This is a genomic window from Lujinxingia vulgaris (assembly GCF_007997005.1).
Lineage (GTDB): Bacteria > Myxococcota_A > Bradymonadia > Bradymonadales > Bradymonadaceae > Lujinxingia.
This window is the reverse complement of record NZ_VOSL01000140.1, coordinates 1-51,575: the sequence shown is the minus strand read 5'-3', so window position 1 is coordinate 51,575 and position 51,575 is coordinate 1. Positions and strand designations below refer to the sequence as shown.

At 62.5% G+C, this 51,575-nt stretch carries 40 protein-coding genes and 1 pseudogene; 24 read left to right on the top strand and 17 right to left on the bottom strand.

Annotated features, from left to right (window positions below):
• Positions 1–422 precede the first annotated feature (422 nt).
• The 5 genes from FRC96_RS19075 (at position 423) to FRC96_RS19055 (ending at position 9,357) form a co-directional block, all read left to right on the top strand.
• Positions 423–1,925, top strand: a complete 1,503-nt coding sequence (locus FRC96_RS19075) for a type I restriction-modification system subunit M (protein ID WP_146976891.1) — start codon at positions 423–425, stop codon at positions 1,923–1,925.
• Positions 1,915–3,222, top strand: coding sequence for a restriction endonuclease subunit S (locus tag FRC96_RS19070; protein ID WP_146976890.1), 1,308 nt, complete (start codon positions 1,915–1,917; stop codon positions 3,220–3,222). The genes FRC96_RS19075 and FRC96_RS19070 overlap by 11 nt, the downstream gene beginning before the upstream one ends.
• Positions 3,223–3,228: 6 nt before the next feature.
• Positions 3,229–6,363, top strand: a complete 3,135-nt coding sequence (locus tag FRC96_RS19065) for a type I restriction endonuclease subunit R (RefSeq protein ID WP_146976888.1) — start codon at positions 3,229–3,231, stop codon at positions 6,361–6,363.
• Positions 6,364–6,392: 29 nt separating this feature from the next.
• Positions 6,393–8,480 carry a lecithin retinol acyltransferase family protein gene (locus FRC96_RS19060; RefSeq protein WP_146976886.1) on the top strand — a complete coding sequence of 696 codons (2,088 nt, stop codon included), beginning with the start codon at positions 6,393–6,395 and terminating at the stop codon, positions 8,478–8,480.
• A gap of 76 nt (positions 8,481–8,556) precedes the next feature.
• Positions 8,557–9,357: a M48 family metallopeptidase gene (locus tag FRC96_RS19055; protein ID WP_146976885.1), complete on the top strand. Its 801-nt coding sequence runs from the start codon at positions 8,557–8,559 to the stop codon at positions 9,355–9,357.
• A gap of 153 nt (positions 9,358–9,510) precedes the next feature.
• Here FRC96_RS19055 and FRC96_RS19050 read toward each other — a convergent pair whose 3' ends face one another.
• Positions 9,511–10,791, bottom strand: a complete 1,281-nt coding sequence (locus tag FRC96_RS19050; protein WP_146976883.1) for a hypothetical protein — start codon at positions 10,789–10,791, stop codon at positions 9,511–9,513.
• Between the two features lie 207 nt (positions 10,792–10,998).
• Entirely contained in the window at positions 10,999–11,475 is a 477-nt protein-coding gene (locus FRC96_RS19045) for a helix-turn-helix domain-containing protein (RefSeq protein ID WP_146976881.1), read from the bottom strand.
• Between the two features lie 476 nt (positions 11,476–11,951).
• Between FRC96_RS19045 and FRC96_RS19040 the strand changes: the two genes are divergently transcribed.
• Both FRC96_RS19040 and FRC96_RS19035 read left to right on the top strand, forming a co-directional pair.
• The gene (locus FRC96_RS19040; protein WP_230470464.1) at positions 11,952–12,566 is read left to right on the top strand and encodes an HdeD family acid-resistance protein; all 615 of its coding nucleotides are present in this window, start codon (positions 11,952–11,954) and stop codon (positions 12,564–12,566) included.
• Between the two features lie 72 nt (positions 12,567–12,638).
• Positions 12,639–13,469 carry a hypothetical protein gene (locus tag FRC96_RS19035; protein WP_146976878.1) on the top strand — a complete coding sequence of 277 codons (831 nt, stop codon included), beginning with the start codon at positions 12,639–12,641 and terminating at the stop codon, positions 13,467–13,469.
• A 372-nt stretch (positions 13,470–13,841) separates the two neighbouring features.
• Here FRC96_RS19035 and FRC96_RS19030 read toward each other — a convergent pair whose 3' ends face one another.
• From FRC96_RS19030 to FRC96_RS22785, 4 genes and pseudogenes are all read right to left on the bottom strand, one after another.
• A complete protein-coding gene (locus FRC96_RS19030; RefSeq protein WP_146976876.1) occupies positions 13,842–14,156 on the bottom strand; it encodes a HigA family addiction module antitoxin in 315 nt (104 codons plus the stop codon).
• Between the two features lie 45 nt (positions 14,157–14,201).
• The gene (locus tag FRC96_RS19025) at positions 14,202–14,495 is read right to left on the bottom strand and encodes a type II toxin-antitoxin system RelE/ParE family toxin (RefSeq protein ID WP_146976874.1); all 294 of its coding nucleotides are present in this window, start codon (positions 14,493–14,495) and stop codon (positions 14,202–14,204) included.
• A gap of 628 nt (positions 14,496–15,123) precedes the next feature.
• The gene (locus tag FRC96_RS19020) at positions 15,124–15,447 is read right to left on the bottom strand and encodes a HigA family addiction module antitoxin (RefSeq protein ID WP_146976873.1); all 324 of its coding nucleotides are present in this window, start codon (positions 15,445–15,447) and stop codon (positions 15,124–15,126) included.
• Positions 15,448–15,494: 47 nt separating this feature from the next.
• Positions 15,495–15,641: pseudogene (locus tag FRC96_RS22785) on the bottom strand (type II toxin-antitoxin system RelE/ParE family toxin); the annotation flags it as partial.
• Positions 15,642–15,858: 217 nt separating this feature from the next.
• Between FRC96_RS22785 and FRC96_RS19010 the strand changes: the two are divergent.
• On the top strand, positions 15,859–16,107 hold the full coding sequence (locus FRC96_RS19010) for a hypothetical protein (protein WP_146976869.1): 249 nt from the start codon (positions 15,859–15,861) through the stop codon (positions 16,105–16,107).
• Positions 16,108–16,795: 688 nt separating this feature from the next.
• On the opposite strand, the gene FRC96_RS19005 is transcribed toward FRC96_RS19010, so the two are convergent.
• Positions 16,796–17,644 carry a CvfB family protein gene (locus FRC96_RS19005; RefSeq protein ID WP_230470463.1) on the bottom strand — a complete coding sequence of 283 codons (849 nt, stop codon included), beginning with the start codon at positions 17,642–17,644 and terminating at the stop codon, positions 16,796–16,798.
• A gap of 241 nt (positions 17,645–17,885) precedes the next feature.
• Here FRC96_RS19005 and FRC96_RS19000 point away from each other — a divergent pair, with 241 nt between their 5' ends.
• From FRC96_RS19000 to FRC96_RS18990, 3 genes are all read left to right on the top strand, one after another.
• Positions 17,886–18,359: a hypothetical protein gene (locus FRC96_RS19000; protein WP_146976866.1), complete on the top strand. Its 474-nt coding sequence runs from the start codon at positions 17,886–17,888 to the stop codon at positions 18,357–18,359.
• Positions 18,360–18,490: 131 nt separating this feature from the next.
• A complete protein-coding gene (locus tag FRC96_RS18995) occupies positions 18,491–18,745 on the top strand; it encodes a type II toxin-antitoxin system RelE family toxin (protein WP_146976864.1) in 255 nt (84 codons plus the stop codon).
• A 133-nt stretch (positions 18,746–18,878) separates the two neighbouring features.
• Positions 18,879–19,136, top strand: a complete 258-nt coding sequence (locus tag FRC96_RS18990; RefSeq protein ID WP_146976862.1) for a type II toxin-antitoxin system Phd/YefM family antitoxin — start codon at positions 18,879–18,881, stop codon at positions 19,134–19,136.
• Between the two features lie 15 nt (positions 19,137–19,151).
• On the opposite strand, the gene recD is transcribed toward FRC96_RS18990, so the two are convergent.
• From recD to FRC96_RS18970, 4 genes are all read right to left on the bottom strand, one after another.
• Positions 19,152–21,344: an exodeoxyribonuclease V subunit alpha gene (gene recD / locus FRC96_RS18985; RefSeq protein ID WP_230470462.1), complete on the bottom strand. Its 2,193-nt coding sequence runs from the start codon at positions 21,342–21,344 to the stop codon at positions 19,152–19,154.
• Between the two features lie 95 nt (positions 21,345–21,439).
• Entirely contained in the window at positions 21,440–25,180 is a 3,741-nt protein-coding gene (locus FRC96_RS18980) for a UvrD-helicase domain-containing protein (protein ID WP_146976858.1), read from the bottom strand.
• Entirely contained in the window at positions 25,180–28,770 is a 3,591-nt protein-coding gene (locus tag FRC96_RS18975) for an exodeoxyribonuclease V subunit gamma (protein WP_146976856.1), read from the bottom strand. Before FRC96_RS18975 ends, FRC96_RS18980 begins: the two co-directional genes overlap by 1 nt.
• 213 nt (positions 28,771–28,983) lie before the next feature.
• On the bottom strand, positions 28,984–30,255 hold the full coding sequence (locus FRC96_RS18970) for a ribonuclease H-like domain-containing protein (RefSeq protein WP_230470461.1): 1,272 nt from the start codon (positions 30,253–30,255) through the stop codon (positions 28,984–28,986).
• A 939-nt stretch (positions 30,256–31,194) separates the two neighbouring features.
• On the opposite strand from FRC96_RS18970, the gene FRC96_RS22460 reads away from it, so the two are divergent.
• From FRC96_RS22460 to FRC96_RS18950, 4 genes are all read left to right on the top strand, one after another.
• Positions 31,195–31,806 (top strand): hypothetical protein, encoded by a 612-nt coding sequence (locus tag FRC96_RS22460; RefSeq protein WP_230470460.1) that lies wholly within the window; start codon positions 31,195–31,197, stop codon positions 31,804–31,806.
• 9 nt (positions 31,807–31,815) lie between these two features.
• Positions 31,816–32,982 carry a hypothetical protein gene (locus FRC96_RS18960; RefSeq protein ID WP_146976853.1) on the top strand — a complete coding sequence of 389 codons (1,167 nt, stop codon included), beginning with the start codon at positions 31,816–31,818 and terminating at the stop codon, positions 32,980–32,982.
• Positions 32,975–33,610, top strand: a complete 636-nt coding sequence (locus tag FRC96_RS18955; RefSeq protein WP_146976851.1) for a hypothetical protein — start codon at positions 32,975–32,977, stop codon at positions 33,608–33,610. The genes FRC96_RS18960 and FRC96_RS18955 overlap by 8 nt, the downstream gene beginning before the upstream one ends.
• A gap of 63 nt (positions 33,611–33,673) precedes the next feature.
• Entirely contained in the window at positions 33,674–34,081 is a 408-nt protein-coding gene (locus tag FRC96_RS18950; protein ID WP_146976850.1) for a hypothetical protein, read from the top strand.
• A 421-nt stretch (positions 34,082–34,502) separates the two neighbouring features.
• Here the strand turns inward: FRC96_RS18950 and FRC96_RS18945 are convergent, their stop codons facing one another.
• Positions 34,503–35,498 (bottom strand): tetratricopeptide repeat protein, encoded by a 996-nt coding sequence (locus FRC96_RS18945; RefSeq protein WP_230470459.1) that lies wholly within the window; start codon positions 35,496–35,498, stop codon positions 34,503–34,505.
• Between the two features lie 175 nt (positions 35,499–35,673).
• On the opposite strand from FRC96_RS18945, the gene FRC96_RS18940 reads away from it, so the two are divergent.
• From FRC96_RS18940 to ubiE, 8 genes are all read left to right on the top strand, one after another.
• Positions 35,674–36,834, top strand: coding sequence for a phosphopentomutase (locus FRC96_RS18940; protein WP_146976896.1), 1,161 nt, complete (start codon positions 35,674–35,676; stop codon positions 36,832–36,834).
• A 231-nt stretch (positions 36,835–37,065) separates the two neighbouring features.
• Positions 37,066–37,236, top strand: a complete 171-nt coding sequence (locus FRC96_RS22455; RefSeq protein WP_230470457.1) for a hypothetical protein — start codon at positions 37,066–37,068, stop codon at positions 37,234–37,236.
• Between the two features lie 40 nt (positions 37,237–37,276).
• Positions 37,277–37,819 carry an RNA polymerase sigma factor gene (locus FRC96_RS18935; RefSeq protein WP_230470456.1) on the top strand — a complete coding sequence of 181 codons (543 nt, stop codon included), beginning with the start codon at positions 37,277–37,279 and terminating at the stop codon, positions 37,817–37,819.
• 49 nt (positions 37,820–37,868) lie between these two features.
• Positions 37,869–38,234 (top strand): hypothetical protein, encoded by a 366-nt coding sequence (locus FRC96_RS18930; RefSeq protein WP_146976845.1) that lies wholly within the window; start codon positions 37,869–37,871, stop codon positions 38,232–38,234.
• A complete protein-coding gene (locus FRC96_RS18925) occupies positions 38,231–38,482 on the top strand; it encodes a hypothetical protein (protein ID WP_146976843.1) in 252 nt (83 codons plus the stop codon). Before FRC96_RS18930 ends, FRC96_RS18925 begins: the two co-directional genes overlap by 4 nt.
• Before the next feature lie 735 nt (positions 38,483–39,217).
• Positions 39,218–40,543, top strand: coding sequence for a sensor histidine kinase (locus FRC96_RS18920; RefSeq protein WP_146976841.1), 1,326 nt, complete (start codon positions 39,218–39,220; stop codon positions 40,541–40,543).
• Positions 40,544–40,577: 34 nt separating this feature from the next.
• On the top strand, positions 40,578–41,369 hold the full coding sequence (locus FRC96_RS18915; protein WP_230470455.1) for a LytR/AlgR family response regulator transcription factor: 792 nt from the start codon (positions 40,578–40,580) through the stop codon (positions 41,367–41,369).
• 2 nt (positions 41,370–41,371) lie between these two features.
• Positions 41,372–42,112 carry a bifunctional demethylmenaquinone methyltransferase/2-methoxy-6-polyprenyl-1,4-benzoquinol methylase UbiE gene (gene ubiE, locus FRC96_RS18910; RefSeq protein WP_230470454.1) on the top strand — a complete coding sequence of 247 codons (741 nt, stop codon included), beginning with the start codon at positions 41,372–41,374 and terminating at the stop codon, positions 42,110–42,112.
• A gap of 214 nt (positions 42,113–42,326) precedes the next feature.
• On the opposite strand, the gene FRC96_RS18905 is transcribed toward ubiE, so the two are convergent.
• Positions 42,327–44,663, bottom strand: coding sequence for a DUF1156 domain-containing protein (locus FRC96_RS18905; protein ID WP_230470453.1), 2,337 nt, complete (start codon positions 44,661–44,663; stop codon positions 42,327–42,329).
• Between the two features lie 416 nt (positions 44,664–45,079).
• Between FRC96_RS18905 and FRC96_RS18900 the strand changes: the two genes are divergently transcribed.
• Complete coding sequence (locus tag FRC96_RS18900) at positions 45,080–45,970, top strand: pseudouridine synthase (RefSeq protein WP_146976836.1); 891 nt, start codon at positions 45,080–45,082, stop codon at positions 45,968–45,970.
• 840 nt (positions 45,971–46,810) lie between these two features.
• On the opposite strand, the gene FRC96_RS18895 is transcribed toward FRC96_RS18900, so the two are convergent.
• From FRC96_RS18895 to FRC96_RS22780, 4 genes are all read right to left on the bottom strand, one after another.
• Positions 46,811–47,812, bottom strand: a complete 1,002-nt coding sequence (locus FRC96_RS18895; protein ID WP_146976834.1) for a hypothetical protein — start codon at positions 47,810–47,812, stop codon at positions 46,811–46,813.
• Positions 47,813–47,936: 124 nt separating this feature from the next.
• Complete coding sequence (locus tag FRC96_RS18890; RefSeq protein WP_230470452.1) at positions 47,937–48,806, bottom strand: hypothetical protein; 870 nt, start codon at positions 48,804–48,806, stop codon at positions 47,937–47,939.
• A gap of 290 nt (positions 48,807–49,096) precedes the next feature.
• Positions 49,097–51,013, bottom strand: a complete 1,917-nt coding sequence (locus FRC96_RS18885) for a hypothetical protein (RefSeq protein WP_146976832.1) — start codon at positions 51,011–51,013, stop codon at positions 49,097–49,099.
• A gap of 439 nt (positions 51,014–51,452) precedes the next feature.
• A partial coding sequence (locus tag FRC96_RS22780) for an MYXO-CTERM sorting domain-containing protein (RefSeq protein ID WP_349632755.1) occupies positions 51,453–51,575 on the bottom strand: 123 nt, incomplete at its 5' end.

Sequence of the window (51,575 nt, the reverse complement as noted above, 5' to 3'; positions counted from 1 at the left end):
CGATGCCCGCCACCCGCCCGTAGGGGGACCCCTTGTGGGTCCCCGCCGTCCATCCCTATGCCGATGCCCGCCACCCGCCCGTAGGGGGACCCCTTGTGGGTCCCCGCCGTCCATCCCTATGCCGATGCCCGCCACCCGTCCGTAGGGGGACCCCTTGTGGGTCCCCGCCGTCCATCCCTATGCCGATGCCCGCCACCCGCCCGTAGGGGGACCCCTTGTGGGTCCCCGCCACTCCCAACCGTCGGCGTCCGGGGGAGGCACAAGACCTCCCCCTACGGCTCGGGTGTGTTTTCCCCCCCATTCCGATCAACCTCCCCCCTTCTTTTTACCCATATTCTACGTTACAACCTGTACTCCCAGCTCCACCCCACCTCGCCGCTCCCTGGCGAGCCCGCACAACCCAAGTCGTTCCGGACGTACCCATGACCGACACCAAACTCCCCGACATCACCCTCCCCACCCTCGAACGCCACCTCTGGAAATCCGCCGACATCCTCCGCGGCTCCATCGATGCGGCCGACTACAAGCACTACATCTTCGGGCTGCTCTTCTATAAGCGTCTCTGCGACGTCTGGAAGGAGGAGTACGACCAGCGCATCGCCGAGTTCGGCGACGAGACCCTGGCCAGCATGCCCGAGGAGCACCGCTTTCATGTGCCGCCGGGCAGCCACTGGAAAGACATTCGCGAGAGCTCGGTGGATATTGGCGAGCGCCTCAACGTGGCGTTTCGCGCCATCGAGGACGCCAGCCCCCGGGTCAAAGGCGTGTTTGCCGACGTCGACTTTGCCAACAAAGAGCGCTTCCCCGACGCGCTGATCGAAGCGCTGATGGCGCATTTTGAGGAGCTCGGGCCGCTCACCAACGCCCGCGTCGACGCCAACATGCTCGGCGACGCCTACGAGTATTTGATCGCGCAATTCGCCGACGACGCCGGCAAGAAGGGCGGCGAGTTTTATACGCCGAAGCAGGTCGTGCGCTTGATGGTGGAGATTTTGCGGCCTGAGCCGGGCATGACCATCTACGACCCGGCCTGTGGCGCCGGCGGCATGCTGCTCGTCTGCTGGAAATACCTGGTCGAGCAGGGCCAGAACCCCAAATCCCTCTCCCTCTACGGCCAGGAGAAAAACCTCAACACCTGGGCCATCTGTAAGATGTCGCTCCTCCTTCACGACATCGACGACGCCAAAATCATGCGCGGCGACACCCTCCTCGACCCCAAACTCCTCAACGCCGACGGCACCCTTAAGCAATTCGATATGGTGCTCGCCAACCCGCCCTTTTCGCTAAAAAACTGGGGCAACAAGGTCTGGAAACAGGGCGACCCCTTCGGTCGCGACGTCTACGGCGTGCCGCCCAAAAGCTACGGCGATTTCGCCTTCATTCAGCATATGGTCGCCAGCCTCAAACCCACCGGACGCATGGCCGTCGTCGTCCCCCACGGCGTGCTCTTCCGCGGCGGCGCCGAGGGGAAGATCCGCACCAAACTCCTACAGGCCGACCTGATCGAGGCCGTCATCGGCCTCGGCAATAATTTGTTCTATGGCACCGGCATCCCCGCCGCCATTGTGGTCATCAACAAACAAAAAGCCCCCGAGCGCCGCGAGAAGGTGCTGATCGTCAATGGCGAGAAACACATCGCCGAAGACAAAACCCAGAACTACCTCACCGACGACCACGTCGCTCGCCTCGCCACCGCCGTCCACGACTACGAGGATCAAGAACTCCTCGCCAGAGTCGTCGAGATAAACGAAATCGTCGACAACGACTACAACCTTAACCTCTCCCGCTACGTCCAAACCGACCCGCCCCCACCCCCCATCGACGTCGACGCCGAAGTAAAGAAGCTGCGGGAGTTGACAGCAAAACGGGATGCGGCCGAAGCTCAGATGAACGCGTATCTGGAGGAGTTGGGTTATGGTGAGTAAGGTGCCGGAGGGTTGGAGCCGAGTGACAATCTCGGATATCATTAGCAACCAGCGGGATTCACTTGCCACAAAAACGTTGTCCCAATCTCGCGTATTATACTTCTCCATTCCGATCTTCGATGAGACTGGAGCTCCAGAGATTGTTGATGGTAGTGAAATCGGCAGTTCAAAATACAAAGTTCCATTAGACTGCGTATTGCTTGCGAAACTAAACCCACGCATCCCTAGAGTATGGCGAGTTCAACATAGCGGCGAACGCCTTGCTGCATGTTCAACAGAATTTTGGCCACTGATTCCAAAATCAAACAACATCTTGCTCGACTTTTTAAAGTTCACTCTTGAAAGTGAAGCGTTTCTCACCAATCCACTTATCGCCCCTGCTTCCAGCACCAAAAGCCATCAAAGAATTAAACGTACATCCTTTGAAAAATATACCTTTCCCCTCCCCCCCCTCCCCGAACAAAAGAAAATCGCCGCCATCCTCTCCAGCGTCGACGAGGCCATCGAGGCCACCGAGGCGGTCATCGAGCAGACCCGCACGGTCAAGAAGGGGCTCCTCCAGGAGCTGCTGACCCGGGGCATCGGCCACACCGAGTTCAAGAAGACGGCGATCGGGGAGACTCCGAGGTCGTGGCGGCTATCAACGTTAGGAGATGAATTCTCTTCATCCTCACTAAAAAATGGCATTTACAAGCCCCAAGACCTTTATGGATCGGGCACTCAAATTGTAAGAATAGACAATTATCAAAACGGGGAACACCTCGACTCCTCAAAATTAAGAAAAGTCCAACTTGATCCTGATGAGATTGAAAGTTACGAGCTCCAACATGGAGACATTTTAATCAACCGTGTAAACAGCTTATCTCACTTAGGGAAAACAACGTACATTTCAAATCTCACTGAGCGCACCGTATTTGAGTCAAACATGATGCGCCTTCGATTACCCAACAACCCGACACTGTCACCAGAGTTCATATTTCTTCATCTCGCATCCGATCATATAAAATCATTTTTTCAAGGACGCGCCAAAAAGGCTGTTGCCCAAACAAGTATCAGCCAAGATGACATTTTGGCCATCCCTGTCACTATTCCTCCCAAAAAAGAGCAAGACGAAATCTGTATTATATTTGATTCCATAGAAACAATTCTCATCCGAAACAATGAGCAACTTCACTACTTAAAAACCCTTAAACGCGGCCTCCTCCAAGACCTCCTCACCGGAAAAGTCCGCGTCAACACCCTCGACCTCCCAGCCCTCTTGAACGCCGAGGCTCCCGCCGAGGCCCAGGCCGAGTAGTCCATTATGAGCGAAGAAAGCGCCGTCGAAATCCCGGGCCTGCGATTCCTCGAAACGCTGGGCTACACCGAGCTGAGCGCCACCGAGGTGAATGCGCAGCGGGAGAGCTTCGAGCGGGTGCTGTTGAAAGACACGCTTGTCGACGCGCTGATGCGCATCAACGTTATTTTGCGGGAGACGGCGCTGAGCGTTCATAATGAGCTCGCGGGCCTGAGCGATAACGAGGCGTGGTTTAAGCGCCTGCGGGGGCAGGCGTCCAAAAAGGTGTCTGGCGAGTCGACCTCAAAGACGATTCGCCTCCTGGACTTCGACGATCCGGGCCAAAACACCTGGGAGGTCACCCGACAGTTTTATGTGAAGGGGGGCGGCAAGGTGATCGAGGCCGACCTCGTGGTCTTTGTGAACGGCATCCCGCTCGTGGTGATCGAGGCCAAAGACCTCACCGTGGGCCTGGAGAAAGGCATCGCGCAGATCCGCCGCTACGAGACCCACGTCGACGCCCTCTTTGCGCCCAACGCCTTCAACATCGTGACCACCGGCGCGGGCCTGCGCTACGCCGCCACGGGTGCCTCATCGCAATACTGGTTCGACTGGCCGGAATCCACGATTCCCGGCCCCACCTTCGCCAAAACCCAGGCCATGGAACGCGGCTTCACCGAGCTTTTGACGCCCGCGCGCCTGCTCGACCTCATCGCCCATTTCATCGTCTTTGAGCGCGACGCCACGGGCCAGAAGGTCGTCAAAAAGATCTGCCGCTACCAGCAGCTCCGCGCCGTCAACAAGATGGTCGAGCGCGTCATCGATGGAACACACCGCAAGGGGCTGATCTGGCATACCCAGGGCTCGGGCAAGTCGCTCACGATGGTCTTCGCCGCCCTCAAGCTCAAGTTTCACCGGGGCATCGACCACCCGCGCCTCAAAAACCCCAACATTCTGGTGGTGACCGACCGCAAAGACCTCGACGCCCAGATCACCGGCACCTTTCGGGCCTGCGGGCTGCCCAACCCCAAACACGCGCGCTCCTCTGCCGAGCTTCGCGCGCTGATTGACCAGAAAAGCCCCGGGCGCGTGATCACCTCCACCATCTTTAAGTTCGACGGCGAGGACCCCCGCTTCGAATCCAGCAGCATGCGGGAGCGCCAGGCCGCCATGGCCGAGCTCGCCGCACCCCAGAGCGCAAACTGGATTCTGCTCGTCGACGAATGCCACCGAACCCAGGAAGAGCTCCTGGGCGCCTACCTGCGCGCCACCTTCCCCGACGCCTTTTTCTTCGGCTTTACGGGCACGCCCGTCAAAAAGAACGACAAAGACACCTACGCCAACTTTGGCGCGCCGGGCGAAGGTTATCTGGATAAATACGGCATCGACGAAGCCGTGCGCGACGGCGCCACGGTCAAGGTGCTCTACACCGCGCGCCTCCCCGAATGGCACCTCGAAGACGCCGAGCTCGACGCCGCCTTCGACCGCTATTTCGCCGCCGAAGACGACGAGACTCGCCGCAAACTCAAAGAACGCGGCGTCACCCGCAGCGACCTCGCGCGCCTCCCCTCACGCATTGCGCAAATCGCCGCCGACATCTGGCAGCACTTCCGCACCCACATCCAACCCGACGGCTACAAAGCCCAGATCGTCACCGTCGACCGCCGCGCCGTCGCCAAACATAAAGCAGCCCTCGATGCCGTGATCGCCGACTGGTATATGGCCGAACACGGCCTCTCCGAATCCGCCGCGCGCCTGCGCGCCACCGCCCACAGCGCCGCCATCTACTCCGCCAACGCCAACGATGCCGGCGAGGTGCTGGAGGATGAGAGCGTGCGCGGGGTGCTGCGTTTTCAGTTGAGCGAGGCGCAGCAAAAAGACGCCATCCAGCGCTTTCGCGACCCCGAGAGCGAGCTCTACTTCCTCATCGTCTGCGACAAGCTGCTCACCGGCTTCGACGCCCCGGTGGAGCAGGCGATGTACCTCGACAAATCGCTACGCGACCACAACCTGCTGCAGGCCATCACCCGCACCAACCGCCGCTTTCGCGACAAACCCTACGGGCTGATCGTCGACTACTTCGGCGTCTCCCAAAACCTTCAAGACGCCCTCTCGGCCTACCGCGCCGACGACGTGAAAAACGCGCTGCGCCCCGAAACCGGCCTCCACGACGACCTGCGCGACGCCCACCGCCAGGTCATGGCCATGATCGACCCCGCCGACCGTCACGACGTCCGCCAGGCCGTCCGCGCGCTCGGCAGCCTCGACCGCTATTACGACTTCTGCCAGCGCGCCAGAGCCTTCATCGCCCTCTACGGCGCGATCATGCCCGACCCCGTCGTCATCCCATACGCCCCCGACCTCAAGCTCGTCACCGACATACTCCACCTCGGCAAGATGGAGTGGGAGAACGAAGAACCCGACCTCAGCTTCACCCACTACAGCGCCAAACTCCGCCAGATGCTCGAAGCCCACCTCGAAGTCACCGGCATCCGCGAGCTCTGCACCCTCCGCAGCTTAAGCGACAGCGCCTTCTGGAAGGACTTCGACGACGACGCCGAAGCCCCCCGCGACCTCGAGACCGCCGCCGTCCGCAAAACCGTCGAACTCAAAAAGATCATCGCCGAAAAACTCGGCGAAAACGCGGAGCGCTACGCCAGCTTCAGCGAACGCCTCAAAGAGCTCATCGCCTCCTTCCAACTCGGCCTCTTCGACGACGCCGCCGCCAAACTCGACGCCCTCGAAACCGTCGCCCGCGACCTCCAGGCCGAAGACGCCGCCCACCAGAGCTCTCGCCTCAGCGAACACGCCTTCGGCATCTGGTCCATCCTCAAAGCCACCGTGGCCGATGTTTCTGACGAGCAAAAACCGTCCGAGGGTCAGACCGACGCCGCCGCCCAGGCCACCCAATACGCCGAAGCCTACGCCGAGGGCACCGCCCACGCCCAACGCCTCGCCGCCCTCGAAACACTGGCCGAAGACATCGCCGCCCTTTATCAAAGCGACGAGCACGCCCCGATCCGCTGGCAGGAGAAGGGCTCGGTGCGCCACGAGCTCCGCAAGCAGGTCCGCCACATGCTCTACCGCGACGACGTGCCGGGCTGGCGTGAGTTGCCCGAGAAGATCGAGACCTTTGCCCTCAAGCATTTTGCGAAGTCATGACCCCACGTTTTCTATTCTAGGAGTAAGTTATGGCACTTGGCGATCATTTAAGAGTATTTCGAGGCTTCTACTGGCATCATGGCATCGACTGCGGCGACGGCACGGTCATTCATTACACCGGCACACCGACGGATATTAAAAACGCGGCCGTAAAACATGATCCCATCGCAATCTTCTCCAACGGCAAAAGACCTGAAGTGGTCGCTTATACCTATGCCTTTGATGCAGAGACAACGATTACGCGGGCCCGCTCTCGGCTTGGAGAGAAGAAATACAACCTCGCGTTTAACAACTGCGAACACTTTGCGAGATGGTGTCGCACCGGAGAACACGAGTCCGAACAGGTTAACTTTGTAAGTGGCGTCCATCCCACTGCAGACTTCTTTGCACGCGCGGGCCAGAAACTAAAGTCCCCGGATGGATTTACCGCCGAGGACGCGTATCAGCTCTTCTCGCCATACGCCAAAAAACTGTTCAATAGCGACGTCAAAAACATCGACCTCTCTCAGCCCTGGAGCTTTTCAAAGAACATGGCACCCATGGACCCTACTGCAATTCTCCCGGCTATCAATGTCGGCCTCGGAGTCGCCAACCTGGGCGTAGGTCTGTACAACGCGTACCGATCTCATGTCATCGAACAAACCGTTGTCGAAGAAGCGTCTGCCACTCGAGCTGAAGTCCGCCTAAACCGCGCTGCCACTGAGGCTGTTCATCGAGATGTGCGCGAAATCAAACAGCAACTCATCGCTGGCTTTGATCGTGTGCAGCACATGCTCGAATATCAAAATGGCCTCCTCTACGCGATTCAAAGTCAACAACACGTTCATGATCAAAAGCTCGACATCGTCATCTCCACGCTTGTGGATGGTTTCGAGACCATGGAAGAGCTAATCGCTTCGGTGACTGACCTGAGGCGTCAGGACGATTACTCAGTCCGACTTCAATCCCTTAACTTCGCACGCAGGCAAGCCGTCGACAGCCTTATTCTCGATGGCGAACTAACCTCACGCGACATAAGCCGTCTTCGCGAAAACGCTGAGAGTCTTGAGATTTTCCTCGAAGCCCGGCTGAAAGACAGCGATCTCCACCGTCTCTCCAGACAATCGCTTATATTAGCGCTGGTAGATGCGCGCGTTGCACAAATCGACGCCCTCATGTTTGAGGATTCCGAAAATAACCAACGACGTGCCGCTCACCTTTATGAAGACCTGTGTCTTCGAATTCGAAAGGAAGCACGGCTGCTCCTCGACAACGTAACCCCATGGGAAGTCGCCACGGCCTTGAGGGGGCAGATCCATACCTACGTCACACTTTACCGCACGCTGCGTCTGGCATCGGAGCTTCTGGAAACAGCTATCCCGATCGAAGCATTGCGAATCGCCCCTTGGCACGACACGCTTCCGGTCGAACCTCTTCAACTGTCTCCTTCCACGTCCGACGACACCATTCAGTTGAATTCTCTCGCAGACTACGAATGGCTTGTTCGCGCGTTCGAACTCGATCCGATTAATGATGATATAAGCGTTCTTTCTCAGATTCCTGTCGAGGCAATCGCCAAACGGCTCGGCGCTTCAACCTCTACGGTCGATTTTCATACCGCTCGACCTTATACACTGCCTGAGACATGGAAGAACTACGGCGAGGAGCTCAACAAAGAACTTGGGTTCGATCCAAAAATCCAACTGCTGCCTACGGATCTGACACCAGCGCCAGACTCTTCCACGCCGAATACTACGAGATGGGATACTCGAGGCAACTACGAACCAACAGACAGTTTCTTTTCTCGCAACAAAACAAATGAAACATACCGCCTCGACATTAAATATCAGAACGACACGATTCTACAACTTTACACAAAACTCAAAGACGGCCATTGTGCGATAGCACTTTATTCACTAATGCATGACGGAAAGGTGCTTGGTCCAGAATTCACGGAAACCATTTTGGATAAAGGACGCATCACGTTTGAAATTCCGATTCCCGGCATAGGTGAGACCGGTACTTTTGACATTATTGGTGCGAAGGCAAAATATAGGGGCATCGTCGAAATCACCTCGGGCGCTGCAATATGTGAATGTCCTGTACACGCACTTTATCGACGCGCGGCTACTTATTAGTCCACGGTTCCACCTCGTCGATGGTTTCTCAACCTTAGGTTGTTTTTATAACTGATCCCGGAACTTAGTACTTCTTATGCCCCCCACCGCCCCCCCACATCCCGAGCGCGACGAGCTGCAGATTGGTGAGTCGACGATCCCGTACAGCGTACGGGTGAGCGCGCGCGCCACCGCCAAACGCCTGGAGGTCACCCCCACCGGGGTCGTCGTCATCGCCCCCCGGGACACCCCCGCCAGCGGCCCCGGCAGCGTCGAGGCCTTTTTGCTCAAAAAACGCCGCTGGCTCTACCAGGCCGTCACCGACCTGCAACGCCGCGAGGCCGGCGGCGCCACCCTCCCCCAATCCTGGGAGCGCGGTGCCAAACTCATGTACCGCGGCCGCAACCTCATGCTCGAAATCACCGAGGCCGACGTCGATAAAGTCTCGATCCGCTGCCCCAGCCGCTTCCACGTCGAGGTCCCCCGCGGCCTCACCGGCCCGCGCCGCCGCGCCGCCTTGCGCCACGCGTTTCATGCGTGGCTGCGCGGTCGGGCGTTAAAAGACGCCCGGCATTTCTGCGCCCACTACGCGGCCCGATTGGGCTCGGAGTTCGTGGGCGCCAATTTCGCCAGAGAACAGGTCGAGCTCGGCGACTACCAACATATGTGGGGAAGCTGCGGCAAGGACGGCGTCCTGCGCATCCACTGGCGCCTCATCCAGGCCCCCCGCGTGGCCCTGGAGTACGTCTGCGCCCACGAGGTCGCCCACCTCCGCCACCGCAACCACGACCCGGAGTTCTGGGAGACGCTGGGAGGCCTGATGCCCGATTGGAATGCGGCGAAGGAGGTGTTGGAGAGGTGGGAGAGGGAGACGTTTGGGGGTGGGAGGGGGTTGTAAATATAGCTACACTTAAACATCGACAAAGCGAATCAACACAAAAGCAATCCCACTCAACCTTAGAAGAACAAACAACAGGAGCCACATCCCACCATCACTACACAAATCACACAAAACCATTAAAGACTATCATCACTTAAACACCACCCAAACCTATTCACCTGTCTCAGCTATTGATAATTCTAGAACTGCGGGCACGGTTAACCCCTTAACCTCACACCCTTGTTTAAACTCAATATATTTTTCAGGATTCCTTTCAAAAAATTCTCGCGTTCGATCTCGCAATACATATGGCAATGGAGTCACTCCTGCAGACTCCCGGAGTGCTCCTGCAATTTCAGGAGTAATTGTATGCGTTCTCAAATAATTAACTATCAATTCAGCGTTTCGATTTGCCCAAGGGAAGACGTTTGCATTCATTTCTTCGAATGCGTAGACTTGAAACTCATCCCAAAAGTCATGTTGTTCTAGTATTGCCCAGTCCGCATCCGACGGAACTGTACCGTTTATTCGTTTAATTACCCACTCAACAGACTCTGAAATTTGCTCAGACGGGATTATTCCGTGTCGTAACATTGCGGCATAAACAGGAAGGTCTCCATACCGATCATCAAACAATACACTACGCCATAGCTGTCGAATTAGTTGACTTTCATCCTTAAGAATCAAAACATAATTAGGATTCTCCCGGAGCACACCTGCAAGAAACTCTACATTATTCCTCATCAGAGTTAACAGTGGCAAAATAATAGCTTCATTATGACTTTCAAAAACCGCCGCTACGATGGTGCGATAACTTTTTGAGGAATACACTTGTATATTTTCCGAGCGCCCTGTCATTTTTTCTGCTAAGCTCTGAAAAAAGTTAATATATTCCCCTTCAGGAACAGCACGTGGAATATTTTCAATCAATGGAGCGATCGACTCGGTCGGATCGGTAATATCCGGGTTGAAAAACTCTACAAAACCCTCAATCAGTGCTTCCCTACTTCCGCTAGGTACAAAATACCCAAGATTGGCTCTCACAAATTGCCAAAACATATCAACATGAGCACTTGAAATTTCATTGTCTTTAAAGTGAGCGCAATCATTACGTCGATCTCTCCAATATTCAACTTGCCTTCGGATATCATCACGTATCAAGAAGATGGGCGCAGGTTGCTTTTGTTTAATGCTGTCGAAAACTTGGTTATCCCATTGGTCTTCACTTTGAAGACATTGACGAATTTGCGTCCATTTGTGCGATGGAATACCATTCGGATTAGATGCCTCTAAAAGACGTTTTCGAATGGTTAAATTAAATCCTAACACACTAAAAAGTAGTGCAGCTCGGTCCGCGCCGGCTTTGTAACACGTAAACGCCTCATCGAACACAAGCCGGGCCTCAGGTGGCACATCGATTTCGTCTAACCATTTCTGGAATGGCAATTTCATTGTACAACCTCTCTTTTTAAAAGCAGAGAACTTACGCTAGAAGAGCACCACTCAAACTACATGTCAACATGTTAAACAAGCGCCATCCATAAAGGCATTTGTCCTATTAAATTCTTGAATATCACAAGGCAAAGAAAGTGTCAGCACATTAATCCTGGGATGTGTGGTGCCGAAAAATTATGAAATTTTAAACGCAACGACACTCCTTTAAGTATTCACTACCCTCGACTCCGCTCCCTCCCCACCCGACGCCTCCGGCAATACCGGCTCCTCAAAAAAGCTCCGCAACTCCACCCCCATCGCATCCAACACACGACTCGCCCGATCCACGGTGATGCCGTGGTACTCGTTTCGCTCATCGCGCGAGACTTGCGACTCATGCACCTCAAGACGTCTGGCGAGCTCGCGTTGGGTGAAGCCCCGCGCGATGCGCAGCGCGATCAGCATGGAGCCTAGCCCATGCAGATTGGAGAGCTCACCGAGGTCGCCGCGCTTCAATCGCTCGTAACTCTGCACCTCCTCCTCCAACTGCAGATGGAAGGATCGCAAGGGGTCGAGCGCGCGCTTGAGTTCGTCTTCGTTTAGGCCCATCCCTTCGAGACGAGCACGGTGCTCTTCGAGGCGCTTTTTCTCTTCTGCCTGGCGAGTGAGCGTTTTTTGATACTCAGACTCATTGCGAATCATCGTGAACCTCCGATGTTTTTGAGCGAGATCGGGCGGTCGCCCCTGGACCGGCACGCTTGTTTGCAATCCTCGGCTGCCTGACTCCGTGATCGTGCAGCGCTGGCAACACACGGCCCCCTCCCTAAAAACTGCGACGACTTGACATATATGTCAAACTCGACGGACTCGTAACGCTTCAGAAGACCACAAGGTGAGCCCCCCACCAACCCGAGCGCATCCAGGGCGGCGCCTGACAAGGAGGCTGGGATGACGCTGTAGCAGCGCTACTGCGAATCCCAGACGACACCGTCAGCGTCGTCCAGGGGCGCTCGGCACCCGGGGCGCTCGGCACCCTCCCGTAGGGGGACCCCTTGTGGGCCCCCGTCGCTGAGATCCATAGGAGCGGCCAAAATCGTTCCTAGTTTTCAAACCATCACCCGGCGCCCCCGCCGCCATCGATGCCGGTGGTGCCGACCCTCTTGCAGTGGAGAGACACCATGGTCACGACGATTGAGGAGGACGTTGCCTACGAGAACTGGGGGTGGATGCTGGCCCGCGGCGTCAGCGCCTTGCTCTTCGGGTTTGTGCTGCTGATCTGGCCCGGGCTCTCACTGGCGGCGCTGGTGATCTTCTTTGCCGCGCTCTTGCTGGTCGATGGCATCACCGCGCTGGTGTACGCGGCAAGCGGCGGGCGCACCCTCCGGGGCAAGGTCTGGCCCCTGATCGGAGTCGGGCTGATCGGGATCTGCGCGGCCGTGACCACCTTTGCCTGGCCTCAGATCACGCTTGGCGTTCTGATGGTGATCATCGCGTTCTGGGCGGTCGTACGCGGAGCCCTGGAGCTGATCGCCGCAGTCACGTTTCACAAACGGTTGCAGGGCAGCTGGTTTCTGGCGCTGAGCGGCGTGTTGACGATCCTCTTCGGAGTCGTCCTCCTTGCCTGGCCCGCGCTGGGACTCAGCATGCTCGCCTGGATCGTCGGCGCGTATGCCATTTTGGCCGGGGTGGTGTTTCTGGGCCTGGCCTTTCGAATGCGCAACGCCCATCAGGAGCTCCACCCCGACAGGTATCACTCGCCATCGGACCAACCCGGAGACGTTACGCCGACCTGAGCGCGCGAGCTCACGCGTACGTACTCATGTGTGCCAACCGGCGCCTTATTCGATCCGGTGAGGGAGGCGGCGATGATCGACAGAATCCTGTCCAGCGAGACGCACTGGTGGTTCTTCTTTGCCGGAACGCTTGTCTTCTTTTTGCTCATCGTGGAGGCCGGCTACCGGGTGGGGCGCTGGCGACGCGAGCGCACCCACCCGGAGCAAAAATCCCAGACCGGCACCATCCTGGCCGCCCTGCTGGCGCTGCTGGGCTTTTTGCTGGCCATCAGCTTCGGCATCGCCGCCGACCGCTTCGCCCAGCGCAAGGCCCTGGTGCTCCAGGAGGCCAACGACATCGGCACGACCTTTCTGCGCACCAACTTTCTGCCCGAAGCGCAGAACAACGCGTCCAAAGAGCTGCTCGCAGCCTACGTCGATCTGCGTCTTCGTCCGCTGGAAACCGGCGATCTGGATAGGGCCATTGGCGAATCCGCCGTGATTCAAAATCAGCTCTGGGAGCAGGCGACAATCGCCGCGGCAGCCCACCCGCGCTCGGTCCCGGTGGGGCTTTATATCGACTCCCTCAATGACGTGATCGACCGCCACGAGGAGCGCGTCACCGTCGCGATTCATTACCACATCCCGCCCAGCCTGATCTGGACGCTCTACCTGGTCACCCTCTTATCGATGCTGGTCATGGGGCTAAATTTCGGGCTGGCCGGCACCCGCAACATGCTCGCCAGTGTGGCGCTGGTGGTCGCCTTTGCCGCCGTGCTGCTGCTGATCGTCGATCTCGACCAGGTGCAACAACGCCTCTTCACCGTCAGCCAGTCCCCTCTGGAGGATACGCAGGCCACCATTCAGAAAACGCTCCAGGAGGCTTCCCCGGTCGGCGGGGGGCCGCAGGAGAGTGGCGAATAGGGTTTGGTAACAGGGTGCCGGGGTTCGCGACGTCGGTCGATTCGTGTGGGGGATGGGGGGTTCGCTCTGTGGTTGGGTGGTTGGGTGGTTGGGTGGTTGTGGGGCTTGAGGGGTTCGCGACGTCGGTCGATTCGTGAGCGCGGTGGGGGGGTCGCTCTGTGGTTGGGTGGTTGGGTGGTTGGGTGGTTGTGGGGCTTGAGGGGTTCACGGCGTGGGTCGATTCGTGTGGGCGGTGGGGGGTTCACGCGAACCAAAAGATCCGAGCGCATCCAGGGCGGGGCTGGCAAGGAGCCAGGAGGAGCGTGTAGCAGCGCTACCGCGACGACGCAGCGACACAGCCAGCGTCGTCCTGGGGCGCTCGGCAGGCCTGGCTCACCCTTTAAACGCCTCCAACACCGCAGGTAGCTCCTCGCCACCCTGCTCCGCCTCATAGAGATCCACGGCCTGCTGCAGGTTGATCCAGAACTGCGCCGAGGTGTTCACCGCCGCCGCGATGCGCCGCGCCATCCCCACGTCCAGCGAGGTATGGCCGCGCACCAGGCGGTTGATCGTCTTCACATCACACCCCAGGTGGCGCGCAAACGCGCTCTGCGAGATGCCCGCCGGCTTGAGAAACTCCTCAAGCAAAACTTCGCCGGGGGTGGTGGGTTTGCGGGTGCGGATGCGGGCTGAGGAGCGCTCTAACATGGGTGCCTCCGAGACGTTGATTCGCGGGCCTATGTGGGGGGAATGTCAGTGGTAGTCGATGACCTGAACCTGAGCCGGGCCGTCGTCGGTCCAGACAAAAACAATGCGCCACTGCGCGTTGATTCGAATGCTATGCCACGCTTTTCGGTCGCCGCTGAGTTTCTCCAGCCGATTGCTCGGCGGGATGCGCAAATCCGTCACTTCCGTCGCCGCGTCGAGCATATCGAGCTTTCGGGCAACCACCTTGCTCTGCCGCTTCCACCCGCAGCCCTTAGAGGGCAGCCGGCCGGAGAAGAAGAACTCTTCGGTGGTGCTGTCGCCAAAGGACTGGATGGCCATGGTTGCTCTGGGCGAGGTGTCTGCAACACGTCGGGGATATCCTTTACCTTGCCATGGTAAAGATACGCACGCGTCATGGGCATTGCAATCAAAGTTTACCACCCCGTGGTAAAGGACTGTCGGTAATACCAGGTTGCAGGGCGCCACGCTTCGCGACGTCGGTCGATTCGTGGGCGCGGTGGGGGGGTCGCACGCAAAATACAAAACCCGAGCGCATCCAGGGCGGCGATGGCAAGGAGCAAGGAGGAAGCTGTGGCAGCGCCACCGCGAATCCCAGACGACACAGCCAGCGTCGTCCTGGTGCGCTCGGAGGTTGGGTGGTTGGGGGGGTGTGGGACGCCGGGGTTCGCGACGTCGGGTGGGGGGTTCACGCGAACCCAAAAAACCGAGCGCATCCAGGGCGGCGTCTGACAAGGAGTGAGGGATGAAGCTGTAGCAGCGCTACCGCGAATCCCTCACGACGCCGTCAGCGTCGTCCTGGTGCGCTCGGCGCTTTCCGCAAAATACAAAACCCGAGCGCATCCAGGGCGGCGTCTGACAAGGAGTGAGGGATGAAGCTGTAGCAGCGCTACCGCGACTCCCTCACGACGCCGTCAGCGTCGTCCTGGGGCGCTCGGCACCGCACGGCTCAGTCCACCTCTCCCTTAAACGCCTCCAACACCTCCGGCAGGTCCCCCGAATGCTGATCCGCCTCATAAAGATCGACGGCCTGCTGCAGGTTGATCCAGAACTGCGCCGAAGTGTTCACTGCTGCCGCGATACGTCGCGCCATTCCCACATCCAGGGAGGTATGGCCGCGCACCAGGCGGTTAATCGTCTTCACATCGAATCCCAGGTGGCGTGCGAATGCACTCTGGGTGATGCCGGCGGGCTTTAGGAACTCTTCGAGCAAGACCTCGCCGGGGGTGGTGGGTTTGCGGGTGCGGATGCGGGTTGAGGAGCGCTCTAACATGGGTGCCTCCGAGACGTTGATTCGCGAGCCTATGTGGGGGGGGAATGTCAGTGGTAGTCGACGACCTGAACCTGAGCCGGGCCGTGGTCGGTCCAAACAAAGACGATTCGCCACTGAGCGTTGATTCGAATGCTGTGCCACTCCTTTCGGTCGCCGCTGAGTTTCTCCAGCCGATTGCTCGGTGGGAGCGATATACGCACTTCGAATGCTCCCTTTAACTCAGATCATGTTTCACCACGTTACAAACCTCAACATTGTATGATAGACTTCGTTACGCTCACCGACCGCTCGGAGGAGGGAGCCCAGGCAAGAGGTTCTAGTCTCATTCTGCTACAGCGATGCCGAAGGACGTCATTCTCGTCGCAATACAACTCCCCCGAAGCAACCACACCGAAACCACAAGGAATTTCAATGAGATGGCAGTATCACCCTGTACCATTTGAAGCCACGCACGAGCTCAAGAAAACCTTTGAACAAGCTGCTGCAGAACAGTTTTCCAGACTGCTGAATCAGATGGCCGACCAGGGGTGGGAGTATTACCGAATGGACCATTACTCGGTGCGCGAAAACCCGGGGTGTCTTGCAATTTTCTCAGGCAGCTCACCCACCGTGAAAACCTTTGACGTTGCTATTTTCAGGCGTCCGAGTCCGGGCCAATAACCTACCAGGCTCTGGTTATCCCTGAGGTTCGCTCATGGCGAGGAGACACGCAGATCGCATAACAACATCACGGATGGCGACATGGCTCGGGTTATGCCTTCTACTCTCAGGAATTAGCGCCCTCGCCGAAGCCCATCCAGGCGGCAAGGCCGCCGACGGCTGCCATTATTGCCGCACAAACTGTGCGAGATGGGGCGAGGTTCAGGGGCAGCGTCACTGCCACGGTCGACGTTCGCGATCGTCAGCTCCGCGGCGCCCCTCTACACCAACACCTCAAGCCCCACCGAGGGCAAGTTCCAGCGATGAGCACGTCTATGTCGAACTCTTAGAGCACGACGAAGCACTGGAGATTCACGGCTATACGAATGAAGAGAGTCTCGCACTCTTCAACTCCGTAAAAGGGCGTTTTGCGACGTGTTTCATTACGAGTCGAGAGCCCTCTGAGAGCCGGATCGAACTCCAGTTTGCGGTCTCACCATTGGGGAGTATCAACGCGGCGACGGTGACACGTTTTCATCGCGAAAACCCAGCGTTCCATCTCTGTATCACCGACGTGATTCAAGAACGAAGCGCTCATGCACCAGAGGTTGGTATGGCAACTCTAAACTGGCCGATGAGGTTCTCTCGGAGTCGGGTGGCCGAGAGACGCGGCGAATAATTGCGCTACTGCGAATCCCAGACGACGCCGTCAGCGTCGTCCTGGGGCGCTCGGCACCAGACGAACTTCCCCCTCCCCGATCACGACCACCTTCTCCCGATACAGCCCCCCCAGCGCCTTCTTGAAGTTCTTCTTACTCACCCCGAAGGCCTTAAAAATGGCGTCCGGCGAGCTCTTGTCGGTGAGCGTGGAGACGCCGCCGTTGTCGCGGAGATGGTCGAGGATCGCCGTCTGCAACTTATCGCGCGCCGCAGGCGTATGGCGCTGCAGGCTCAGGTTGATCTTCCCGTCGGAGCGCACCTCCAGAATGTAGCCGCGCAGCGACTGCCCGGGTCTCAGATCGCCGATCATCTGACGCTCAAAGAGCATCCCCAGATGCGTGTGGTCGACCACCGCCTTAAACCCCAGGTCGCTGCGCTCCCAGAGTAGAAGATCGACCTCATCGCCCTCCCGAAACCCGCGTCCCTCGGTCGACAAAAAGGCGTCGATCTTCTGCGAGGCCGCAATCCGCCCGGTGTTATCGAGATAAAGATAGACCACGTAGAAACGCCCCTCCTTCATCCGCCCGACCTGCTCGGCAAAGGGCACAAAAAGATCCTTGCCCGGCCCCCACTCCAGAAACGCCCCGATGCGGTTGACCTCCTTGACCCGCAGCCAGGCGCACTGCCCCACGCTCGCCAGCGGCTCCCGCGTGGTCGCCACCGGCTCATCGTCGGAGTCCAGGTACACAAACACCCGCACGTGCTCCCCGATCTCCAGCTCCTCGCCGGCATCGCGACGGGGCAGCGTGACGCGCTCTCTGGCACCCGCCCCTTCGAGGACATAGCCCTCGGAGCCTCTGGAGATCACGGTGAGAATGTTGTGTTGGCCGATGTTCATGGGGGTGCCTGGTGTTTTTGTTCGGGGGGGTGGGGAGGCTTGAGAGAGGTCGAGCGAAGCGTGGGGCACGCATACTCTATCGTCGAACGTCAACGATCGTGTTCTCGGCGCATGTAACTGAGCTACATATCGGATAGTCGAATGCGCGGCCCGGGAGGGGCCGACGAAGTTCGACGACCGCCCATCCTCCAGGCCCTTGTGCCAGCAATCCTCCGCAATGTCGACGCACGGGAGAGCGACCATGCAGACCAAAACCGTCGAACGCTACGAAACCCGAGTGATGGGTTTTCCCCTCATCATCGAAACCGTTAAGCTGCGCCGATTCCGCGATGACTGGGTCGCCGAGGTGGATTGGACGGAGGTCGCCGGGGTGGAGGTGCGCGCGCTACCCCACAAGCCCGCTCCCCTCACCGGCAACGAGATTCGTTGTATTCGCCAGCAGCTCGATCTCACGCTCAAAGAGTTTGCGTCGCTCTGTGAGGTGTCGTCGCATCAGGCCGTGATGCAGTGGGAGTCGCGCGGCGACGAGCCCGCGAAGATGAGCCGAGCGACGGAGGTTCTGTTGAGGGCTCGGCTGGTGGCCAGGATATCGCCACGGGCGACGATCGCACGGGTGCTTGAGGAGGTGAGTGGGTTTGAGAGCGGTGCGGGGAGGGATGTGCAGCTCTGGCTAGTTGGCGATGCGGCGGAGGGGTGGGGGTATGCGTATCGGTGAGCCATCGACGACTTTTGCTCCTGTATCTCCGGCGAGTTTATCTTTGTGCCTGCGGCGACCCTCCCGAACTCTATCTTGAGGCGGAAGCGGTCGATGTTGAACCCATTGGGCACATGCAACGAGGTCGTTGAATGGCATACGACATCGAATTTTCCACGGCTGCTGCCAGGTCTCTAAGAAAGCTAGATCCCCACATTCAACGCAGACTCGTACCGGCAATCGAAGCGCTGGCAGACGATCCCAGGCCCCATGGGGTCAAGAAGCTCAAGGGGCACGAGGATCTCTGGAGGATTCGGGTGGGTGATTATCGCATCATCTACGAGATCGAAGACGCGAAGCTGATCATCTACGTCCTTCACGTGGCAAACCGGAAGAACGCCTACTAGCCGGCAGACCGATGCCCAGTCGGCGGCCGAAAAATTTTTGATTTGGAAATTCTTTTCAAAATGCATAGCTTATAAGAAGTGTACATTTTGACCATTTCGGCCATTCTATCCCCCCTGCTCCCAGGAGAATCACATGACCAATCAGCTATCCGTCACAGAACTGCGCCAGAACTTTTCGGACAGCCTCAACCGTGTTTCTTACGCCGGAGAGAGGCTGATCCTCCACCGCAACGGGAAGCCGTCCGCAGCTCTGATCTCCTGCGAAGACCTCGCGTTGCTGGAAGCGCTCGAAGATCAGCTCGACATCAAGGCCGCGCTTAAAGCGCGCAAAGAGGGCGGGCGAATCAAATGGACCGACCTCAAAAAAGAGCTCGGCCTGGACGACGAGTAACCTGAAGCCTTCGTCTCACCCCAACCGCCCCCCCACCCCCGAGAACCTCCGCGCGCGGCGCTCCGACCCCACTCTCAACAGGGCCGCTGACCCCACCAGCAACACGCCCTTGCTCGCCCGCGTGATGCCCGTGTAGAGCAGCTCGCGCGTAAGTAGCGGCATATCCTGCGCCGGGAGCACCACGGCGATGTGGCGGAACTCCGAGCCCTGGCTCTTGTGGACGGTCATCGCGTAGGCGTGGGCGAGGTACTCGCGGAGCTCGCCAACGGGATAGGCGACGAGGCGTTCGCCGCGTTGGAAGACGGCGTAGGGTTCGGGCTTTTTGCCGGTCTCGGCGCTCCAGACGATGACGCCCTGATCCCCGTTAAAAAGATCGCGCTCGTAGTCATTGCGCAGCATCATCACCGGCTCGCCGACGACCATGTCGTAGGTGGTGGCGTCGGCGTCGGCGCGGGTGTCGGCCTTCTGCGCACGGCGGAACGCGCCGAAGGCGCGGTGGAAGTGGCGGTTCAGCGCCTCGGAGCCGGTAGCGAACACGCGGGTCAGGGTGAGCACGCGGGCGCGGGCGTAATGCTTCATCAGCGCGTGGAGCGCCTGCGTTGACTCATCATCGAAGGTGCCATCTGGCGAGCGGCGGTAGGTGCGGAAGATCAGCTCCTTGCAGGGTCCGCTTCCGATATGGGCCTTAAACCAGGCGCTGACAAAGGCGTCGAGATCGACGCCGGCGTGCTCGTCGAACGCGGCGCTGCGCAGCGGCGGGGTCCAGAGCTCGACGCCCTGCCAGCTCGCTGCGCTCACCTCCGGCAACCGTTGAATCTGCGGGGGAAGGTCGCTCTTGGGGAGCGATTCAAGCCCTTTGCCCACCGCCATCGCGACCTGCAAAATCGCGCGTCCGGATGGGTCGTCTTCGCGCATGCGGTGGCTTTTGGTCAGGCGCACGGCGTTGCGCGCGGTACGACCTTTTCCGGACTTCGGGTCCATCGGGTCGATGGCGAGCTCGCGCCAGGGCACGTCGGTGGCGGGCAGCTCCGGGAGAAGATCGCGCAGCACCGCGCCGGTATCGACCGAGGGCAGCTGGTCGGCGTCCCCCAACAACACCAGGCGCGCGTCGTCGGCCAGGGCCTGCGCGAGCGCCTCCATCATGAAGAGGTCGATCATTGAGGCCTCATCCACCACCACGAGTCTGGCGCTTAAGCGATGGTGGCGGTTATGCCGAAAGGTGCCCGAGCGTGGCGAGTAGCCGAGCAGGCGGTGCAGCGTGGCGGGGGCGGGGAGCTCGCTGAACAGGCGGGTGTCGAGCTCAGTCGGGTCGAGCACGCCGCCGAGCTGCGCGCGGATCGACTCCGCCATACGGTTGGCAGCCTTCCCGGTGGGCGCGGCCAGCGCGATGTCGGCAACCTCCAGGCCCAGGCGCGCGGCCAGACGCAGAATCGTCACGACGATCGTCGTCTTACCCGTGCCCGGCCCCCCGGTGATCAGCGCCAGCGGGGCGTGCAGGGCGGTGAGCGCGGCGAGCTGCTGCTCTTTGCCGGGCTGCACCGGGTAGAACTTCTTGCCGTCGGTGTAGGTGGCCGGGTGCGCCTCGATCACGTCTTTGAGCTCCGCGCGCACCCGCGCCGGATCCAGCGCCTGAACGGGGCGTTGCAGCATCCGATCGATGGCGTGGGCCAGGCGCTCCTCATGCAAAAGCATCCGCTGGTGGTAGAGCCTGCCGCCCTCTTCGATCAGCGGCTTAAACTCACCGGGCGCACCCAGAATCTGATCGGCGCGTCGCTCGCGTCGCAGCGTGTGGAAGGCCTCAATGAGCGCGTCGACCTCCCAGCCCGCCGGCGCCGGTTGAGGCAGGAGCTGCGTCAGCGTCGCGCTTAAATACGCACCGCCATCTTCATCGATCGGCATGTACGTGCTGCCCATGGACTGGGCGAGCATGCTGGCGAGCACGACCATCAGGAGCGCGCGGTGCTCCGTGGCGCTTAAGTCGCGCTGCATCGACACCAGGTTCAGCGCCAGGTTGAAGCGCGCCTGTGAGATGCCCTGCGCGTTGAGGTGCTCGGCCAGCGTGGAGACGTCCCGGGCGCTGAGCAGGCGAGCGTCGACGCGGAAGGCGCGGGCGAAGACGCCGGGGGCGCCGCTTATGGCCTGCGCTTCGGTATCATCTTGCGCCGGCGCGCTGGCCGGGGAGCTCAACAGATCAAGCTGTGTCATCATCAGCCTCTCACATAACGTGCGCCCAAGACGTGGGCGAAACATTCAGGGCGAACGTCGCCGTCGCCTCATCCAAAGTGCGTAGCAGGGTGGGCCTCTTATTCGGCCGCCGCGCCCGAGGGTTCGACGCGCTCCACGGCGTCTTCGCCGCGTTTGAAGCGCGTGATGCGCCCGAAGAGCGAGCGCTCAAAGTTCACGATCTCGCGCCACGCCGGGCGCGCGCGGTAGATGCCGCGCCCCGGGTGTTCGGGGTGCATGCCACGCACGTAGAAGTAGAAGAGTCCGCCAAAACGCGCCTCGTAATCGTCTTCGGTGCGGATATCGAGCACCCGGCAGAGCGCCACGGTGTAGAGGTGGGCCTGCTCGGCGTAGTTCGCCGCGACGTTGCGGGCCAGGCTGGCCTCGTCGTAGCTGCTCACGAGGTTGGACTTCCAGTCGGCGAAGTAGATCTTGTTCTCGTGGCCAAAGAGCAGGTCGACAAAGCCGGTGACAAAGCCGCCCTGCACCCGCACACCGTCGCCGAAGCGGCGGCGCAGGCGCTCCTCGCCAGCCTCATCGACCACGGGCTCGGGGATGGGAAAGAGGAACTCCAGCTCGGTCTTGACCTGCCTCGGGTCCAGAAGATGCAGCGCCTCAATGGGTTTGACGCCCTCCACCGGCATCTCGACGCCGGAGAGCAGCGTGCGGTAGACCGCGCGCATCGCCGGCTCCAGCGTGCGGGGGCTCGCGCCAAAGCGGGCGCGCCGCACCTCGAAAAACTCCCGCAGCTCCTCGTCGGCCACCCACTCCGCCTCGGTGGCGTAGTCGCGCACCCGGGCATACTCAAGCTCCTCGAGCACCCCGTGCACGAAGTTGCCGGTGGCCATCCCGCCGGGGAAGGTCTGGGCGCCCTCCACAAACGCGTCGGAGTCTCCATCGCCGCGGGCGGCCTCCGGGGAGTCATCCTCGTCGCCCTGCCCCGCCTTGCCGTCGCCGCGCAGCTTGCTGAAGGAGGTCACCTCCCAGCGACGCTCCAGCAGATCTTTGAGGCGGCGCTCCTCGCCATCGGGCTCCTGGAGGTGCTCCAGCCCCTCGACCTTCAGCTCGGCGATGGCCTTTTTCGCCACCTCAGCGTCGGGCACGTCGGGGTCGGCGTCGAGATCGACGTCGGTCCACTCCAGGAGCTCAGCGCTTCTGCCGCCGGCGTCGCGAATCGCCGTGAGGCGGTCGATCACATCGAAGTAAGGATCGCGATTGCAGGTTTCGCCTTTGGATTCTTTATACGCCGGCGAGCTCTCGTCGAGATAAGGCAGATAGAGCATCAGCTCGGCGCGGGTCAGCGCGACATAATTGAGGCGGTTGCCCTCGGCGCGCGCCTGCTCATAGAGCGCCTCCTCCCATCCCTCGGGCATCCCGGAGGTCGAGGTCATCCAGCGCACGTGGCGCGCCGGCCCATCCCCGCCAGAGACGCGGAGCTGGTAGTCGTTGCGCTGTTTGTTAATCAGCGAGGAGAACGCCGGCATCATAAACACCACGCCACGCTGCAGGCCCTTGCTGCCGTGGGCGGTGAGGATCTGCACCGCCTCCGCGTCCACCTCCAGGCGCTGCTGATCCACGTCCTCGCCATCGGGTTTGGCGCGCCCCTCGATGTAGCTCATCAGGCGGCCGGCCAACTCCTCGATGCTCAGGCGCTCGCGGGTGCACTCCTCGGCCAGAATCTCCAGAAGATGCTGGTAGTTGGTCAGCTCCCGCTCGCTCACATCGAGCAGAAGACGCCTGCGCATCAGCCCGCTGGACTCGATCAGCTCTTGAAAAAGCTCGTGGTACGCTCGCCGCTCCCCCAACCTCGCCAGGTGCGTGAGCCGGCTGTAGATCGCATCCGACTCGGTGATCGCCCCCAGGTTGTCGAGCTGCGCCACGCTCAGCTCAAAGAAAGGCGTCATCCAGGCCCGCGCCCGCGCGCTGCGGTCATGCGGGTCGACCAGCGCCATGAGCACATCGTAGATGTCGCGGGCCTGAGGCGTCTCAAAGAGACCGTCCATCTTCAAAAACGCAAAAGGCACGCCCTGCTCACGCAGCGCCTTCGCCACGAGCATCCCGTGCGCGCGCCGGTGGCAAAGCACGTAGATCGAGCCCTCACCCACCTCCCCGCAGAGCTCGCCACCCTCCTGCTCGCGATAGCGCAGGGCCTGGTCGGTGCCGCGCGCATCAACGAGCTTGCGGATCTCCACCGCGATCGCCTGCGCCATCCCCTTGCGAAGTCGTTTTACATCAATCTTATCGGCCTCGGTCTTCAGATTGAGCACCCGCACCCCCGGGGCAGCGCGATCGCCCACCTTCGCCTCAAACCAGGGCTTCCCGGCGCTCACCGGATGCGCGTAGTCAATGCCCTCTCCAAGGTCGATGGCCCCCTCCACCGCCTGATCGAAGATCGCATTATACGCCCCGATCACCTGCGGCGTGCTGCGGAAGTTCTGCTTGAGCGGCACCGCCTCACGCTTGCCTCCCAGGATCGTGTCGCGAGCCTCGATGTAGGTATGCACATCCCCGCCCCGAAACCCGTAAATCGCCTGCTTGGGATCGCCGATCAGATAGAGCACATGCCCCCGGGTCTTCGCCCACCCGTCGCGACCACCCACAAAGAGACGCTCAAAGACCTCCCACTGCACCTGGTCGGTGTCCTGAAACTCATCGATGATCGCCACCTGAAAACGCCCCCGCAGCACGTTGAGCAACGCGCCGTCTTCGCCGTCTTCAGCGAGCGTGTCGCGCACCAGCGTGAGCATGTCGTCGTAAGTGTACACACCCTCGGCCTGCTTGATGGCCTCGACGCGTTCTTTGACGACGGGGCCCAATGCCTGAACCGCCAGAATCTCGGTGCTCGGCACCGATTTGGTCAGCGCATAAACGTCGAGCATGGCCTGCTGCAGATCCGGATCGACGCCCAGCGCGGCACATCCATTGCCTTTTCGCAGGTACTCGAGCGCCTTTTTAAAGTCTCCCTCGACGCCCTCAAGCAGCGCCTCGGCCAGACGTCCTTCCATCTCCGCCCAACCCGCCAGAAAATTCGGCAGATGTTTGTCGACAATGGTGTTGCGCGTCCGCGTACTCACGCCCGCATCGCCGATCGCCTCCCCGAGCGTTTTCAAATCCGTACGCGCAAACACCTGCCCCAGACGCTCTCGCTCCACCTCAATCTGAGCCCGATCAAAGTTGGGCAAATACTCGCCAGCCGTCGTCACATAGGTGCGAAGCGACGCCCGTAAGTCGCTGATTTTCTTGCCAGATCCCAGATACACCTGCAGCCATTGGCGCAGCTCCGCATCGTCGGGAACATCCTCCCGCAGCGCCTCGGAGATCGCCCGGTTCACCAGGCTCTCGCCATCGACATGCTCCTGCTCCAGCAGCCGTTTGTTGGCAAAGGCGTGCTCGACCAGGATGCGCTGGCAGAACCCGTGGATCGTATAAATCGCAGCCTGATCGAAGGTGCGCAGCGCGCGGCGCAAACGCTTAAAGCCCTCCTCATCGACCTCCCCGAAGTTCGTGGGATCCGCCGGCGCGCCCTCCGAGAGCGTCCCCCCCTGAAGGGTGCCCTGCGCCCCGTCGTCGAGCTCGCCATAAGCCTCGATAAGCTCTTGTAAGGTCTCGCGAATCTTCTTCTTGAGATCGCCGGTGGCCGCCCGCGTAAAGGTCACGATCAAAATATCCTGCACGCTCAGCTTTCGACGCAGGAGCAGGTCCACCACGATATGTTGAATCGTATAGGTTTTTCCCGTGCCCGCGCTGGCCTCGATCACCGCGTGCTGCCCCCCTCGAATCTGCAAAAGCGCGTCGGGCTTTTCATAAAAAAGTATTTTCATCACTTACCTCCCAGCGCTTTCAACATCAGAGCGTACCGGTTCTCAATGATCGTCTGAATCGTTCCCAGCGGTGGCGGCTCATAATCCTGCCAGCGTTTGATCGGACCGTATTTTGTCGAGGGGGTTTTAGAGTAGCGGCTCTCGGGGTCGAATGTTTCGAGAAGAGGTTCGATCGCCACATCCTGGTGATGGCCGCCCTTCTTGATAATTTCTTCGACCAACTCCACCGGCAAAAAGTAGTCGTGCACGCCGCTGACCAGCTCGGCGCTGAGGTTTTTGAGATACCCCAACGCCCAGGCGGCATCCTGCACCTGGAGGGGGACGGGTTTGGACTTCTTCGCGTCGCTGACCAGCGCGGCGACCGCGGGCTCATCGCCCGCCAGCCCCGCGGCCAGCAGCGCGATCTGCTCGATGGCACCCTCGGTATAATGCTTGCCTTTGGGCGAGCCCCCGGCCGGGAAACCCACCGAGATCTTCGGGTCGCCGAGCACCATCACCTCGCCATGCAGCTCCACCTCCAGCTCGCCATCGGGCTGGGAGGCGTCGTCCACCACCAGTCGAATCGCATCGAGCTCGGTCACCGCCGCATCGGAGGCCAACCCGACTTGCCCGAAGCTACGCGGCACGCCGAAGCGAACACGCTGCACCGCCGGCGCTTCGCTGCCCGTGGCAGCTTTGATGCCCTCCACCCACGCGCCAAGCTGACCCAGGCAGCTCTCGATCGCCGCCTCAAAATACAGATCGGAGGGGAACGCGCCGCGCAGCTCCTCCAACTCGGCGCGCCGGCGAAGATGCGCCTCCACCGCTGCGGCGCTTAAGTCGCCGGCGAGGAGCGCGTCGTGGATCGTGGCGCGCATCACCATCAGACGCTGGAGAAAGTCGGGCTCAAAGGGCTCATCCTCGGCGTCAATCAGGTCGTCGGTGTCTTCGTCGTAAATACGCAGCCGCGTGCGCGCTGAGCCCTGCAGCGGGCACTTGAGAAAGCGGCTCAGATCCCGAAGCTGCAGCACCACGCGCCGACGCTCCGTGGCGTCCACCTCCTGGTGCGGCTCGCTCCAGCGGGTCAACGCGACGAGCTCGTCGTAGGAGCCCTCGGACTTCTTCCGCGCCCCCTCCGCCAGCTGCACCATCGAGGGGCGGTAGCCCGTAGGCAGCTTCGCGTCGAGCGCCAGCCGGTTTCGCCGCACCACCGCCTCGGCCAGGGCCTCGCGGTGGTGATTGGGCAACGACGCGGTCGCGGCGCCCTCGTCGGCAGGCAAGATTTTGGGAAAATACGCCGCGTCGTAACGCCGCAGCGGATGGCGCACCACGCGCGCCTGAACCCGCTCGCGCCCCTCCAGCGCCTCGGCCATCTCCTGCAACGCCAGCACCACCGAGGCCGGCTCCAGCCTGTCGCCCGTCTGCGCATCTCGCCCCACCCAGGAGAGCACCATCTCGGCGCGCGTCGACATCAGCGTCTCCAGGAACATGTAGAAATCCTGGTCGCGCGGGCGCACATCGCTCAAACGCCGCTTATCCTCGCGCAGATCCAGCGAGTCGGGCGGGGTGGGCGCCGGGAAGTTCCCCTGGCCGAGCCCCGTCACAAAGACCACCTCGAAGGGGATCGGCCGCATCGGCTTAAAGGACGAGACGACCACGCCGTCGGCCAGGTACTTACCAAAGCTGTCTTCGAGGCTGCTCAGCGCGCTCATCGCAAAATCATACGCCGTGCGATAGCCCACCGGCGCATCGGGGCAGCGGTCGGCCCGGGCGATGCGCGAGAGCTCGCCATGAAGTCGCAAAAGCGCGCGCTCATCGCTGCGTTGCTGCGTCCCGATAAAGTCGCTGATCATCGCCTTAAAATGCGCCATCCACGCCCCCAGCGGACGCCGATCGTCGCGAACCTCCCGCGAGCGCACGATCAACGACTGCGCAAGCTCCACAAACACCGCGACCTGCTCCGCTTCGCCATGCCCGGTCTCCAGCGGCAGGTAGGGCGATCCGGCCAGGGTCATGGGCCTGGCGTGCGTGGCATCGGGCTGGGTCATGAAGCTGCCGAGCACGAGGCGATCGAGGCCCTGCTGCCAGTTGTAGCGATCGTGGCGGATGTAGGTGTTTTGATGGTCACTGCGGTCGGCGCCGTGAAAAATATGAAGCTCATCGCACCAGCGCGCCCACTGGCGCGCGTCGGCCCCGTGGCGCGTGGCGACGACCGCCGGATGCACCAGGATCTTCAGCAGCTCGCTGCGCTTAAAGCTCCCCAGCGGCAGCTCAAAGAGCTGGCGCGCCGCATCGAGCACTGGCGAGCTGAGCGAGGCGTCGATGTCGATGACGTTATGCGGGATGCCGTGGGTCTGCTCGAACGCGGCGCGAAGATGCGTCTGGTACATCTCGCGCTGCCCGGGCTGCACGACCACGGCGATGTCATTAAATCGAAGATCGTCGCGGCGAGTCACAAGCTCCCAGATCTCACTGGCGATGATCTCGCACTCGCGCTGGATGCTCGGGCAATCCAGAAAACGCACGCTGCGCAGCTCCTCGATCGGCTCGGACTCCTCGCGCACCTGACGGGCGTCGGCGCGGTCGCGGATCACCCGCTGCAGGCGCTGCAAGAGGGTGTCGTCAGGGCGGTCGCCCCGCGTGGCGATCGTCTGAATATCCCCCTCGCTTAAGTCCAGCAGCATGCGGTGAAAGTCGCGGCCCGGACCGCCCCACAGCGTCAGCGCCAGGGGCAGCTCGTCGCCGCTCATCAGCTCGCTCTCCTCGCTGGCCTCCATCAGCGGATCGTCGTCGGCCATCACCACCGTGCCCCAGGCCTCCAGGCAGGGTGAGAGCACATAAAAGGCCGCCTGGTGCACCTCATCGTCCCAGAGCGGCGCAAACACATCGCGGAAAAAGGGCGGCAGGTACGAAAACCCCACCAGGTGAACCACCTCGGGCATGTTCAGCTGATCGGGGGTAAAGCGCGTCATCAGGTCGGTGAGCGCCACAAGCGGCGGCCCCTCCCCGGCGGCCTGCTCCAGCGCGCCGCCGGGCAAAAAGAGCGCGCGCCACAGACGCCGCTGCCAGCGCTCGGTCGCCGCGTAGGTCGACGCATCCTCCACCAGGCACTCGCCAGCCCGCCAGGCATCGAGCATATCGCGACGCGAAAACCCGTACTCCCGAAAGAGCGACGCCAGGCGCCTGGCGAGCTGATAACGCCGGCGCTCCAGCTGCAACGCGGCGTCATCCCCCTGGCCCGCAGCCATCAAAAACGCCCGCACCGGCTCCATATCCGCCGCGCCCAGCAGAGCCTCATCGCTCAACAGCTCAATGAGCAGGCGCTCCACCGTAGCCGAGGCCGCGATCTGCGCCACCGGCTCCCCCTGGTCGTCACGCGGGATGAGACTCTCCAGAAAGGTCTCCATCGTCTCCACGCGCAGACCGCTCGCCACCCCGCGCTTCGAGGCGATCTCAAAGCTCAGATAGGTCTTGAGGTTGGCGTTGGGCACCACCAGGCGATGCTCAAAAAACGCCCGCGCCACCGGCTCGGTAGGGGAGGTGGCCTCCAGCTGCTTGACCAGACCATCGACCAGATCTTCGACCCGATCGGATTGAAACACATGCAACATAAGTAGCTCCCACCGCGCGACAGAGGTTCACTTCACTGTTGGAGGGTTATAGCCCCCACTGCCCCAAAAATCGAAGGCATAAATGATCGAAATAGGCGTATCAAATGGACCTAAAGCCCCGAAACGCCCGTATTTGAAGGCATTTAGACGATTTACAAAAAATCACATCCGATGCACCTCAACGCAAAACGCCTGGCAAAATCATCGAAAAGATCAACCACCGCCGGCGCTCCGAAAGCGCGCCTCCATCACCTCGGCAAGCTGCGTCTCACCGGCCTGGCGGTAGTAGCGCGCGAGCATCTGCAGCCCGAACCGATCGTCGGGCGCCAGCGCCACGAGCTCAAAAAGCGTGGGCGCGGCCTGATGAAAGAGCTGCGCGTCGATCATCGCGCGCGCCGCCGCCCTCAACGAGCGCACCCTCTCCTTCAGATTCGGATCCTCACTTTCGCCCGACCCCGGGCTCCCATAATTGTCCGTCCTTTCCGACGCCGACGCCCGCCCCTCGGTCGCCCTTTTTGCCCCGAAATCGCGCCCCGTTGTCCGACCCACGGTCGCACCATCGCCAGCGTCCGCGCGCCCCTCCGGCCTCTCGGCGCTCAAGCCTGCCCCATCCGAACGCCTCCCCGAGCTCTCCGAAAAACTCGACCTCAGCCGATACGTCCGCTCCAGCCGACTCGCCACTTCACTGACCCTGGAGCCCCCCGACGACGCCCGGCCAAACGCCTCGTCGCCCGCGCTCTGCGACCCACGCTCCGCCCTGCTCACTGCCCCCGAAACGCCCCGCACCGACGAAGTCCCCGCCGAAGCCCCCCTCGTCGAACTCGTTGAAAAACCGCCCACCGCTTCGATCTGCGCGGCCAGCAGCGCCGCCATCGAGACGATATCGTGGCGATTATGCTCCAGCATGCCCGCCATCTTCGGCACCGCCTCCCCCCGCTCGAAACGCTGCCACAACGCCGGAATCTCGCGCCCCGGCACGTCATCCACCCGGTGAAAATTTAAAACATCCTCCTCCAGGCTGGAGAGCTTGTAGCGCTTTCGCCCCACAAAATGCCGCCGGGCCGTCGGCAATAGATCCAGATGCTGTCGCCCCCCGAAAGGATCGCTCATCTGATGGCGCGCGTAACGGCGCGCGAGCAGCGGCACGTCAAAACGCCGCCCGTTAAAGGTCACCAGCATATGCCGCTCCCGCAGCATCTCTGCGAAATACGCCAGCATCGCCCGCTCCCCGGCCGGGTCGCTGCTCTCGAGCAAAAGCTGCTCCACCACAAAGGTTTCGTTCTGCCAGAACCCGATGCCCACACAAAACGCCAGCGCCCCCTGCCCCAGCCCGCTGGTCTCGGTGTCCATATAAAGCAACCCCTCCGGCCGCACCCCCGGGCAACCCGGGTCGACTCTGGAGATCAGACGATGGTCCACCTCCCGGCACTGCCCCACGCTGTAGTTTCCGTGCACCTCCTCCGGAGCGACCTCCTCGCGCAACACCCAGAACTCCCCCTGCTTCTGCGCCCCCCACTGCCCCCAGCTTTTTTCAGTCAGGTTATTTTCAGTCAGGGAGCTTCGCGTGTCGCGAGTGTAGCCAGCGCGTGTCGGTGCCGATGCCGCTCCCTGTGTCGATGCTGCCGACCGCGCCCCACCGGAGCTCCTCCGACGCGCGCCCCCCCCTCCCCGCGACGCTCTCGTCGACGACGCTTTGCGCACGATCGACCCCGAAGGCCTCGCGGCGCCCGCACCCGCATCATCGAAACCACCCGAATCCGCGTCGCTCCCTTTGACCTGCCGCACCTCCCCCTCACCCGGCGCCCCGGCCTCAAACACCCCGCTGGGCCCCGACTGACTCTCGCGCCCCCGCTGGTGGGCGTCATGCAGCCGCTCCAGCCGATTTCGAAACTTGCTCGCCATACCATTGCCTTCGTTTTCGCGCCTTCATCGCTGCCAGTTCCGGCGCGCTCATGCCTCTATCGCCCGCAGCCTACGCCTCAACACGCCGCGCATCAAACGCCGATTTTTCAATCAGTGTAAGGACTTAGCGCCCCAAAAACGCCCACGCACCGCCGCCCTTCCCCCCGAATCTGCCACCTCCGCGCGCGGGATGCACGCCTCCCAGTCCTCACTCATGCGCACGGGTTCGCCATGTGGGCCGCACGGGTTCGCGATGTGGGTCGATTCGTGAGTGCGTTGGGCGGTTTGCTTTGGGGTTGGGGGGTTGGGTGGTTGGGTGGTTGTGGGGCGCCGAGGTTCGCGATCTGGGTCGATTCGTGAGTGCGTTGGGAGGTTTGCTTTGGGGTTGGGTGGTTGTGGCGCGCACGGGTTCGCGATGTGGGTCGATTCGTGAGTTCGTTGGGCGGTTTGCTTTGTGGTTGGGTGGTTGGGTGGTTGGGTGGTTGTGGCGCGCCGAGGTTCGCGATCTGGGTCGATTCGTGAGTGCGTTGGGCGGTTCACGAGTTCGAGTTCGAGTTCGAGTTCGAGATCCAGATCGAGTTCGAGTTCGAGTTCGAGTTCGAGTTCGAGTTCGAGTTCGAGTTCGAGATCGAGCCCGAGATCGAGCCCGAGATCGAGTTCGAGATCCAGATCGAGTTCGAGATCGAGTTCGAGATCGAGTTCGAGATCGAGTTCGAGTTCGAGTTCGAGTTCGAGTTCGAGATCCAGATCGAGATCGAGCCCGAGATCGAGATCGAGCCCGAGATCGAGATCGAGCCCGAGATCGAGATCCAGCCCGAGATCGAGATCGAGCCCGAGATCGAGATCGAGCCCGAGATCGAGATCGAGATCGAGCCCGAGATCAAGCCCGAGATCGAGATCCAGCCCGAGATCGAGATCGAGATCGAGCCCGAGATCGAGCCCGAGATCGAGATTGAGATCGAGCCCGAGTTCGAGATCGAGCCCGAGATCGAGTTCGAGATCGAGCCCGAGATCGAGATCGAGCCCGAGATCGAGTTCGAGACCCAGCACGAGATCAATCCCGACACTGGCACGCTCCCTGCTTCACTTTTCCCCCCACGATCCAAAACGCACACCCCGACATCTTCGCCCTGAGGACCTCTGGTGGCCTTCCGCTCTCGCTCCACACTCCGCCGGACACGCGCCCCGCTCGCGCTCTCCCTCGCTTGCCTGGCGCTCAATGCCTGCGCCCCTGCCCTGCCCGTCTGCGACCCGATGGAAGTCATCTACCTGCGCGCCGACCTCTCCGCCGAGGCTGATCTCCCCGCAGATTCAGGCTCCGAAATCGACGCCACACCCCGCTACGACGAGCTCCGTCCCCGGCTCACCACCCTCGCCATCCTCGCCAGCTCCGGATGCACCGCCGACGCCGAAACAGACGCTGAAAATATCGCCGAAACTATCGCCGACGAAGACACCGAAGGTGGACAAAACCCACTCCACCCCGAATGCGCGCGCTACCTCCTGGAACTCGAAGACGCCTTCACCCGGGCTGGCTACCGCGTCGTCACCCACGCCATGCTCGCGGGTTACGAGACCCCGGCCGTAGAAGCCGCCACCAGGCTCGGCGCGCAGGTGCTTTTTCGCGTTCACCGCCTCGAAACGCCCATCACGCCTCTGCGCGACGCCCGCGACGTCACCATCGATTATTACCACTCCAACGCCCGCGGCGACGCGCTTCGCCCCCCGCAGTTCACCTTCCTGCACTACCGAGCCTGGGACGCGCGGGTCATGCGCCGCATCGCCCCGGAACTCCAAAAAACCGCCAACGCCGAGGTGCTCACCGCCTCCCTCGATCTGCGCGCCTTGACCCTCCCCGACGAAGAGCCCCTCTGGTCCTACCGCCGCTCCCTCAGCGAGCTTGCCAACGACGGGGTCGCTCCCAACCTCCGGCGCCGTTTTCTCTTCGCCACCGCCCACAACGAAACCTGGAGCGTGCTCCCCGAAGACGTCGACGCCCGGAAAGTCGCCCAGACGTCCGCGCCGGCGGCCGCCCCACCTCCACGCTCCGCCCAACCTCCCAAAAACTCCGAAGCATCGCAGCTCGTAGGCTCGCCACCCGGCCCCCGGAGCTCCGCTGCCTCGCCAGCAACACCCGAAACGCCCCCGGAGCCTCTCCCCCTCAACCCCCGCGAGCGCCGCCAACTCTCCATGGTGCAAACCCTCGTCGACGACGCCGTCCAACACTTTGGCGCGCGCGCAGAACCCACCAGCGAAGAGACGCCCGGCGACCAGCCTCCTCCCGAAGCCCCGGAGGTGCCCGGTGACTAACCCAACCCGCACCCTCCCTACGCTCGCTCTCCTTGGCGTGCTCACGGGTCTGCTCCTGCCGACGCTCGCACAGGCCCAGCACGACGAAAGCGTCCCCTGGCACCTCCCCTCAACGCGCGACACCCCGCCCCCGGAGCGCCCCCCAAGCCTGGCGGTGTTCGTCGAGCCCGCCATGGCCGCCTCCGCCGTCGGCGGACGCTTTTACGGCTACGATCCCTCCCTGCGCATCTACGTCACAGGCCAGCGTTTCGGCATACATGCCGGCATCACCTCGGTCACCCCGCTCAACGTCCGCGACTGGGAAGGCCCGCTCTTCTATGTAGGCGCCACCCTCAACCCCCTGGGCGGCCTGCACCTCGGCTCCCCCTCCCCCAACCTGAACCTCTTTTTGCTGGGCCCCCGCCTCGGCCTCAACGCGAGCTATTCGCGCACCAATGCGGGCCTCGGCCTCGGCGTCGAACTCGCGCCCACCGGCCTGCGCGTCGCCCGCTGCGAGCCCATCTGCATGTTCGCCGAGCTGCGCCCCTTCAACGTCCAGTACACGTCCACCCATGCCGACGTCTTCTATTCGCGTCTCGTCAACTCCCGCCAGATCAGCGCGTCCCTGGCCCTGGGGCTGGCGTTTTGAGATCACCGTCAAGCACTCGCCAGCGTATCGAGCTTCCCCCCTGCTGACCCACGGAAACGCCCCATGAAGCTGCCCATGCATTCACCATGGTTCATCCTGAGCTCCGCCCTGCTCGTCATGACGAGCGCCTGCCACGGCGACGAGCTCCCCCAGGAGGTCCTGCACGACTTCTGCGCCCGGCAGATCGCCTCCTGCTACGACGACGCCCCGGCCGACTTCTGCCAGGGCTGGGTCGCCCGAGAGCTCCTCACGCTCGGCGAGCTCGACGGCCGCGAGGGACTGGCGTGCGGCGACGCCTTTCTCGACTACTACGCGTGTGGCCGAGACGTCGCTGCCTGCCAGCAAGACGGCCTCCTCTCCTCCACCTGCGCCCCCGAGGCGGCCTACGCCGTCGACCGCTGCGGCCTCGACCGCATCGCCGTCGATTACGACTATGCGATCGCTTTTAACGGCCGCTCCGCCTCAAACTGATACGTTTGCTCAAAACGCCTCCCCGACCGCCGTGCTTGCTCCTCCACGGCTCAAAACGCGTGCCCGCCCCCCGCGCTCGCCACTCCCCAACTCAAAACGCGTGCCCGACCGCCGCCCTCGTGTTTTGGAAACCCTAGAACGTCTGCCCGGCCGCCGAGCTCGGCCCTTCGTTGCTTTTAATCGCGTCAGCGACCGTCGCTCTCATAGTTTGGAAACCCAAAACGCGGGCCCGACCGCCGCCCTCGTGTTTTGGAAACCCTAGAACGTCTGCCCGGCCGCCGATCGCGTGTTTTGGAAATCCAAAACGCGTGCCCGACCGCCGCCCTCGTGTTTTGGAAACCCAAAACGCCTCCCCGACCGCCGATCGCGTGTTTTGGAAACCCAAAACGCCTCCCCGACCGCCGATCTCACCTTTTGGGCATCAAAAGGGAATCGACAGCTCCAGATAGGCCGGATGCGCCGGGAAACGCGCCGGCCAGGGCTCATCGCGATAGAGCTCGAGAAGATCGCGGCGCAGCCCGTCTTCCACCACCCGCATCGCGTCGCGGTTAAAGCGGTGCGCGCCGCCCACCGCGCCAAAGATCGTGCCCCCGTACCAGATCGACTCCACAAGCCCGATGAGCACGGCCTGCCCGTAGCGCCCGGCCAGCACCGAGTCGACGATGGCGTAGATAAAGGCGCCGTTCCACAAAAACGCCACAAAGGCGCTCCCGTACTGCCCCAGGTACACATGCCCCAGCCCCGGCACGATCGAGAGCACGCCAGCCAGCGCCGGGCTTTTTCGGGGAATCTTGAGCCCTTCAACGAGATCGGCGATCTCGGCGGCGTCCCCGGCCAGCGGACTCACCCCGGGCATCGCGCGCAGCCGGCGGCTGGCGGCGTCAAAGTCGTGGCGTACCGCCTCCAGACGCGCCAGCCCCAGGGTCGCGGCGCTGGAAAGCTCCAGGCACTCGCGGATCTCCGGATCGTCGGTGGGCTCCCCCACCCGCGCCACATAGGGCTCACAGGTGGTGATCACCTCCTCAAAAGCGCGCTGGGCCAGCGGACGCCGATCCGAGGCCAGGGCCACCTGCCCGTAATAATAACGCGCCCACCACCCCACGATGACGTCGTCGGCCTCGGCAGCAAGCCGCTCGAGCTGACGCGCCGCCTCCCCGTGCTCCCCCACATTGAAATAGACCCAGGCCATCTTCAGGCGCACCCGCTCCGCGCGCCGGTCATCGGGGGCCTCGCGCAGAAAGTCTTTGTAGGCGGTCAGCGCGCGGTAATAGTCGCCCTCGTAATAAAACGCGTCGCCCCGAAGAAGCCCCGTCTCCGGGCCCTGGTAGACGCGGCGCTCCAGGCTCTCCTGAGCACTCAGCGCCCCGCTCCACCCCAGCACCACCAGCGCCACCCACACCACCACGAACCTTCGCATCACAACCACCTTCATAAAACATCCCATCAGGTCTGCGCGCTCCGCAGACGACCCTCTGGCCATCGCTTAGCCTGCGCGCTAAGTTGGGCGCGCAGGCCCCGCTCTCGAACTTTCAGCAGCGCCGGGATACCCCAACCTCAACCCCCGGGACAAGATCATGACCCAGCCTCCCTCTCTGGAAAAACGCGCCGTTCTCATCGTTCTGGACTCTGTGGGCGTTGGCGAGCTGCCCGACGCGGCCGATTATGGCGACGTCGGCTCGCATACGCTGGGGCATATCGCCGAGGCCATCAGCGACTTTGACATGCCCAACATGCGCGCGCTGGGCCTGGGCAACATCGAGGGCATCCCGCAGATCTCGCCGGTCGACGCCCCCTCGGCCCACTACGGCCGCATGGCCGAAAAGGCCCACGGCAAAGACACCGCCACCGGCCACTGGGAGTTCGTGGGCATCATCCCCGACGAGCCTTTTCGCACCTTCCCTGATGGTTTCACCGACGACATCATCCAGGCGTTCATCGAAAAAACGGGCGTCCCCGGCGTGCTGGGAAACCGCGCCGCCAGCGGCACCGTGATCATTGAAGAGCTCGGCCAGGAGCACATCAAGACCGGCAAGCCCATCGTCTACACCTCTGCCGACCCCGTCTTCCAGATCGCCGCCCACGAAGACGTCGTGCCGCTGGAGACCCTCTATAAGTGGTGCGAGATCGCCTACGACATCGTCATCCCCCGCGGCCAGTCCCGCGTCATCGCTCGCCCCTTCGTCGGCGAGTTTCCGAACTTTAAGCGCACCGCCAACCGCAAAGATTTTACCTTCCCGCCCCCCTCCGAGACGGTGCTCGACCGCCTGCAGGCCGCCGGCATCCGCACCACCGGCATCGGCAAGATCGGCAACATCTACGCCCACCAGGGCTTAAGCGACGAGCTCAAGAGCACATCCAACGACCACGGCGTCGAGCTCACCATCGCGTGCATCGGCGATCGCAAAGGGCTGATCTTCACAAACCTCGTCGACTTCGACGCCCTCTACGGCCACCGCCGCAACCCCCGCGGCTACGCCGACGCCCTGATGGCGTTCGACCGCCAGCTGCCCTCGATCATCGAGGCGCTCGACGAGGGCGATCTGCTCATCATCACCGCCGACCACGGCAACGACCCCACCTACCCGGGCACCGACCACACCCGCGAGTACGTGCCCCTGCTCATCGTCGAAAAAGGCCGCACCGAGCCGGGCCGCCCGCTGGGCACCCGCGCCTCCTTTGCCGACATCGGCGCGACGCTTGGCGCCTACTTTGGCGTCGACTGGGAGGTCGGCGAGGTCATTAAATTAGGGTGATGGTCGCCCATAGTGACCGACCGTGGGACGGACATGACCCGCATAAATACTGACCGATGTCCGTCCCACGGTCGGACACATCCCCCCGCAGCGGGCAGAAAATCATCCCTTCACCTGTAAGATCTCAGGCGAACACCCCGTCTTCTCTATGAAGGCCACCGACGAGCCTTCAAAAGAGGCCCGACACGAGTCTGGGCCTGATCCTCCCATCGAAAAGCCCCGGAGAAGACCATGACGGACCTGAACGAAAAAACCTGCTGCTCCTCGTGTGATTGTGGCCAACCCGTCGTCGAAGGCGGCTGCTGCTGCGGTGAGACCTGCCAGTGCGGCCCCGACTGCGACTGCCCCCCGGAGTGCGGCTGCGCCGATAATCAGCCCACCTCGCCAACAAGCTGCTGCTGATTCGACTGAGCTGATGGAAACAACCACCCGGAGTCATCCCATGACACACCACCCCGACGGAGCCATCGCCGAGCTGATGCGCCACTGGGAGCGCTGGGTGGGGCTGGCCGCGCGCAGCCTGCAGGCGCGCGCCGACGCCGAGGACGCTGTCCAGCAGGCCCTGGTGCGCGCGGCCGAGCAGCTTCACACCCTCGACGATCCCGAAAAGCTCGAAGGTTGGTTCGCCACCATCGTGCGCCGCCAGGCCATCGACCAGCTCCGCCGCATGAGCCGCGACGCCCACAAACGCCGCCGCCTGGCCGTTGAGCCCCTGCCCGCCCCCCACCCCTCGCCAGACGCCATCGCAGCGACCTGCGCCTGCGGCATCGACGCGCTCGAAGATCTCTCCCCGGCCTACGCCGAGATCCTCACCCGTGTCGTCCTCAACGACGAAGCCGTACAAGACGCCGCCGATGCCCTGGGTATCAGCGACACCAACGCGTCTGTGCGCCTGCACCGCGCCCGCAAAGCCCTGCGCCAGGAGCTTCTGGAGCGCTGCGGCACCACCTCCACCCGCGAATGCTTGAGCTGCGACTGCCCCTGATCCTCAGCCTCACTCTCATGTGTTTACTGCCCGACCTTCGGTGCCTGCGATGTCCACAATCCGCGTCCTCTACAAACTCCGCTGCCGCCCCGGCGACCTTCTCGAACTTCAAAAAGCCTGGCGCGCCGTCGTCCAGGCCCACGCCCGCGCCGGCCACCAGACCTTAGAGAGCGTGCTGCTCGTCGACGCCCCCGATCCCGACGACGCAACCCCGGAACAGGCCCCGGAGTGGATCGTCGCCACCGCCATCTCCCGCTGGCAGAGCCGCCAGGCCTGGGAGTCCCAGCGCACCGACGAGGTTGATGAGGTTGCGTACGCGCGGTTTAGGGAGCTGTGCACCGTCGACGAGAAGATCGTCTTCGACGAGCTCGATCTGCTGGTGGGCGGGCTGCCCGTCGCTCCAGGTGAGCCATGAGCGATGAGCCCGATCCCGTTACGCTGATCCAGGCGATCTTCGGGGTGGATGAAGCGCTCGCTGAAGATATTTTGCTGCTGACCCACTGGGTCGATCAGGAGCGAGCCTGCGAGCAGTACGGGTATCCGAAAGACAACGCCATCCCCGCGCCGCTTGCGGAGCGTTTGGGCGATGCGGAGTACGTGGCGCGGTTGCGGGCTGTGGCGTGTGATCATTGGGAGATCGGGGAAGATGAGGTGCCTTTTTGAGGGACGGGGTCGGGCTCGATCTCGATCTCGGGCTCGATCTCGGGCTCGATCTCGGGCTCGATCTCGGGCTCGATCTGGATCTCGATCTCGATCTCGGGCTCGATCTCGTACTCGTGACCCCCCGGACGCCCTCACGAATCGACCAGCATCGCAAACCCCCGGCGCCCCACAACCACACAACCACCCAACCACCTAACCACAACACGCGAACCCCCGGCCGCCCTCACGAATCGACCAGCATCGCAAACCCCCGGCGCCCCACAACCACACAACCACACAACCACCTAACCACCCGCCTTTCTGGAATACCCCCACGCTCTTACCGTTCTACCCCCGAGAACTCGGTGGCGAGCATGTAACGAAGCGATCGATTCACACTCTCCGCTTGCCCCACTCCCCACCGGCACCTAACATTGGCGGTGGCTTGAGTTCCCCAACTTGGCACTCTGCCGTGTTCGTGCGAGACGCGATTCTATTGAAACCCCGTAAGCAGAGACACGGGAGCGGTCACTGACATGACGCGAGCATGCCTCTCGGCAATTGAGTCGGCGAGGACGTTCAAGGAGTGTTACCTACTGCCCCCACCTGGTGATTACCAGGGTTTCTAAATCTTGTCTCAAGACCGGCACAGTGGTGGATGCCAACCGCGAGAGGCAACCCCCTTAGGTGGGGCGTTGCCTCTCGTGTTTCTTGCCTCGATTTTCGCCCTCCGGCCGCGACCCCCCAGACGTTGTTATGGAAGCGCTGCACCTGGTCTTAAACCTGCTTGAGAAGGTCTCGGTGCTCGTCGCCCTGGCCCTCTCGCTGATGCTGCTTCGCCCGGCGGAGGTCTGGCTCAGCCAGCGCGGCGCCGAGGCGTCTGTGCGTCGGCGCCTGTTGCTGGTGCTGCTGCTCAGCGGGCTTGCGATCTGGGGGAGCTTTCTGGGCTTTGAGATCGACGGGATGCAGTTCAACATCCGCTCGGTCGGCGTCATACTCGCCGGATACCTGGGTGGCGTGTGGGTGGGGCTGGCGGTGGGCGCGGCCGCCGGGGTCTTTTATGCGATGGAGGTCCCCTCCCACTTCTTCGGGCTGGTCTTTGCCGCAAGCCTGCTCGAGGGCGCGCTGGCCGGCCTCTGGAGCCGCCGCTTCGGCACGGCGATGGCCTCGGTGGCCCTGGGCGCCATCGCCATTCAGGCCATCCACCACGCCGGGCTGGGTGCCATCTTAGGCTGGGTCGACACCGCCACGGCCACCTTTCACGTCGAGCGCATCCCGCTGCACAGCGCCAAGATCGCCGCCAACGCCGTGGGCATCCTGCTCTTTATGGGCATGCTCAGCGTGGTGCGCGAGCTGGAGCACGCGCGCCGCGACGCCACCACCTCCCGCGCCATCGCCCGCGACGCGCGCCTGGAGGCCCTGCAGTACCAGCTCAAGCCGCATTTTTTGTTCAACCTGCTCAACACCCTCTCCTACCTGATTCGCACCGACGCGCCGCGCGCCCGCGAGCTGACCCTCGATCTGGCCGAGTTCCTGCGCTACACCCTGGCCAACGACGCCGATCAGACCACCCTCAATGAGGAGCTCGTGCAACTTCGGCGCTACGTCGATCTGGAGCGCGCGCGCTTCGGCGAGGGCCTGCATTTTGAGATCGATGAGGGGGAGGCGCCGGAGGTGCTCGATGAGGTGCGCGTGCCGCCGCTGATCGTGCAGCCCCTGGTCGAAAACGCCTTCCGCCACGCCGCCCGCCAGGGCCGCGTCAACGTGCGCGTGGAGCTTGAGGCCGCCCCCGCCCACCTGCACATCCGCGTCCTCGACGACGGCCCCTCGCCACCGGCCACACCCTGGCGCCCCGCTCCGGCTGAGCACACACGCGCCTCCCGCCGCGGCGTCGGACTGACCAATGTCGTCGAGCGCCTCTCACGCTTTTATAACGGACAGGCTTCCCTTAGCCTGCAACGCCGCGACGACGCCGAAGGCACCGTCGCCACCATCACCATCCCGCGCCACGCCTCCCCCCCTCCCCGCACTCGCCTGGGCGACCACGTCCGAAAGAAGCTGCGCGAGGTCGTGGAGCCTTAAGCGCCCAAACCGCCTTCTTCCCCGACGTTTGCCTATGCGCGCCCTGGTCATCGACGACGAGCTCCCCGCCCGCGAAGAGCTGCTCTGGCTGCTGGAGCAATGCCCGCAGATCTCCGCCGCCGACCAGGCTGAGAGCGCAAAAGCCGCGTTGGAGCGCCTGGAGAGCGGCCCCCCGGTCGACGTGGTCTTCCTCGACATCGACATGCCCGGCTTAAACGGCGTGCGCCTGGCCCAGCTCTGGCGCGACAGGCTGGGCGACGAGGCCCCCATCCTCATCTTCGTCACCGCCTACGACGCCCACGCCGTCGACGCCTTTGCCCTCGACGCCGCCGATTACCTGCTCAAACCGGTGCGCCTCTCGCGCTTGCAACACGCCATCGAACGCGCCGAGCGCCGCCAACATCAAGGGGTTGCGGCCCCGACCTCCGAGGCCAGTGAGGCTCACGAGACGGCCCCCGCCCCCGCAACCTCCCCGCTGACCCGCATCTCGGTGGAAGAACACGGCAGCTACCGGGTTATCCCTGTGGACGACATCGTCTGGATCGAAGCCGACGAGGGTTTCGCCACCGTACACACCGAAAAAGGCGGCTACCTGACCGATTTCAGCCTGAAGTTTCTGGAAGAAAACCTGCCCGCAGACCACTTTTTTCGCTCGCACCGAAGCTTCATCGTGCGCCTGAGCGCCATCTCGGTTATTGCCCCCACCGGAGCCGGGACGTACCGTCTGCTCCTGGGCGACGAATCCACCGGTGTGCCCCTGGCACGAAGCCGCGCCCCCGAGCTCAAAGCCCGCATCCCCTGGTCCGCCCATGCGATTGAGGAGTAATTGTGTCTACCACCGAACCCATCTCGACTGACGACGCCGCCATCAAGAAGATCGACGGGGGCGACGGCCGCTTCTTCGACGCCATCGCCGAGCGCTACGACCTGCTCAACCGCATCATCTCGCTCGGCCAGGACGGCTACTGGCGCAACAAGGCCGTCAAGGCCCTGCAGCTCCCCGAAGGCGCGCGTTTCTTAGACCTGGCCACCGGCACCGCCGACCTGGCGATCGCCAGCGCCAAACGCCACCGCGATCTCGATGTGGTCGGCCTCGACCCCAGCGCCGAGATGCTGGCCAATGGCCGCGTCAAAGTCTCCAAAGCCAACCTCGAGGGCCGCGTGGAGCTTGTGCTCGGCGACGCCCAGGATCTCCCCTTTGAAGACGACAGCTTCGACGGCGTGGCCATCTCCTTTGGCATCCGCAACGTCCCCGACCGCCGCAAGGCCCTCCAGGAGATGAACCGCGTCGCGCGCCCCGGCGGCCGCATCGTCATCCTGGAGCTCAGCGAGCCTCGCCAGGGCCTGCTGGCAAGCCCGGCACGCTTCTACATCCACCACGTCGTCCCGCGCATCGGGGGGCTGATCTCCGGCAGCAAAGAGTACCGCTACCTCCAGGAGTCCATCGCCGCCTTCCCCACCGCCGACGCCTTCGCGCAGCTGATGCGCGAGGTGGGCCTGACCAACGTCAACGCCTCCCCCCTCTCCTTCGGCGCCGTGAACCTGTTCACGGCCAACGCCGGCCATTGATTTTAATCAGAACAGCTGTTCGGTGGCGTTGGCACACGTCGTAAAACCTGTGTGACGCTCCCCGATCTGAAACCTCCGGCCCGCAAGCCGGAGGTTTTTTGTGGCCTGAGCCAGCCTCAATGGCGCGAAAAACAGCGGCTAATTCATATTAAAAATCAAACACTTAACTCGACCCAGGGTCAAACGCATCGCTCGTATGGATTGAAAAACCTCGTTAGCGTCGGCTCATCTCAAAGCCCTCCACAATCCCCTCGACGATGGTCGCCGCGCGCTCCAGGCGAGCCTCCCACCCCAGGGGAACGCCCTGCTCTACGGGTTGCCCGGCGCGCGAGAGGATCGCCACCGCCCCGCCAAAGAGCGTGCGCCCGAGCTGATCCACCACCATCCCCTCCTCGGCCATGAGCGCCTGGTAGTCGTTAAGCAAGCGCGCCACGAGCGCGGCCTCCACCTCGCTCCAGGCCACCTCCACCGGCTGAGCCTGGCGGCGCTTTCCCACCAGCACAAAGGACGTGTTCACCGCCCGCGAGCGCATCGCCCGCGGCCGCTCCGAGCGCTCCACACTCATCGGCCATGCGGCCACAAGCTCCAGGTTAGCCTCATCAAAGGCCTGGGCGATCGCAGCCCAGGCCGCCACCGCGCTGTGCGCAAAGATCATCGAGAGCACCCCCCCCGGCTTCAACACCCGGCGCACCTCCTGAAGCACCCGGGTCATCCCCCGGGTGTAATAGCGCTGCGCGAGCTGGGCCGAATCATGCTCATGGCGGTTCATCGTCAGCTCCCGACTCTGATCGGTGATCGCCTCCTCAAAGACCTCCGGGAAGATCCTGCTCAGCGCCAGGCGCTTCCACACAAAGATGCAGTCGGCCAGCACGTTATAATGGATGTTGTCGAAGTAGGGCGGATCGGTGGCCACCACATCAAAGAACCCGTCCTCAAAGGGCAACTCCCGCGCGTCCGACTTGAGCACCACCGGGGCGTGTTTGAAGTCGGGCACGCTCTTGAGCCCGCGCACAATGCGATCGAGCTTATCCCAGAGGTTCGCCGGCGACTCCTCGGTGGGGTCGATCTCCGAAAAGTCCCAGACCATGGGGATGCCCGGCCCGCTGAGCGCGCGGCCGACCTGCTCGTTCTGCGCAATCCAGGTCGCCAACCGGCTGTTCCAATCCACCAGCTGGTCGATCAACGCCGAGAGAAACGCCGCCAACGCCCGCGCCTTCTCGGTGCCATGGGACGACTCCCAACGCCCGTAATGCTCCCCGAGAAGGCGGCACAAACGCACGAGCACCGCGAGCTGGCGCTTGCTGAAGAGATCCACATGTCTGGCCAGCCCGTAGAGCGAAGGGTTGGTCACCCCTGACCACACCGGGAGCTCCGCGCCGGGTAGCGCCCCGGCCAACGCCGCAAGATCTCCGGCCAACGCCTCGTCGAGCACCGCCTCCTCAGGCAGCGCCCCCTCCCCACGCGCGTAACCCTTATGCCCCCGGGCGCTGCGCCCGGTTGAGCGCACCATCGCGCTGAGCTCCTCGCGGCCGCTCACAGCCAGCGCCGCCACCAGCGCCTCGCGCTCCAGCGTCGTCTCACAGAAGGGGCACACCACCCGCCGCCCTACCCACGCCGAGCCCTCTTCGGGAGGATCGCCGTGGTCGCGCAACGCCACAAAATAGCGTTTTGATGCCCCGTCGGCGCGCCGGGCCACATGGGTCAGCCGCCCCTTGCGCTTGACCAGCCAGGGCCGCTTCGACAACGAAAGCTCCCCGCCACACTGAGGGCAATCCACCTTGCGGCTCCACACATAGGCGATCGTGCGACCGGCCTCCCCGGCGTCCCGCGCCGGAAAAAACGCCGCCGTCTCCTCATGCAACGCCTCAAGCAGCACGCGCCCCTCCCGCGCCACAAGTTCGGGAAGATCCTCGCCGACCTGCGAATAGTTCAAGAGCGCTAGCTGGATAAAATGCGCCAGCTCATTGTTATCCACCGAGTAGGCCCGTGTGCCGATGTAGGCCGCCTCCAGCGGTATTGTCGCCCCCCCGCTGAACATATCAAGCACCCGCTGCTCCCCCTGGCGCATCAGCTGCTCCACCCCGAACTTGCTCAACCCGCGACCGGCCTCCCGGCAATAATCATTAATCAAATCGCGAACTTGCGAGGTCTTCACATCTCCCTGAATCAGCGAGGTCGCCACCACCCCGCACACCGCCGCAAAGGGCCTGCGCGCCCACCAGGTAAAGATCGTATGCGGTGTCTTCCCCCGCTGGTATCGCTCCCTGCGGCTGGCCTCACTCACCGCCTCCGAGGGAAAAAAGCGCTCGATCAGGCGCACCGCCGTCGCGTCGTTCGGCCCGGTGCTCTCCTGCAATCCGAGCTCCGCAAAGCTCGGCTCGCTCAGCTCCACCCCCGACGACTCTTCCACCCCCGAGGACTCATCCTCCATCCCGACCAATAACCCCTCGCGCTCGGGAAAACGCACCCACTGCAAGCGCTCCGGTCCACATTGCGGCTCCAGCACCACAAAGCGCGCACCCAGAAAGGTGACCTGTTCCTCTTCGGTCATGTCGTTCATCCTCACCGTGGTCATTACGACCGCGCAGAGCGGTCCACCAGCGCCGCAGACACACTGCGGCCCTGACACCCCTCGGGGTGCCTTTTCACTTCCCTGATGTCGAACGGGGGCCGGCGCAGAAGGCTGAGCAGGTCGGGGCGATCCTCGGCCCCTTCTCATGCGATCGGATACGATGGTGCTCAGCCGGCTCGGGGCCGGGCTTTCAGTTTACACAACGATTCAAAACTTTACATATTTCCTGAGACCTGTTTTTTTAATACGCGCATCAATGCACGCTGAAAGGTGGCTCCCCGGCTGCAAACGCCTTGAGGGGTTGTTGCCAGAACTTCAGGCTAAAGCTTAACTTGCGCCGCCTACAAGCTTCCTTTGCGCGATCCTCCGCTCCTCTCTTTCGCCTCCTGGCTCCCATGATCCCCCGTCGCCTCGACAAGTTTATTGCGGACTGCACCGGGCTGCCCCGCCGAGAAATCCACCGCCGCCTCAAACACGACGCGGTGCGCATTGAGCGCCCCGCCCCCTGGGAGTCGCCGCAGCCCTGGCCGGAGACGCTGATCTACGCCGACGATCGCGTCTTCTTTGAGCAGGAGCTGCTCCAACCTCGCGCGCCGTCGAGCTACTTCATGCACCACAAGCCCACAGGCGTGGTCTCGACGACCTCCTCTCCCTCGGGTGCCCCCTGCCTGGGCCCCACCCTCGACGCGCTGCCGGCAGGCACCTTCCCGGTCGGGCGCCTCGACCGCGACACCACCGGCCTGATGCTCATGACCGACGACGGCGACCTCGCCCATCTCTTGCTCCACCCGAAGTTTCACATCGAAAAAGAGTACATCCTGCGCATCCCCGGCCCTCTGCGCCCCGACGATCCACGCATCGCGCGCGCCCTGGAGGGCATTGAGCTCCGCGACGGCCCGGCCCGCGCGCTGAGCGCGCGCGTCGTGAGCTGCGCTGAGGATCACAGCCTGCTCGGCCTGGTCGTCGACGAGGGGCGCAAACACCTGGTGCGGCGCATGGCCCGCGCGCTCGATCTCCGTCTTCAACATCTGCACCGCGCGCGGATGGGCGAGCTCGAGCTTGGGGCGCTGGCGCTCGGGGAGACCCGCGCGCTGAGCGAGGCCGAGGTCGCCACCCTCTGGCGCGCCGTCGGCGGTCATGAACGCGTGATACGCCGACGCCTGGGCGCCCTCTTTCGCATCGCCCGCGATCGCCGCGCCGAGGCGCGACCCGACCTCCGCCTGGAGCATTATCTGGAAGATGCCGGCAACGGAATCGCAAGTTATCTAAATATTTCAACCACTTAACACATGCCCCAAGAACGTCACGTCGGCCAGCGCCGGCGCGCCCCAACGCGACGCCGCGACCTAAGCGCTAATGAAACGTTCCGCTCCCGGTGCATGTTTTTTCACTCCCCCGGAATGATTACCCCCCTCTCCGCGCGTTATAGTCTTCGATGATGGCGAGGCTCCTCAGAGAGTCTCGGGTTCGAGCTAACCCCTTGAGCCGGTGAGTAAAACTCGCCCCGACGTCGGGTCCGGGACCGGCACCCGGGAACGGCGTTCGCGATCGAGATAAATCGCGCATTCGACGTGCCGCAAAAAGGAGGTGATCCAGTGAGTAGTGACTGTACCCATACGGCTGGTGAGGTGGCGTCCTGCTAGCAGGCCCCCACGGTCTGGCGTCGTTTCTCTCGCTCCAGGCAAACCCCTTGATGGGGTCTACGAGAGAGACGCTCAGCGGCTGGTGGCCGCGACGCTAGTGGTATCTTGACACCACCGCCCCCGCGTGGATTCGGCTCGGCCGGGCCGAGAAGACCTGAGAGCATCCACGCGGGGCCTTTTTTTATCTGCCCCCCCTTCGTAGCTCGCGACTCGCCACCCCGGCGTCGCGGGCTTTTTCGTTTCTTGTTCCGCCCACGTCGATCGGGTGCCAGGCGTTCGATCTTCTGCTGACGCAAGACGATCGGGTGCCAGGCGTTCGATCTTCTGCGGGCACTCGATTTTCTGGCGACGTTCGGGTGCCAGGCGTTCGATCTTCTTGCGACGTTCGGGTGCCAGGCGACCGCACGTCCCTCCCTGAACAGAAAAACGCCCCACCCTTGCGGGTGGAGCGTCATCGTCGGCGATCCTCGGGGGTATGCGACCTCAGCGGGGATCGACCACCGCGTCGAAGATCCACTCGTAGTCGTTGAGCTGCGGCAAAATCACCGAGATCTCGCAGACCCCGGGAGCCTCACCCTTGAGCGAGACGGTGTTCTCGTCAGACGGCTCTACATCAAAGTTCACGCTGCCATCGGGGCCCAGGCAGGTCTCCGGGGTGAGCACCTCGACGTTCATCCAGAGGTTGTTGCACACCGGCCAGATGTCGCCGTGAGGCGGACGCGTGATGGGGCGCAGCACCAGCTCATCGGTGAGGCCCTCGCGCAGGCGGCCTTCGGCCGTATCAAAGTCGAGCACGTCCGGGGTGATCACCTGCACGCCCAGCTCCGAGCGCGACCCGGAGTGGGGCGCAATCATCGACTCCACCAGCACCGCTCCGGGCTGGGTGAAGGGTGAGAGGTGAAAACCCGCCTCATCACAACGCCCACGCCCCGAGACCTCTTCGGGGCTCAGCTCCAGCCCGCAGGAGCGCGTGGAGCCCACCAGCATATCCCCGCCGGAGGAGTAGCGCCGAAAGTCCAGCGTCACCGGCGTGCCCACCAGGTAGGCCGCGTTGGCCGTCGAGCCGCAGATGTGCGCAAGCTCGGCGCGCGCCACATCGGCGACCTTAAAGGTCGTCGCGTCGCTGAAGCGCTCCCCGCCCCCCTCGACCTCCACGCTTAAGCGCGCCGTACCCGCGCTCTGCCCCGAAAGCACCACCGCGTGCGGATACTCCCGGGAGACGCTCACCTCGAAGATCCCCTCGGGCTCAACCTTCATCTCCACCACCCGGTCGACCTGGCGATCGTCGATGCCCTCCAGATAGAGCAACATCCCGCTGCCCACGGCCAGCGGGCGGTCAAACTCGGTGCTGTTATCAGCGGGCAGATAGAAGAACTGCACATTGCCCTCTTCGCCCTCCTGCCGCGCGCGGTCATCACAGGCCGTCGTCATCACGACAGCCGTGGCCATCAACATCATCATCGCTCGGGTGCGCACGCCGCTCATCGCTTACTCCTCATGCCAGGTGTTCCATCGTCGGGGCCGATGTCTCTAAGACGCCGCACTCTGCCGACTATTCAACCTTTTACACCCCGAGAGGAGCACACCCGCCGCCCGGCGGCAACCCGGCTCAGATGAGGTTGTAGTTGAAGCCCAGGCTCACGATCACCAGGTTGAGCCAGTTCCTGGTATACCCATCACTCGGACCATCCTGATTGGAAGAGGTCCCGTCGGCGCCGCCGCCCAGGTAGCGGACATTCAAGAAGGCGTCGAGCTCCGGCGTGACCTCAAGGCCCGCGCGCACGCTGGCGTCGAGGATGGCGCCCAGCACCTCGGTGTCGGTGCTGCCATTGACCCATTGGCCCGGCGCATAAAAGCCGTCGATCTCGGCGCCGAACCACACGCCATTCTCCAGGGTGTGGCGCCCGCGCACCTTCAAGATCGGCACCGGCCCCACATCGCGACGCACCCGCCGCAGCGTGCCGTCGCCGCTCTCAAAGCTGATCGTCGCGTTGCGAATCTGCAAAGACGCCCCCACCCCAAGCTCGGTGCGCTCTGACGTGATCAGATCGAACATGTAGCTCGCCCGATAAAACGAGAACCCGTAGCGCAGGTTCAGCGGCGTCTCCTCGGCAAAGACCGCCCCGTCGGCCACCACCTCACGCTCGGTGAGCACCTGGGTCTGAATATCGAGGGGTTGGTACAAAAACACCACGTTGTGGCGCTCGCCGAACTTCGCCTCCACGCTCAGACGCATGAAGGGGAAGAGCACATCCTGGCCGCCCTCCTCCACATAGTCGAAGTAGGTGCCATCCCGCCCGAACTGGATCTTGTGGTAGACCGGCGAGTTAAAGCCGAGCTCGGCCACCGTCCACACCCGGTAGCCCCGATCCGACTCCTCCGTCGCCGCATCCTGAGCGCTGGCCGTCGCCGCCAATCCCATCACCGCCGCGGCTGAAATCCCCGCACACGCCCTGATCATCGTCGTCCATTTACCCATCGTTTTCCTCCATCCGAACATCGCGTTCAGCATCGATTCACGGCCCACCATCGGGCCCACCTCAGAGGTAAACACACCCCTCCCGGCGGACAGCAAACCCACCCCTCAGACATGACGCATCACGATGTTGCAAAAGCGCACCACCCGATCTCTGAGCGTTTTCAACATCTTGCAGCGCTCCCCCTGAAGCATCGCCCCTGGCCACGCCCCGGAAACACAAAACCCCCGGGCATCACAGGATGCCCGGGGGTCGCCGCACAGCGCGCGGATTCTAGACGCTCAAGAAGGCGTCAGAGGTCGCAGCCGAAGCTTTCCATGGAGCGACCGGCCGGACCGCTGTAGCCGGTGGAGACGCCTCCAAGTCCGCCAGCACCTGCCTCAAGGCTTAAGCCGCCTTCGAGAGTGAGCGTCGACTCGGCACAATACGCGCCGTACGAATCCCCCCCAGCTCCGCCGCCGCCGGCACCACCATTGGCGCCGTTGCCGCCTTTGCCACCACGTCCCCCACCAAAATTATGAAATGGATGACAATCATCATAATCAACACAATACTCTGTTGTGCCGAAGCCTCCCTCGCCACCTTCACCACCCAACCCTCCAGCACCTCCATGGCCACCATTAGCCCCTCCGTTACCTTCAAAATCACCTTCGTCAATGACTATAGTTGAGTTCAAGATCACAAGACCAAAACTCGCTCCCCCGGCGCCACCACCCTCGCCACCTTTTCCTCCGCATCCGGCAGAACCACCACCCCCGCCTGCTGACCCTGTATAGACGTTGGAAGATGTGGCTTTCCAACTCCCCCCTCCTCCGGCACCACCCTGGCCGTGTCCGCCATCGCCCCCGGTTAGACCATTCCCGGTGGATCGCCATTGACCATTTTCAAAATACCCACCCACCTCACCAGACTCTCCCATAGAACCATGCTCAGAGGAGGTCGCACCAGGCTGCCCTGCGCGTCCGCCTCGTGAGTAGGACGTTCCAGGTTGCCCTCCAAGTGAGTCTCCACTTGGTGTCCCAGCCGTAGGTAATAATGGTGTTGCCGTCGGCGAAGTCAGCAAGTAACCACGCCCTCCAATTTTTCCATTTTGTGCAAAACCCACACACTCAGGATTTGCGAAACCATCTCCATTTCCCTCATTTGGCATATGGCTCGTCCAATTTCCACTGATGTTAAATATTAAACCATCTCCACCAGGCCCCCCCGGATTGCCCGCCGCGCCCTGCTGCCCGTGGCTGCCATCGGCCGGCTGCCCAGGTATTGCATCAACACGTCGCAAGGTAAGTTCTGAGCTGTCTTGCACCTTTACGCCAATGGTGGAGGCACCCGGGGTGGTCGCATTCGCGGTACGAACGTTGAAGTTTTCAACCACAGTGGGGGAGGTGATGTTGGCGGCGACAAGCCCTTCTAGATCTCCCGCCATCGTCGGGGTCATAATATGGGTTCGACCTTCAAGCTGACGCTGCCAATTCGCTGCGCGGTACCCCCCCAACACCACAACGCCATTTGGAATTAATATGGGGCCAGTGACCGCCTGCTCTTCGGTGGTCTCTGCGACCACCACAATCGCAGGAAAACGGCTCTCAGCGTCGTTGAGCGCCAACTGAAGATTTGACCGGGGCGAATCCGGCGCGCCACTGCCCTCCGCACCGGCCGGATTCACGTAAAGGATCGCCTGACAGTTTTCGTCGACAAGACCAGGCACGCCGGGCTCATCACACGTTCCCGGACCGTTTTCCCCTTCACCACAAACCCGCGCTCCCAGGCCGCAAACACCACATGTCTCCTCGGCAGGAACCCCATCCAGACAGTTGCACTCCCCACAGAACATCGACTCCCCACACCCGTTATCGATCAGACCACAGCTGTTGGCCGGGCACTCCGCCACCGTCGGCTCGCAGACCTCCTCGCACTCCCCGCAGTCCATCTGCTCGCCACAGCCGTTGTCGACCATCCCGCACGCGTCAGCGCCGCAGACGTTCGGCTCACAGACGGGATCCTCGTCGGGCTCGTCAACATCTTCGGGATCCTCGGTATCCCCCGGATCACCGGCGTCTTCGTCGCCCGTATCCTCATCCCCCGCATCCTCGCCAGCGTTGTTCACTGGCGTGTCGTCGGTCGGCGTATCCCCGCACCCGCTCGCGGCCATCGACATCATGGCGACAAGCGCGATCCAGATCGTCCATCCCTTCATGTGATGTTGCATCCCTACCTCCTGAGTCGAGCCAGGATTCAGGGCCAACGACAACCAACTTCCAGTGGCCTACGGCGCTCCCGGTGCCGGCGTGTTAAGGCCGCCGGCGGTTGTTTGAGTCAAACGTCGAAGACATCGCGGCGCGCGCAACGCGGCCTCAGGGCAGGGAGTACGGCAGAAGACTTCGCCCCCTTGAGTGATGCTCTTGAGCGGAGAGAGATGCGCGTTGGCGCATGCGATGTGTACGACGTGCCCCGACGATGCCCAAAGCGGCGCGGCGAGTAAAGAGGTTTTGTAGAGGTGTTCAGGTGGGAGCGCGATGCGCCTGATCATTTTCACAGCATTTTCAGGCACTTAGCGCGCAGCCATGTGCCACACTTTTTTGCGAATCATCGCAAAAAAGTACGCCGATCCCCCACGAAAGGCGGATCCCCCTGGAGGTTTTCTGGCTTTACATAGCGAGGCGGCGCCGGCGGCTGACCAGCATCAGGCTCATCGCCGCGGCCAGCACCAGCGCGCCGGTGGAGCCGGCGCCACCGGCCACCGCGCAGCCGCCGCCTTCGGCGCCTTCGTT

Coding starts and splice junctions, on each gene's coding strand:
- FRC96_RS18935 (WP_230470456.1), top strand. CDS start 37,277: ATGACACACCACCCCGACGGAGCCATCGCCGAGCTGATGCGCCACTGG.
- FRC96_RS18895 (WP_146976834.1), bottom strand. CDS start 47,812: ATGAGCGGCGTGCGCACCCGAGCGATGATGATGTTGATGGCCACGGCT.
- FRC96_RS19035 (WP_146976878.1), top strand. CDS start 12,639: ATGATCGACAGAATCCTGTCCAGCGAGACGCACTGGTGGTTCTTCTTT.
- FRC96_RS19000 (WP_146976866.1), top strand. CDS start 17,886: ATGCAGACCAAAACCGTCGAACGCTACGAAACCCGAGTGATGGGTTTT.
- FRC96_RS19075 (WP_146976891.1), top strand. CDS start 423: ATGACCGACACCAAACTCCCCGACATCACCCTCCCCACCCTCGAACGC.
- FRC96_RS18915 (WP_230470455.1), top strand. CDS start 40,578: ATGCGCGCCCTGGTCATCGACGACGAGCTCCCCGCCCGCGAAGAGCTG.
- FRC96_RS19005 (WP_230470463.1), bottom strand. CDS start 17,644: ATGAACATCGGCCAACACAACATTCTCACCGTGATCTCCAGAGGCTCC.
- FRC96_RS19025 (WP_146976874.1), bottom strand. CDS start 14,495: ATGGCCATCCAGTCCTTTGGCGACAGCACCACCGAAGAGTTCTTCTTC.
- FRC96_RS18930 (WP_146976845.1), top strand. CDS start 37,869: ATGTCCACAATCCGCGTCCTCTACAAACTCCGCTGCCGCCCCGGCGAC.
- FRC96_RS19045 (WP_146976881.1), bottom strand. CDS start 11,475: ATGATTCGCAATGAGTCTGAGTATCAAAAAACGCTCACTCGCCAGGCA.
- FRC96_RS18945 (WP_230470459.1), bottom strand. CDS start 35,498: ATGCGAAGGTTCGTGGTGGTGTGGGTGGCGCTGGTGGTGCTGGGGTGG.
- FRC96_RS18885 (WP_146976832.1), bottom strand. CDS start 51,013: ATGCAACATCACATGAAGGGATGGACGATCTGGATCGCGCTTGTCGCC.
- FRC96_RS19065 (WP_146976888.1), top strand. CDS start 3,229: ATGAGCGAAGAAAGCGCCGTCGAAATCCCGGGCCTGCGATTCCTCGAA.
- FRC96_RS18900 (WP_146976836.1), top strand. CDS start 45,080: ATGATCCCCCGTCGCCTCGACAAGTTTATTGCGGACTGCACCGGGCTG.
- FRC96_RS18890 (WP_230470452.1), bottom strand. CDS start 48,806: ATGGGTAAATGGACGACGATGATCAGGGCGTGTGCGGGGATTTCAGCC.
- FRC96_RS22455 (WP_230470457.1), top strand. CDS start 37,066: ATGACGGACCTGAACGAAAAAACCTGCTGCTCCTCGTGTGATTGTGGC.
- FRC96_RS18995 (WP_146976864.1), top strand. CDS start 18,491: ATGGCATACGACATCGAATTTTCCACGGCTGCTGCCAGGTCTCTAAGA.
- FRC96_RS19020 (WP_146976873.1), bottom strand. CDS start 15,447: ATGTTAGAGCGCTCCTCAACCCGCATCCGCACCCGCAAACCCACCACC.
- FRC96_RS18980 (WP_146976858.1), bottom strand. CDS start 25,180: ATGAAAATACTTTTTTATGAAAAGCCCGACGCGCTTTTGCAGATTCGA.
- FRC96_RS19050 (WP_146976883.1), bottom strand. CDS start 10,791: ATGAAATTGCCATTCCAGAAATGGTTAGACGAAATCGATGTGCCACCT.
- FRC96_RS18925 (WP_146976843.1), top strand. CDS start 38,231: ATGAGCGATGAGCCCGATCCCGTTACGCTGATCCAGGCGATCTTCGGG.
- FRC96_RS19030 (WP_146976876.1), bottom strand. CDS start 14,156: ATGTTAGAGCGCTCCTCAGCCCGCATCCGCACCCGCAAACCCACCACC.
- FRC96_RS18905 (WP_230470453.1), bottom strand. CDS start 44,663: ATGACCGAAGAGGAACAGGTCACCTTTCTGGGTGCGCGCTTTGTGGTG.
- FRC96_RS18920 (WP_146976841.1), top strand. CDS start 39,218: ATGGAAGCGCTGCACCTGGTCTTAAACCTGCTTGAGAAGGTCTCGGTG.
- FRC96_RS19055 (WP_146976885.1), top strand. CDS start 8,557: ATGCCCCCCACCGCCCCCCCACATCCCGAGCGCGACGAGCTGCAGATT.
- FRC96_RS19040 (WP_230470464.1), top strand. CDS start 11,952: ATGGTCACGACGATTGAGGAGGACGTTGCCTACGAGAACTGGGGGTGG.
- FRC96_RS18950 (WP_146976850.1), top strand. CDS start 33,674: ATGAAGCTGCCCATGCATTCACCATGGTTCATCCTGAGCTCCGCCCTG.
- FRC96_RS19010 (WP_146976869.1), top strand. CDS start 15,859: ATGAGATGGCAGTATCACCCTGTACCATTTGAAGCCACGCACGAGCTC.
- FRC96_RS19060 (WP_146976886.1), top strand. CDS start 6,393: ATGGCACTTGGCGATCATTTAAGAGTATTTCGAGGCTTCTACTGGCAT.
- FRC96_RS19070 (WP_146976890.1), top strand. CDS start 1,915: ATGGTGAGTAAGGTGCCGGAGGGTTGGAGCCGAGTGACAATCTCGGAT.
- FRC96_RS18975 (WP_146976856.1), bottom strand. CDS start 28,770: ATGTTGCATGTGTTTCAATCCGATCGGGTCGAAGATCTGGTCGATGGT.
- recD (WP_230470462.1), bottom strand. CDS start 21,344: ATGATGACACAGCTTGATCTGTTGAGCTCCCCGGCCAGCGCGCCGGCG.
- FRC96_RS18990 (WP_146976862.1), top strand. CDS start 18,879: ATGACCAATCAGCTATCCGTCACAGAACTGCGCCAGAACTTTTCGGAC.